Annotated in this window: 49 protein-coding genes and 3 pseudogenes (2 of these 52 running past the window's edge); 30 read left to right on the top strand and 22 right to left on the bottom strand. The window is 70.8% G+C overall.

Translation table 11 applies throughout. The features are described from left to right. The 3 genes and pseudogenes from coaBC to H5368_RS08735 all read left to right on the top strand — a co-directional run. Nucleotides 1-393 (top strand): annotated as a pseudogene (coaBC, locus tag H5368_RS08745) (bifunctional phosphopantothenoylcysteine decarboxylase/phosphopantothenate--cysteine ligase CoaBC) (it extends 824 nt beyond the left edge of the window). A 35-nt stretch (nt 394-428) separates the two neighbouring features. Further along, nucleotides 429-887, top strand: coding sequence for a dUTP diphosphatase (dut, locus tag H5368_RS08740; protein ID WP_182823343.1), 459 nt, complete (start codon nt 429-431; stop codon nt 885-887). Nucleotides 888-903: 16 nt separating this feature from the next. Further along, complete coding sequence (locus H5368_RS08735) at nt 904-3,237, top strand: phosphomannomutase/phosphoglucomutase (RefSeq protein WP_182823341.1); 2,334 nt, start codon at nt 904-906, stop codon at nt 3,235-3,237. Here the strand turns inward: H5368_RS08735 and H5368_RS08730 are convergent, their stop codons facing one another. Next, the gene (locus tag H5368_RS08730) at nt 3,238-3,879 is read right to left on the bottom strand and encodes a hypothetical protein (protein ID WP_182823339.1); all 642 of its coding nucleotides are present in this window, start codon (nt 3,877-3,879) and stop codon (nt 3,238-3,240) included. Between the two features lie 26 nt (nt 3,880-3,905). After that, nucleotides 3,906-4,565, bottom strand: a complete 660-nt coding sequence (pyrE, locus tag H5368_RS08725; protein WP_182823337.1) for an orotate phosphoribosyltransferase — start codon at nt 4,563-4,565, stop codon at nt 3,906-3,908. Nucleotides 4,566-4,700: 135 nt separating this feature from the next. On the opposite strand from pyrE, the gene H5368_RS08720 reads away from it, so the two are divergent. From H5368_RS08720 to H5368_RS08705, 4 genes and pseudogenes are all read left to right on the top strand, one after another. Beyond that, nucleotides 4,701-5,504, top strand: coding sequence for an exodeoxyribonuclease III (locus H5368_RS08720; RefSeq protein ID WP_182823335.1), 804 nt, complete (start codon nt 4,701-4,703; stop codon nt 5,502-5,504). Then, nucleotides 5,501-6,835 (top strand): MFS transporter, encoded by a 1,335-nt coding sequence (locus H5368_RS08715; RefSeq protein WP_343203896.1) that lies wholly within the window; start codon nt 5,501-5,503, stop codon nt 6,833-6,835. Before H5368_RS08720 ends, H5368_RS08715 begins: the two co-directional genes overlap by 4 nt. An 88-nt stretch (nt 6,836-6,923) precedes the next feature. Next, nucleotides 6,924-7,139: pseudogene (locus H5368_RS08710) on the top strand (hypothetical protein); the annotation flags it as partial. A gap of 256 nt (nt 7,140-7,395) precedes the next feature. Beyond that, nucleotides 7,396-9,237 (top strand): GGDEF domain-containing protein, encoded by a 1,842-nt coding sequence (locus H5368_RS08705; protein WP_182823333.1) that lies wholly within the window; start codon nt 7,396-7,398, stop codon nt 9,235-9,237. 26 nt (nt 9,238-9,263) lie between these two features. Here the strand turns inward: H5368_RS08705 and H5368_RS08700 are convergent, their stop codons facing one another. After that, nucleotides 9,264-10,382 (bottom strand): anhydro-N-acetylmuramic acid kinase, encoded by a 1,119-nt coding sequence (locus H5368_RS08700; RefSeq protein WP_182823331.1) that lies wholly within the window; start codon nt 10,380-10,382, stop codon nt 9,264-9,266. 40 nt (nt 10,383-10,422) lie between these two features. Then, the gene (locus tag H5368_RS08695) at nt 10,423-11,916 is read right to left on the bottom strand and encodes a peptidoglycan DD-metalloendopeptidase family protein (RefSeq protein WP_182823329.1); all 1,494 of its coding nucleotides are present in this window, start codon (nt 11,914-11,916) and stop codon (nt 10,423-10,425) included. Between the two features lie 185 nt (nt 11,917-12,101). On the opposite strand from H5368_RS08695, the gene tyrS reads away from it, so the two are divergent. Beyond that, entirely contained in the window at nt 12,102-13,322 is a 1,221-nt protein-coding gene (tyrS, locus tag H5368_RS08690) for a tyrosine--tRNA ligase (RefSeq protein WP_223877991.1), read from the top strand. A 98-nt stretch (nt 13,323-13,420) separates the two neighbouring features. Here the strand turns inward: tyrS and H5368_RS08685 are convergent, their stop codons facing one another. Both H5368_RS08685 and H5368_RS08680 read right to left on the bottom strand, forming a co-directional pair. Continuing rightward, the gene (locus tag H5368_RS08685) at nt 13,421-15,112 is read right to left on the bottom strand and encodes a M28 family metallopeptidase (RefSeq protein ID WP_182823325.1); all 1,692 of its coding nucleotides are present in this window, start codon (nt 15,110-15,112) and stop codon (nt 13,421-13,423) included. Nucleotides 15,113-15,182: 70 nt separating this feature from the next. Then, on the bottom strand, nt 15,183-15,872 hold the full coding sequence (locus H5368_RS08680) for a hypothetical protein (protein ID WP_182823323.1): 690 nt from the start codon (nt 15,870-15,872) through the stop codon (nt 15,183-15,185). A 141-nt stretch (nt 15,873-16,013) separates the two neighbouring features. On the opposite strand from H5368_RS08680, the gene gpmI reads away from it, so the two are divergent. The 3 genes from gpmI to H5368_RS08665 all read left to right on the top strand — a co-directional run bounded on the left by gpmI (nt 16,014) and on the right by H5368_RS08665 (nt 20,195). Continuing rightward, a complete protein-coding gene (gpmI, locus tag H5368_RS08675; RefSeq protein WP_182823321.1) occupies nt 16,014-17,540 on the top strand; it encodes a 2,3-bisphosphoglycerate-independent phosphoglycerate mutase in 1,527 nt (508 codons plus the stop codon). Beyond that, nucleotides 17,540-18,805: a peptidoglycan DD-metalloendopeptidase family protein gene (locus H5368_RS08670; protein ID WP_182823936.1), complete on the top strand. Its 1,266-nt coding sequence runs from the start codon at nt 17,540-17,542 to the stop codon at nt 18,803-18,805. Before gpmI ends, H5368_RS08670 begins: the two co-directional genes overlap by 1 nt. Nucleotides 18,806-18,890: 85 nt before the next feature. Further along, nucleotides 18,891-20,195, top strand: coding sequence for a S41 family peptidase (locus tag H5368_RS08665; protein WP_182823319.1), 1,305 nt, complete (start codon nt 18,891-18,893; stop codon nt 20,193-20,195). Here the strand turns inward: H5368_RS08665 and H5368_RS08660 are convergent. Beyond that, nucleotides 20,189-20,881: a rhomboid family intramembrane serine protease gene (locus H5368_RS08660; protein ID WP_182823317.1), complete on the bottom strand. Its 693-nt coding sequence runs from the start codon at nt 20,879-20,881 to the stop codon at nt 20,189-20,191. The two genes, H5368_RS08665 and H5368_RS08660, sit on opposite strands and share 7 nt — an antisense overlap. A 157-nt stretch (nt 20,882-21,038) precedes the next feature. On the opposite strand from H5368_RS08660, the gene H5368_RS08655 reads away from it, so the two are divergent. Then, nucleotides 21,039-22,379: a porin gene (locus tag H5368_RS08655; protein WP_182823315.1), complete on the top strand. Its 1,341-nt coding sequence runs from the start codon at nt 21,039-21,041 to the stop codon at nt 22,377-22,379. A 120-nt stretch (nt 22,380-22,499) separates the two neighbouring features. Here the strand turns inward: H5368_RS08655 and putA are convergent, their stop codons facing one another. Further along, nucleotides 22,500-25,772 carry a bifunctional proline dehydrogenase/L-glutamate gamma-semialdehyde dehydrogenase PutA gene (gene putA, locus H5368_RS08650; protein ID WP_182823934.1) on the bottom strand — a complete coding sequence of 1,091 codons (3,273 nt, stop codon included), beginning with the start codon at nt 25,770-25,772 and terminating at the stop codon, nt 22,500-22,502. Nucleotides 25,773-25,896: 124 nt separating this feature from the next. Here putA and coxB point away from each other — a divergent pair, with 124 nt between their 5' ends. The 5 genes and pseudogenes from coxB to H5368_RS08625 all read left to right on the top strand — a co-directional run bounded on the left by coxB (nt 25,897) and on the right by H5368_RS08625 (nt 30,156). Then, nucleotides 25,897-26,829, top strand: coding sequence for a cytochrome c oxidase subunit II (coxB, locus tag H5368_RS08645; RefSeq protein ID WP_223877992.1), 933 nt, complete (start codon nt 25,897-25,899; stop codon nt 26,827-26,829). A gap of 29 nt (nt 26,830-26,858) precedes the next feature. After that, a pseudogene (gene ctaD / locus H5368_RS08640) lies at nt 26,859-28,475 on the top strand (cytochrome c oxidase subunit I); the annotation flags it as partial. 49 nt (nt 28,476-28,524) lie between these two features. Beyond that, entirely contained in the window at nt 28,525-28,668 is a 144-nt protein-coding gene (locus H5368_RS08635; RefSeq protein ID WP_182823310.1) for a hypothetical protein, read from the top strand. After that, nucleotides 28,665-29,249, top strand: coding sequence for a cytochrome c oxidase assembly protein (locus H5368_RS08630; RefSeq protein WP_182823308.1), 585 nt, complete (start codon nt 28,665-28,667; stop codon nt 29,247-29,249). The genes H5368_RS08635 and H5368_RS08630 overlap by 4 nt, the downstream gene beginning before the upstream one ends. 22 nt (nt 29,250-29,271) lie before the next feature. Further along, entirely contained in the window at nt 29,272-30,156 is an 885-nt protein-coding gene (locus H5368_RS08625; protein ID WP_182823306.1) for a cytochrome c oxidase subunit 3, read from the top strand. Between the two features lie 109 nt (nt 30,157-30,265). On the opposite strand, the gene H5368_RS08620 is transcribed toward H5368_RS08625, so the two are convergent. Continuing rightward, nucleotides 30,266-30,484 (bottom strand): twin transmembrane helix small protein, encoded by a 219-nt coding sequence (locus tag H5368_RS08620; protein ID WP_182823304.1) that lies wholly within the window; start codon nt 30,482-30,484, stop codon nt 30,266-30,268. A gap of 60 nt (nt 30,485-30,544) precedes the next feature. On the opposite strand from H5368_RS08620, the gene H5368_RS08615 reads away from it, so the two are divergent. Genes H5368_RS08615 through cyoE form a run of 4 tightly spaced genes read left to right on the top strand, consistent with a single transcriptional unit; the run spans nt 30,545 to nt 33,957 of the window. Continuing rightward, nucleotides 30,545-31,270: an SURF1 family protein gene (locus H5368_RS08615; protein ID WP_223877993.1), complete on the top strand. Its 726-nt coding sequence runs from the start codon at nt 30,545-30,547 to the stop codon at nt 31,268-31,270. Between the two features lie 2 nt (nt 31,271-31,272). After that, a complete protein-coding gene (locus H5368_RS08610) occupies nt 31,273-31,857 on the top strand; it encodes a hypothetical protein (RefSeq protein WP_182823929.1) in 585 nt (194 codons plus the stop codon). Further along, the gene (locus tag H5368_RS08605; protein ID WP_182823302.1) at nt 31,857-33,035 is read left to right on the top strand and encodes a COX15/CtaA family protein; all 1,179 of its coding nucleotides are present in this window, start codon (nt 31,857-31,859) and stop codon (nt 33,033-33,035) included. The genes H5368_RS08610 and H5368_RS08605 overlap by 1 nt, the downstream gene beginning before the upstream one ends. Nucleotide 33,036: 1 nt before the next feature. Continuing rightward, nucleotides 33,037-33,957, top strand: a complete 921-nt coding sequence (cyoE, locus tag H5368_RS08600) for a heme o synthase (RefSeq protein ID WP_182823300.1) — start codon at nt 33,037-33,039, stop codon at nt 33,955-33,957. Between the two features lie 18 nt (nt 33,958-33,975). On the opposite strand, the gene H5368_RS08595 is transcribed toward cyoE, so the two are convergent. The 7 genes from H5368_RS08595 to rpsU all read right to left on the bottom strand — a co-directional run bounded on the left by H5368_RS08595 (nt 33,976) and on the right by rpsU (nt 40,288). Further along, a complete protein-coding gene (locus H5368_RS08595; RefSeq protein ID WP_182823298.1) occupies nt 33,976-34,824 on the bottom strand; it encodes a protein tonB in 849 nt (282 codons plus the stop codon). Nucleotides 34,825-34,901: 77 nt separating this feature from the next. Continuing rightward, nucleotides 34,902-35,312, bottom strand: a complete 411-nt coding sequence (locus H5368_RS08590) for a hypothetical protein (RefSeq protein WP_182823296.1) — start codon at nt 35,310-35,312, stop codon at nt 34,902-34,904. A gap of 25 nt (nt 35,313-35,337) precedes the next feature. Next, on the bottom strand, nt 35,338-36,585 hold the full coding sequence (locus H5368_RS08585) for a DNA/RNA non-specific endonuclease (RefSeq protein WP_182823294.1): 1,248 nt from the start codon (nt 36,583-36,585) through the stop codon (nt 35,338-35,340). Nucleotides 36,586-36,706: 121 nt separating this feature from the next. After that, nucleotides 36,707-38,446 (bottom strand): DNA primase, encoded by a 1,740-nt coding sequence (gene dnaG, locus H5368_RS08580; RefSeq protein ID WP_182823292.1) that lies wholly within the window; start codon nt 38,444-38,446, stop codon nt 36,707-36,709. 28 nt (nt 38,447-38,474) lie between these two features. Next, entirely contained in the window at nt 38,475-39,452 is a 978-nt protein-coding gene (locus tag H5368_RS08575) for a YihY/virulence factor BrkB family protein (RefSeq protein ID WP_182823290.1), read from the bottom strand. A 62-nt stretch (nt 39,453-39,514) separates the two neighbouring features. Continuing rightward, nucleotides 39,515-39,961 (bottom strand): GatB/YqeY domain-containing protein, encoded by a 447-nt coding sequence (locus tag H5368_RS08570; RefSeq protein WP_182823288.1) that lies wholly within the window; start codon nt 39,959-39,961, stop codon nt 39,515-39,517. Between the two features lie 111 nt (nt 39,962-40,072). Then, complete coding sequence (rpsU, locus tag H5368_RS08565; protein ID WP_182823286.1) at nt 40,073-40,288, bottom strand: 30S ribosomal protein S21; 216 nt, start codon at nt 40,286-40,288, stop codon at nt 40,073-40,075. A 108-nt stretch (nt 40,289-40,396) separates the two neighbouring features. Between rpsU and tsaD the strand changes: the two genes are divergently transcribed. The 5 genes from tsaD to H5368_RS08540 all read left to right on the top strand — a co-directional run bounded on the left by tsaD (nt 40,397) and on the right by H5368_RS08540 (nt 44,567). Beyond that, nucleotides 40,397-41,422 (top strand): tRNA (adenosine(37)-N6)-threonylcarbamoyltransferase complex transferase subunit TsaD, encoded by a 1,026-nt coding sequence (gene tsaD / locus H5368_RS08560; RefSeq protein WP_182823284.1) that lies wholly within the window; start codon nt 40,397-40,399, stop codon nt 41,420-41,422. A gap of 8 nt (nt 41,423-41,430) precedes the next feature. Then, nucleotides 41,431-41,784 (top strand): dihydroneopterin aldolase, encoded by a 354-nt coding sequence (gene folB, locus H5368_RS08555; protein ID WP_182823281.1) that lies wholly within the window; start codon nt 41,431-41,433, stop codon nt 41,782-41,784. A gap of 22 nt (nt 41,785-41,806) precedes the next feature. Then, nucleotides 41,807-43,135: a mechanosensitive ion channel domain-containing protein gene (locus tag H5368_RS08550; RefSeq protein ID WP_182823279.1), complete on the top strand. Its 1,329-nt coding sequence runs from the start codon at nt 41,807-41,809 to the stop codon at nt 43,133-43,135. Continuing rightward, complete coding sequence (folK, locus tag H5368_RS08545; RefSeq protein ID WP_182823277.1) at nt 43,132-43,668, top strand: 2-amino-4-hydroxy-6-hydroxymethyldihydropteridine diphosphokinase; 537 nt, start codon at nt 43,132-43,134, stop codon at nt 43,666-43,668. The genes H5368_RS08550 and folK overlap by 4 nt, the downstream gene beginning before the upstream one ends. A 65-nt stretch (nt 43,669-43,733) precedes the next feature. Then, nucleotides 43,734-44,567, top strand: a complete 834-nt coding sequence (locus tag H5368_RS08540) for a DUF6159 family protein (protein ID WP_182823275.1) — start codon at nt 43,734-43,736, stop codon at nt 44,565-44,567. A gap of 17 nt (nt 44,568-44,584) precedes the next feature. Here H5368_RS08540 and H5368_RS08535 read toward each other — a convergent pair whose 3' ends face one another. Then, nucleotides 44,585-45,328, bottom strand: coding sequence for a pteridine reductase (locus H5368_RS08535; protein ID WP_182823272.1), 744 nt, complete (start codon nt 45,326-45,328; stop codon nt 44,585-44,587). A gap of 121 nt (nt 45,329-45,449) precedes the next feature. Between H5368_RS08535 and H5368_RS08530 the strand changes: the two genes are divergently transcribed. Further along, complete coding sequence (locus tag H5368_RS08530; RefSeq protein WP_182823270.1) at nt 45,450-46,634, top strand: SAM-dependent methyltransferase; 1,185 nt, start codon at nt 45,450-45,452, stop codon at nt 46,632-46,634. Further along, nucleotides 46,631-47,044, top strand: a complete 414-nt coding sequence (locus H5368_RS08525) for a VanZ family protein (RefSeq protein WP_343203895.1) — start codon at nt 46,631-46,633, stop codon at nt 47,042-47,044. The genes H5368_RS08530 and H5368_RS08525 overlap by 4 nt, the downstream gene beginning before the upstream one ends. 9 nt (nt 47,045-47,053) lie before the next feature. On the opposite strand, the gene H5368_RS08520 is transcribed toward H5368_RS08525, so the two are convergent. Both H5368_RS08520 and H5368_RS08515 read right to left on the bottom strand, forming a co-directional pair. Beyond that, nucleotides 47,054-48,289 (bottom strand): multifunctional CCA addition/repair protein, encoded by a 1,236-nt coding sequence (locus H5368_RS08520; protein WP_182823268.1) that lies wholly within the window; start codon nt 48,287-48,289, stop codon nt 47,054-47,056. After that, nucleotides 48,289-50,247, bottom strand: a complete 1,959-nt coding sequence (locus H5368_RS08515; RefSeq protein ID WP_182823267.1) for a lytic transglycosylase domain-containing protein — start codon at nt 50,245-50,247, stop codon at nt 48,289-48,291. Before H5368_RS08515 ends, H5368_RS08520 begins: the two co-directional genes overlap by 1 nt. Before the next feature lie 48 nt (nt 50,248-50,295). Between H5368_RS08515 and H5368_RS08510 the strand changes: the two genes are divergently transcribed. Together H5368_RS08510 and H5368_RS08505 are read left to right on the top strand one after the other, a co-directional pair. Continuing rightward, nucleotides 50,296-51,096: a sulfite exporter TauE/SafE family protein gene (locus tag H5368_RS08510; protein WP_223877995.1), complete on the top strand. Its 801-nt coding sequence runs from the start codon at nt 50,296-50,298 to the stop codon at nt 51,094-51,096. Nucleotides 51,097-51,212: 116 nt separating this feature from the next. Then, the gene (locus H5368_RS08505; RefSeq protein WP_182823265.1) at nt 51,213-54,089 is read left to right on the top strand and encodes a TonB-dependent receptor; all 2,877 of its coding nucleotides are present in this window, start codon (nt 51,213-51,215) and stop codon (nt 54,087-54,089) included. Between the two features lie 48 nt (nt 54,090-54,137). Here the strand turns inward: H5368_RS08505 and H5368_RS08500 are convergent, their stop codons facing one another. The 3 genes in view from H5368_RS08500 to betT are tightly spaced (at most 15 nt apart) and all read right to left on the bottom strand, a layout consistent with a single transcriptional unit that may run on beyond the window. Continuing rightward, on the bottom strand, nt 54,138-55,271 hold the full coding sequence (locus H5368_RS08500) for a zinc-binding dehydrogenase (protein WP_182823263.1): 1,134 nt from the start codon (nt 55,269-55,271) through the stop codon (nt 54,138-54,140). Beyond that, nucleotides 55,268-55,435, bottom strand: coding sequence for a hypothetical protein (locus tag H5368_RS08495; RefSeq protein ID WP_182823261.1), 168 nt, complete (start codon nt 55,433-55,435; stop codon nt 55,268-55,270). The genes H5368_RS08500 and H5368_RS08495 overlap by 4 nt, the downstream gene beginning before the upstream one ends. Nucleotides 55,436-55,450: 15 nt before the next feature. Beyond that, on the bottom strand, nt 55,451-55,873 hold the 3' portion of the coding sequence (betT, locus tag H5368_RS08490) for a choline BCCT transporter BetT (protein WP_182823259.1). It continues 1,809 nt past the right edge of the window; the window shows 423 of its 2,232 coding nt (coding positions 1,810-2,232); the start codon falls outside the window, past its right edge — the gene reads right to left on this strand; its stop codon occupies nt 55,451-55,453.

Genomic DNA, 55,873 nt, shown 5'->3' with positions numbered 1-55,873 from the left:
TACATCGGCGCCGCTGCGGTGGCGGATTTCACTCCCGCGCACGTGGCCGCCGGCAAGATCAAGAAGCAGCCCGGCCACGACGGCCTGGTGCTGGAGCTGGTGCGCACCGCCGACATCCTCGCCGACATCGCCGCGCATGCCGCGCGGCCGCGGCTGGTGGTCGGCTTCGCCGCCGAGACCGATGACGTCGAGCGCAACGCGCGCGACAAGCTTGTCCGCAAGCGCGTCGACCTCATCGCCGGCAACCGCGTCGGCGTGCCGGGCAGCGGCTTCGACGCCGACGACAACACCCTGCACCTCTACTGGCCCGGCGGCGAGCGCACGCTGGGGCCGGCTCCGAAACACGACCTCGCCGCCGCCCTGCTCGACGTGATCGTCGAGCGGCTCGGCTGACCAGCCCGCCCCGCCCCCGCCGCCGACCGGACGCCATGCAGCAGACGCTTGAAGTGAAGATCCTCGACCCGCGCATCGGCGATGCCTGGCCGCTGCCGGCATATGCCACCGACGGCAGCGCCGGCATGGACCTGCGCGCGGTCATTGATGCGCCTCTGCTGCTGGCCCCCGGGGCGAGCGCGCTGGTGCCGAGCGGGATCGCCATCCACATCGCCGACCCGCAGCTGTGTGCCATGGTGTTGCCGCGCTCGGGGCTGGGCCACAAGCACGGGCTGGTGCTGGGCAACGGCACCGGCCTGATCGACGCCGATTACCAGGGGCCGCTGATGGTCAGCCTGTGGAACCGCTCCGGTGATGCCTACACGGTGCAGCCCGGCGACCGCATCGCGCAGCTGGTGCTGGTGCCGGTGGTGCGTGTGCAGCTGCAAGTGGTGGATACTTTCGAACACAGCGTGCGTGGCGCCGGCGGCTTCGGCCACACCGGCACGCGCTGACCGGGGAAGGGAAACGATGTCCGAGAACGAACCGAACAAGGCGCGCGTGCTGCTGGCGCACTCCAGGCCGTGGCTGCCGGCGGCCGCCGTTGTGCTGGTGCTGGTCGCGCTGTGGCTTGCGTGGGCGGGCTGGCGGCAGACGGTGGACGATGGTCGCCGCAGCGCGCTGTCCAGCAACCGCGACACCGCGGTGCAGCTCACCGCACGCACGCTCAAGGGCGAGCTGGAACGGTTGGACGAGCGCATGGCCTCGGCGCCCGTGCAGGCGGCGCTGGCCGCCGGTGACCTGCGCGCGGCCGGTACCGCGCTTGGTCGCGACTGGCCGCATGTCGAACATGCCGAAGTGCTGCCGACCGATCTCGTCGAACCCTATGCCGGACTGGCGCAGGGTGGCTACGGTCGCGTCGCGGTGGCCGAGGCGGCGCTGACCGAAGGCGCGTCGGTGTTGTGGATCGTGCGCGACGGCGACGCTGCCCGCGTGGCGCTCGGCGCGCCGGCGCGTGTCGGCGATGACGTGGTCGGCGTGGCCTACGTGCGCCTGCCGCTGGCGCGTGCCACCGCCGGCCTGGAGTCGGTGGAGGTGCCGTCGTCGACGTACCTGGCCCTGCGCCAGGGCGGCTTCAACCTGGTCGAGCGTGGCGATGCCGCCTATGCGGACGCCGCTGAACGCATGGCGGTCCCCGTGCCCGGCACCGGCCTGCGCATCGCGGCCGGGCTGCCGCCACCGGCGACCACGCCGTTCGGCCTGTCGGCGATCCCGGCGTTCGTGGTCGCCACGTTGATGCTGCTGCTGGCCTACCTGACCTGGCGCCTGCCGGCGCGCATCGGCGATCCGCGCGTGGTCGACCATGGCGATGCGCCGACGCTGGAGCAGGCGCTGGTGGCCGAACCGGGCAGCGTCGATGCCGACGGCCACGGCGCGGACGGCGTACGCATTGCGGTGCGCGACGCGCCGAAGCCGGCGCCGGTGATGATCGACCCGGGCATCTTCCGCGCCTACGACATCCGCGGCATCGTCGGCCAGTCGCTGGATGTCGGCGTGGCCGAGCTCATCGGCCATTCAATTGGTTCCCTGATGCACGACAAGGGCCTGAAGGACATCGTGATCGGCCGTGACGGCCGCCTGTCGGGGCCCGACATGGTGGCCGGCCTGACCGCCGGCCTGCGCAAGGCGGGCCGCGAGGTGATCGACATCGGCATGGCGCCGACGCCGGTGGTGTACTTCGGCGCCTACCACCTGCGCACGGGGTGCTGCGTGTCGGTCACCGGCAGCCACAACCCGCCGGACTACAACGGCTTCAAGATCGTGATCGGCGGCGAGACCCTGTACGGCGACGCCATCACCGACCTCCATGCGCGCATCGCCGACGACCGCCTGCACACCGCGGCGCAGCCCGGCGGCGTGACCGAGCGCGACATCGCCGACGACTACGTCGAGCGCATCGCGTCCGACGTGCAGGTGGACCGCCCGATCAAGGTGGTGGTGGATGCCGGCAACGGCGTGGCCGGCGAGATCGGCCCGCGCGTGCTCGAGGCGATCGGCGCCACGGTCGAGCCGCTGTACTGCGAGATCGACGGCACCTTCCCCAACCACCATCCGGATCCGAGCGAGCCGCACAACCTGGTCGACCTGATCGACATGGTGAAGCGCTTCGACGCGGACCTCGGCATCGCCTTCGACGGCGACGGCGACCGCCTGGGCGTGGTGACGCGCGAGGGCGACAACATCTTCGCCGACCGCCTGCTGATGCTGTTCGCCGCCGACGTGCTGGAGCGCAACCCGGGCGCGGTGATCGTGTACGACGTGAAGTGCACGGGCCGCCTGCAGAGCCACATCCTGCGCCACGGCGGCAGCCCGCTGATGTGGAAGACCGGGCATTCGCTGATCAAGGCGAAGATGCGCGAGACCGAGGCCGAGCTTGCCGGCGAGATGAGCGGGCACTTCTTCTTCGGCGAGCGCTGGTACGGCTTCGACGACGGCATCTACGCCGCCGCGCGCCTGCTCGAGATCCTGGCCGCGCGCCCGGAGTCGCCGAGCGAGGTGCTCAACGCGCTGCCGACCGGCATCGCCACGGCCGAGATCAAGGTCGACGCGCCGAATGGCGATCCGCACGCGTTCGTCGAGCGCTTCGTGGCCGAGGCGCGGTTCGAAGGCGGGGCGCGGCCCTCGACCATCGACGGCCTGCGCGTCGACTGGGCGGACGGCTGGGGCCTGGTGCGCGCCTCCAACACCACGCCGGTACTGGTGCTGCGCTTCGACGCCGACAGCGAGGAGGCCCTGCACCGCATCCGCGAGGACTTCCGTGCGCAGCTGCTGGCGATCGACCCGGACCTGCCGCTTCCCTTCTGATCAACCGCCCTTCATCGCCCGGTAGCGGCCGAGCGCGTCGTCGAGGTCGCTGCCCAGCGACGCGCGGTCGGCCAGCTGCTTCACCTGGGTGGCCTGCTGGCGCAGCAGGTCGGCGTGCTGGGTCTGGATGCTTTCGGCCAGCACCTTGCCCACGGGCTTGGCGTGCAGCTCGAGTTCGGCGGCCTGGCGCAGCAGGTTGAGCAGGCTCTGGCGCAGGTTGGTCATGCCCAGCTGCGAAGTCTTCAGCGCCTCCTCCACCAGGATGATGCGCTCGCCGTAGGCGCGGCGCAGGTCGTCTTCGGTGGCGTAGGACTCCACCATGGCGAGGTCGCGACGCTGGCGCGCGGCTTCGGCCTCGGCGTCATCGGCCGCCTGGCGGGCAGCGGCGGCGGCGGCGGCGCGTTCGTCGGGTTCGAGCGCACGCGGCACGGCGCCGGTGCGCAGGCCGCTGCGGGCATTGATCTCGGTGCGGGCGCGGTCGACGGCGCTGGCCGGCAGCGTGTCGCCGCAGACCTGCACGCCGCCTTCGTCCCAGCAGTAGAGCTTCTTGTCGGTGCCCGTGGGCGCCGCCTTCTGCGCGGCGGCCGCCAGCGGCAGCAGCGCGAGCAGCGCGGCGGCAAGGCATGTCGTCGTGGTCTTCATCGTGTCCGTCCCCCCGGTCGGCCGAATCAGGTGGTCGCGCTGCCGTAGCGCGCGCGGTAGGCCAGCAGGCGCCCGCGTTCGGCTGACAGTTTCGCGTTTTCGCCGGTGAACGCAAGCAGGTCGGCGAAGCCGGCGATGGCGACCACGGGCACACTTTCGTTGGCGGCGACCAGCTCCGCCGCCGAACGCCGGTCGCCGGATTCGTCCAGCACTTCCTGGCGGTCCAGCGCGATGGCCACGCCCACCGGCGTGCCGCCACCGGCGCGGATCAGCGCCAGCGCCTCGCGCACCGCGGTACCCGCGGTGAGTACGTCGTCGACCACCAGCACGCGCCTTCCATCGAGCGCCGCGCCGACCAGGGTGCCGCCTTCGCCGTGGTCCTTGGCTTCCTTGCGGTTGTAGGCCAGCGGCAGGTCGCGGCCGCGGCGCGCGTACTCGCAGGCCAGCGCGGTGGCCAGCGGGATGCCCTTGTACGCCGGGCCAAACAGCAGGTCGAAGTCGATCCCCGCGGCGTCGATGGCATCGGCGTAGCAGCCGGCCAGCGTCGCCAGCGCCGCGCCGCTGTCAAAGCGCCCGGCGTTGAAGAAATACGGGCTTGTCCGCCCCGACTTCAGCGTGAACCCGCCGAAGCGGAGCGCTTCGGCGTCGAGCGCCAGCTGCAGGAACCGGGAGCGGTGGTCGGACATGGCGTGGCGGCTGCGATCGCGACAGGACCGCCATGGTAACAACCCGCACCGCGCCGACGACGCGGCCGACGGTGCGCTAACCTTGCGCGGCGGCGGGCCTGGTCCCGCCGCATCCGTCATCCGCACCGGCACTCCATGCGCATCATCAGTTTCAACGCCAACGGCCTGCGTTCGGCCGCCAGGAAAGGCTTCTTCGACTGGTTCGCCGCACAGGACGCCGACGTCCTCTGCGTGCAGGAGACCAAGGCCCAGGAGCACCAGCTCGCCGGGCCGGAGTTCCTGCCGCCCGGCTACAAGGCCTGGTTCCGCGACGCGACCACGAAGAAGGGCTACAGCGGCGTGGCCATCTACAGCCGCCAGGAGCCCGACGAGGTGCGCACCGCGCTGGGCTGGGCGCCGTTCGACGACGAAGGCCGCTACATCGAGGCGCGCTTCGGCAACCTCAGCGTGGTGTCGTTCTACATTCCGTCGGGGTCGTCGGGTGAGCTGCGCCAGGGCTTCAAGTTCGAGGTCATGGACTGGCTCAAGCCGATCCTCGACGGCTGGCTGGCCAGCGGCCGCGACTACGTGCTGTGCGGCGACTGGAACATCGTGCGCAGCCGCAACGACATCAGGAACTGGACCAGCAACCAGAAGAACTCCGGATGCACGCCGCCGGAGCGTGCCTGGCTCAACGGGCTGGTTGCCGACGCCTGCGGCGACGGCCTGTGCGAGGCACCGGTGGACGGCTGGCGCGATGCGCTGCGCGTGTTGCGCCCGGCTGACGCCGAATACACCTGGTGGAGCAACCGCGGCGCCGCGCGCGCCAACAACGTCGGCTGGCGCATCGACTACCAGTTCGTCACGCCCGCCCTGGCCGAGCGCGTGCTCGCCTGCAGCGTGCACCCCGAGCCGCGCTTCTCCGATCATGCACCACTGATCGTGGACTACCGCGCATGAGCACCGCCGCCGCGGAAACCCCGGCCGGGCGTCCGGCCAAGCCGTCGATCTGGCGCGCGTTCGCGCAGCCGTCGGCGTGGACGATGTTCTTCTTCGGCTTCGCCTCGGGACTGCCGTTCCTGCTGGTGGCCGGCACGCTCGCGTACTGGTTGCGCGAAGGCGGGATCGAACTGCGCGAGATCACCATGATCGCCAGCGCCGGCATGGCGTACTCGTTCAAGTTCCTGTGGGCGCCGCTGGTCGACCGCTGGCGGCTGCCGCTGCTTGGCCGCCTGGGCCAGCGCCGCGGCTGGCTGCTGCTGGCAATGCTGCTGGTGATGGTGGGCCTGGTGGCGATGTCGGTGTTCACCCCCGAGCGCCTCGCGCCGTTCGTGGCGCTGACCCTTGCGGTGGCGGTGGCGGGCGCCACGCTCGACATCGCGGTGGACGCCTATCGCGTCGAGATCGCGCCGCCGTCGCAGCAGGGCGCGCTGGTGGCGACCTATTCGCTCGGCTACCGGATCGCGCTGATCGTCACCGGTGCGCTGGCGCTGGTGCTGGCCGACCACACCATCTGGCCCAACGTGTACCGCGCGATGGCCGCCTGCATGCTGCTGCCGGTGGTGGCCTGCCTGCTCGCGCCCGAACCCGAAGTGCTGCGTGCACGCACGCGTGGCTGGGCCGCCGGCCTGCGCGAGGGCGTGGTGGAGCCGTTCGCGGATTTCTTCCGCCGCTTCGGCGGCCGCATCGGCGTGGTGCTGCTGCTCTTCATCCTGTCGATGAAGATCTCCGACCAGGCGCTGATCGGCGGCATCATCGGGCCGTTCTACCTCGACCAGGGCTTCAGCAAGACCGAGATCGCCGCGGTCACCAAGGTCTACGGCATCTGGATCGGCATCGTCGGCGTGTTCCTCGGTGGCGTGGCCGTGGCGCGCTGGGGCGTGCAGTGGCCGCTGCTGGTGGCGATCGTGCTCGGCGCGGCCAGCAACCTGCTGTACCTGGCACTGATCGGCGCCAACGGCGACATCGGCCTGCTCACCCTGGTGATCTCCGGCGAGAACCTGGCGCAGGGGTTCCTGGGCACCGCGGCGGTGGCGTACCTGTCGGCGCTGGTCAACCAGCGCTACACCGCCACCCAGTACGCGCTGTTCTCGTCGCTGATCATGCTGCCCGGCAAGGTGCTGGGCTTCTATTCGGGCGCGATCGTCGAGGCAAGCGACGGCTATGGCGCGTACTTCGTGCTGTCGGCGGTGCTGGCGCTGCCGGCGGTGGGGCTGTTCTTCTGGCTGCGCCGGCGCGTGCCGCTGGCGGCGGCTGACGACCCGGCCGCAGCCGACGCCGCTGCGCCGTGAGCCGCCGCGTGGCCGCCGCTTGCGGCGGTCGGCGCAAGCGCGTATCACAGGGGCGCCGCGCACAGGCGCAGGCCGCAGGACCCAGGCCATGAACGACATCGTGCTCAAGGACATCGACGAGATCCTCCTCGACCGGATCGGCCGCGTCGCCGACCGCCGTGGCTGGACCCTGTCGCGCACCCTGCTGCACCTGCTGGAGCAGGGGCTGTTCGCGATCGAAGGCGACGGCAAGCTGTCCTTCGACAACTCCGAGGCCGACGTGCTGCAGGAGGCGATTGCCGCGCTCGAGGGCGTGCCCGACGGGGTGTATTCGCTGATCGGGCAGCTGCCGGCGGACGGCGGCGGGCAGGTGCCGGACCCGGGGCGGGGCGGCTAGCCGGGGCGCACGGCCTTCCGGAACCGCGCGGCACGCGCGGGGCGCTTCGCTACACTCGCTGCACAGGGGATGGCGCGACGGTCCTGCACCCGCAGGTGCCGGCGGCATGCCCCGCCGGGGAACGCGAATGGCGACTGTCAGGCAGGGGGCGCGCCGCGTCCCGCGTGGATTCCGGCAACACGGCATGCGCGTGCTCCTTGGGTGTCTCCTGGCAGCGGTGTCGGCCGGAGCGTCCGCGTCGACCTGCGCCGACATCGAGGCCGAGGCGCTGGTGGTGGCGGAAGCCCGTGACTCCGATCCCGCGCAGGGTGTCGCACGCGGCCAGGCGCTGCTGGCCGACGCGCGCGCCATGTCGCCGCCGTGTCCCGCCGGCGAGGCCATGCTGCTCGGCGGCATCGCGAGCAACCTGCACATCCTCGGGCGCAACCACGACGCCGTCCGCGACTACGGGCAGGCGATCGCGCTGCTTGGCAGCGGGACGCCGGCGCAGGTCGCGTTCCTGCATCGCGGGCTTGCCGTGGCGCTGGTGGAACTGGAGTCCTACGAGCCGGCGCTCGAGCATGCCCTGATCGCGCTCGAAGCCAGCGACGGCGCAGGCGACACGGTCGGATCGGCCAAGACCGCCGGCAACATCGGCAACCTCTACAACAGCATTGGCGAGTTGGAGCTGGCGCGCGATTACCACGGCCGATCGCTGGCTGGATTCGAGTCGACCGGCTTCAAGCCGGGGATCGCCGGCGCCCTGGTCAACCTCGGGTCGGTTGCGGCCAAGGCGGGGCAGAAGGCGCTGGAGGCGAACGCCGCGGACAGCGCCCGCGAGCAGCACCTGCTGCTGCGCGGCTACAACGAGCGCGCGCGCGGGATCTTCGCCGAGCTGGGAAACCTGCGCGGGGTGGCGTACGCGGACAGCAACATCGGCCTTGCGCTCGACCGGCTTGGCCAGCCGAAGGCCGCCTTGTCCCACCACAGCGATTCGCTCGCGGCACGCCGCAAGCTGGGAGACCTGTACGGCACCATCAATTCGCTGCTCAGCATCGCGTCGGCGCAGGCCCACCTCGGTCGCGGCGACGCGGCGGCTGCCACGCTCGACGAGGTCGAAGCGCTGATCCCCGATGACGCCTTCAACCTGAAGCAGGACGTCGCCGCGCAGCGTGTCCTGCTCACCGAAGCGCGCGGCGACTATCGCGCTGCCCTGGCGGCGCAGCGCGAGTACAGCCGCCTGGCCGCGCTCGCAGCCGACGCCGACCAGCGCAGCGCCATCGCTGCATTGCAGGACCGTTTCGACGGCGCCCAGGCGGCGCGCGAAATCGAATCCCTGCGCAGCGCTGCCGAGGTGTCCGCGCTCCAGCTGCGCCGCCAGCGCCAGGTGAGCCACCTCGGCATCCTGGCCGCCGTGCTCGCGACGGGGCTGTTGCTGGTGTTGTGGAGCCGGTTGCGGATCGGCATCTCCAGTGCACGCAAGCTCTCGGTCGCCGCGCGCACCGACCACCTGACGGCATTGCCGAACCGTCGCCACCTGCTGGAGCTGATGCAGCTCGAGGTGCACCGGGTGGAGCGCGGAGGCAGCACGTTCTGCCTGGTGATGGCCGACCTCGACGACTTCAAGGCCATCAACGACCGCCACGGCCATGACGCCGGCGATACGGTGCTGCGCGAGGTCGCGCGCAGGCTGCGCGACGCGGTCCGCAAGCAGGACTCGGTGGCGCGCTGGGGCGGCGAGGAGTTCCTGCTGCTGTTGCCGGCATCGCGCGCGGCTGGCGCGGCATCATTGGCGGACAAGCTCCGCCGGCGCGTGTCGTCGGAGCCGATCCTGGTCGGCCCGCAGGGCACGCCGGTCTCGATCACGCTCACCATGGGCTACAGCGAGTACCGCCCCGGAACCCCGCTCGACGACTGCATCAAGGCGGCGGATACCGCGTTGTTCGAGGGCAAGCGCGAAGGCAAGGACCGGGTGATGGCATCGCCGGCCGTCGGCGGGGACCCGGCCAGCGGCGCGGCGTTGCCGGTCGCCGAAACAGCGGCTTAGCCGCGTGCCGCCGACGCAGCCTGCGCTCAGGCGCGGTGGATCGCGCCGAGGATCCGCGGCCCCGCCGCGCCGGTGACGCTGGCGAGGTTGCCGGGGCGCCCGGCGAGCGTCTCGCGCGCCAGCCAGGCGAAGGCCATGGCTTCGATGGCGTCCGGGTCCAGCCCGTACGCCGCGGTGGTTTCCACGCGCATGTCGGGCAGCGCCGCCGCCAGCGCGGCCATCAGCGCCGCGTTGTGCACGCCGCCGCCGCAGGCGATCACGCGCGCGGTGCCGGGCTGCTGGCTGCGCAGGGCGTCGGCCACGGTGCGCGCGGTCAGCGCGAGCAGGGTGGCCTGCACGTCGGCCGGCGCGGTGCCTGTCGCGAGTCGTGCCTCGACCCAGCCGAGATGGAACTGGTCGCGCCCGGTTGACTTGGGCGGCGCCAGCGCGAACCACGGCTCGGCCAGCAGCCGCGCAAGCAGCGCGTCGTCGACGCGGCCGCTGGCGGCGAACGCGCCGTCGCGGTCGTAGGCCTCACTGCGGTGGCGCAGGCACCAGGCGTCCATCAGGCCGTTGGCCGGGCCGGTGTCGAAGCCGCGCACCGCGCCGCTGGCCGGCAGCAGCGTGAGGTTGGCGATGCCGCCCAGGTTGAGCACCGCGCGCGACTCGTCGGCCGAGTGCAGCAGCGCCGCGTGGAGTGCCGGCACCAGCGGCGCGCCATGGCCGCCCGCCGCCACGTCGCGGCGGCGGAAATCGGCGACCGTGGTAATGCCGGTGCGTTCGGCGATCGTGGCCGCGCAGCCCAGTTGCAGGGTGAAGGGCAGTGCGCCGTGCGGGCGGTGGCGCAGGGTCTGGCCATGCGAACCGATCGCGGCGACTTCGGCGTGGTCGATGCCGGCATCGGCCAGCGCCTGCAGCGCGGCGGTGGCGAACGCCTGGCCGATGGCGGTGTCGAGTTCGCCGATGGCGTCGAGCGACAGCAGCGCGTCCTGCTGGCCCAGCGCGACCAGGCGCGCGCGCAGCGCGGGCTCCCAGGCGTAGGTGCGGGCGAAGCGCAGTCGCGGCGGTGCCGCGGCGGTGTCGTCGGCGAAATCGACCAGCGCCGCGTCGATGCCGTCGGCACTGGTGCCCGAGATCAGGCCAAGGTGGCAGCGGGGGGTCGACATGCGTGGCGGGCCCGCCGGACGGCGGGCCGGGTGGCAGGGCTCAGCCCTTGCCCCGGCCCGCGATGGCGGGCGTGGCGTGGGCGGCCAGGTGCTGGTCGTCGGCGGTGGCCGGGACCTGCGCGTAGATGATGTCCTCGACCGTGCGGATGCGCGCCAGGGCGGGACCGGTCTGGGCCCGGAAGGCGACCAGCGCGGACCCCTTGAGCGGCTCCGGCTCGGGCATCGTGTGCTGCAGCGGGTTGCGGTGCACGCCGTTGATGCGGAATTCGTAGTGCAGGTGCGGCCCGGTGGACAGGCCGGTGCTGCCGACGCGGCCGATCACCGTGCCCTGGCTGACGCGCTGGCCCTTCTTGATGTTGCCGAACGACGACATGTGCGCATACAGCGTGGTGTAGCCGCGGCCATGGTCGAGCACCACGGTGCGTCCGTAGCCGCCCTGCCAGCCCATCGACTGCACGCGGGCGTCGCCGGCGGCCATGATCGGGGTGCCGGTGCTGGCCGCGTAGTCGACGCCCTTGTGCTGGCGGACCTTGCCGGCGATCGGGTGGCGGCGCGAGCCGAACTTCGAGGTCAGCCGCGCATACGCGATGGGCATGCGGATGAAGCTCTTCTTCAGCGGCCGGCCTTCGCCGTTGTAGTAGTCGACCTTGCCGCCCTGTTCGAAGCGGAAGGCGGTGAACGTCTTGCCCTTGGCGGTGAACACCGCGGCCTGCACGTCGCCGGTGCGGATCAGCTCGCCGTCACGGTAGACCTGCTCGACGACCACGCTGAAGCGGTCGTTCTGCGTGACGTCGGAGGTGAAGTCGATGTCGTACTTGAAGACGTCGTCGGTCAGCTTGTTGATGCTGGCGCCCGACAGGCCGAGCTTGCGCGCCGAATGGAACAGCGACTTGCCGACCTTGCCGCTGATCACCGCGGTGCGGATCTCGACCGGACGCTCGATGACCTTCTCGACCACCTTGTCACCGGCCAGCGCCAGTTCGATGCGCTGGGTCTCGCCGCGGTCGTAGCGCAGCGTGCGCAGGCTGGACGGCTTGCCGTCGGCATCGGCCGGCGCGAATTCGAACCCGAGTTCCATGCCCGGCTTTAGGCGCGTCAGCGCCTGGCGCGCGCCCGGGTGTTCCAGCAGGCGGTGCATGGCGGAGGCGGGCACGCCCATGCGCTCGAAGATCGCGCCCAGCGTTTCACCCTTGCCGACCACGGCCAGCTGCCAGTCCGACGTGGCCGCCTGCGGCTGCACCGGCCTGGCCAGCACCGGAAGCGACAGTGACATGGTGGTCAGGGACGTGGCACTGGGCGCATTCAACGCAGTCGAGATGCCCGGCACCAGCGCGATCATGAGCGCGCCGGCGGTGGCCAGAAGGCTGGAATGTGCCCACTGGCGGCGCGTCCAGCGGCGGTTTCCGGCATTGTCGGCGGGACCCGAAAGTCCGGCAGCGGACGAGGCGATCGCCTGGCGCGCTACTTCGCGCAGGTTGCCGAGACGGACACGGCGGTGGTGCTGCCGTGAATCGGAGGATTCGGGCAATGTCATCGAATCGGACTCCCGGCCCGCGTGACGAACGCGTCACCGGGGCAAGATAATCACGCGAAGAGGATGCGTCAAATGCTTGATGCATCAGGACTTTCGGTCAGCGTATGATTTAACCGAGCGTTAACAAGTTTTCACATACGGCGTCACGTTTTTGAATGCGCGACGCCCTGAATGGACCAGATACCGTGCCCCAGACCCCCCAGCAGCAGGCCCTAGACCTCATCACCCGCGGCGCCGACGAGGTGCTCAAGCACGACGAACTCGCCGCGCGCCTCGCGCTGGGGCGGCCGCTGCGCATCAAGGCCGGCTTCGACCCGACCGCGCCCGACCTGCACATCGGCCACACCGTGCTGCTCAACAAGATGCGCCAGTTCCAGGACCTCGGGCACACCGTGATTTTCCTGATCGGCGACTTCACCGGGATGATCGGCGACCCGTCGGGCAAGAGCGCCACGCGCAGGCCGCTGACCCGCGAGGACGTGGAGGCCAACGCCCGCACCTACGCCGACCAGGTGTTCAAGGTGCTCGACCGCGAGCGCACCGAGCTGCGCTTCAACAGCGAATGGTTCGGTGAAATGGGCGCGGCCGACATGATCCGCCTGGCCGGGCAGCTGACGGTGGCGCGCATGCTGGAGCGCGACGACTTCGCCAAGCGCTATGGCGCGCAGCAGCCGATCGCGATCCACGAGTTCCTCTACCCGCTGGTGCAGGGCTACGACTCGGTGGCGCTGAAGGCCGACGTGGAGCTGGGCGGCACCGACCAGAAGTTCAACCTGCTGATGGGTCGCGGGCTGCAGGAGCATTTCGGGCAGGCGCCGCAGGTGGTGCTGACCATGCCACTGCTCGAGGGCCTGGACGGCGTCAACAAGATGTCCAAGTCGCTGGGCAACTACATCGGCATCGCCGAGCCGGCGATCGACATCGTCAACAAGACCATGAAGGTCGGCGACGCGCTGATGTGGAAGTGGATCGAGCTGCTGTCGTTCGATATCGGCGCGGCGGAAGCCACCGTGCTGCGCGCTGACGTCGAAGGCGGCGCGCTCAACCCGCGCGACGTCAAGCTGCGCCTCGCGCGCGAGCTGGCCACGCGTTTCCACGATGCCGCCGCGGCCGAGACCGCGATCGCCGGCTGGCACGCCGCGGTGACCGGCCAGGGCGACACCTCGCTGCTGCCGCTGCAGCACGTCGCGGTGCCGGCCGAGGGCTTGCGCATCGCCGCGCTGCTCACCGCCGCGGGCATCACCGCCAGCAATTCCGAGGCCAGCCGCAAGCTCAAGGAGCGCGCGGTGAAGGTGGACGGTGCGGTGGTGGAGGATGCCGGCGCCAGCTTCCGGCCCGGCTTCGAGGGCGTTCTGCAGGTCGGCAAGCGCAACTTCGCGCGGGTGCGGCTGGTGGTGGCCGGCTGAGCCGACGCGGCCGCGGCGCTTCGCCCGCCGCGGCGCACACCCGCAAATGACGACGGCGCCCGAGGGCGCCGTCGTGCATTCAACGCCTGTGCGTGGCGTCAGTCGGCGCGCATCGCATCGCGCGCGGCCTTGAACGCGTTGCCTTCGTACCAGGCCGGCCAGCTGCCGTCGTCGGCCAGGGTGCGGCCAACGCCGTACAGCGCCTCAAGGTCCTGGATCACGCCGTCGAGGTTCCAGCCCGGATCGAATTCATCGCCGGGCTTGTGGTACGCGACTTCGTTGTAGGTCTTGGCAAGCGCCGCGCCGGCGTCCTTGCCGCCCTGCACCAGGTCGTCGCCACCCTTGGCGTACAGCGCCGGCACGCCGGCCTTGGCGTAGTTGAAATGATCGGAGCGGAAGTAGAAACCGCCGGCCGGGTTGCCCTCGAGCACCTGGGTGCGCTGCTGCGCATCGGTGTAGGTCTTCAGCACGTCTTCCAGCTGCGAGCTGCCTTTGCCCACCACCACCATGTCGTGCGCCGGGCCGGCCACGCTCATGGCATCGAGGTTGATCACGCCCACGGTCTTGGCCAGCGGGAACACCGGGTGCGCGACCTGGTACTTGGAACCCAGCAGGCCCGATTCCTCCAGCGTCACGGCGATGAAGGCCACCGAGCGCTTCGGCTGGCCGTCGGCCTTGAACTTCTCCGCGATCTCGATGATGCCGGCCACGCCCGTGGCGTTGTCGACGGCACCGTTGTAGATCTGGTCGCCCTCGCCCTCGTGCTTGCCGAGGTGGTCCCAGTGGGCGATGTAGGCGATCGCCTCGTCCGGCTTTTCGCTGCCGCGCAGGATGCCCACCACGTTGCGCGACGACTTCTCGCTGGAGGTGCTGGCCAGGTCGAACGACACGCGCGCATCGAGCGGCACCGCCTTGAAGCCCGGCTTGCTGGCCGCGGCATACAGCGCCTTGAGGTCCTGGCCGGCGTCGGCGAACAGCGTGGTCGCGGCTTCGGCGCTCAGCCAGCCCTGCGCCGGCAGGCGCGGCTCCGGATCGTCCGACGCACGCAGGTCGAACTGCGGGCCGGACCAGGAGTTCTTCACCACGTCCCAGCCGTAGGACGCGCCGGCGGTGTCGTGGATGATCAGCGCGGCGGCGGCGCCCTTGCGCGCGGCTTCCTCGAACTTGTAGGTCCAGCGCCCGTAATAGGTCATGCGCTCGCCTTCGAACAGCGCCGCGTCCTTGGCGTGGAAGCCCGGGTCGTTGACCAGGATGACCACCGTCTTGCCCTTGACGTCGAGGCCGGCGTAATCGTTCCAGCCGAGTTCCGGCGCATCCACGCCGTAACCCACGAACACCAGGTCGCTGTTGCTGACCGAGACCTTCGGCTCGCCGGTGCGGGTGCCGATCACCATGTCGGTGCCGAACGTGAGCTCGGAGGGCTTTCCGGCCACGTCCATGCGCAGCACGGTGGATTCGTCGGCGGTGGTTTCCACCATCGGCACGGTCTGGAAGAAGCTGCCGTTGTCGCCGCCCGGCTCGAGGCCGATGCGCTCGTACTGTGCCTTGATGTACTCGACGGTCATCTCGCCGCCGGGCGAGCCCGGGGCGCGGCCCTCGAATGCGTCGGAGGCCATCGTCTTCACCATTTCGGCGAAATCGTCCTTGCTCAGCTCACCGCTGAAGGCATGCGTGGCAGCGGCCGTGGCGGGCACGGCGGCACCGGTGCCGGCGGCGGGTGCCGGGGCGCGGTCGCAGGCCGCGAGCGCGGCCGCGATGGCAAGGCAAAGCACGAGGGGTCTGGTTCGCATCATCGGGTTCCTGCGGGAGTTGACTCCCGATTCTATGCGTTCCGCCCCATTCGGGGGCCCGCGCCGCGGCTCAGTCGGGCTGGCGCGCCGGCGCCGTGGGCGTGGAGAACGGGATCGCGGTGGCACCGGTGATCGTGCCGATGCGCGCGGTGTCGTGCACGTACAGCTGCACCTCGCGCTCGAAGACCAGGTCGCCATCGATCACCACGCCCGGGCCGATGACGATGCGTTGCGCGCGCTGGCGCACCCGCACCGGCATCCAGTTGGCGGTGGGCTTGTGCACGCGCAGCTGGCCGCGGACGTGCGAGCCGACGCCGACGGTGACGTCACCGTTGACGGTCTCCACGCTGCCGGCCACCTCGGTCTGCACCAGGCCGAGCGCGCCGTTGACGTTTTCGACGTTGCCGCCGATCCGGCTGCCGCGTCCGGCGAAGACACTGCCGTTGACGGTTTCCACGTCGCCTTCGATGCGCACGCGCTCGCCGAGGCGGATGCTGCCGTTGACCGTCTCCAGGCTGCGCGCGCTGCCATCGTTGCCGACGTGGACGCTGCCGTTGACGGTGCCGGCGGCGCCAGCCTGCGCGTTCTCGCCAATGCGGATGCTGCCGTTGACGGTTTCCAGGTTGCCGCGGACCTCGCCGGCTGCGACCGAGATCGAGCCGTTGACCTTGTCGACGTCCTGGCGCGCATGGGCGGCACCCGCGGCGAAGGAGAGGGCGAGGATGGAGGCGAGGACGGTGGCGTGTCGATGCAGGCGCATGGCGGGGCTCGATGACGGGGCGGGTGCGGTGCCGCGACGGCGCCATGCGCGGCCGGACACTGCGAGGCGAGTCTGGCGGATGCGGCGCTACAATCGCATCTGTCCAACGTCACGGGGCCGATCGTCGTGCCTGAACCCGCAATGCCCGCCCGCCGCAAGCCCGTCGTGCTGCTGATCCTCGACGGATGGGGCCATCGCGACGACCCGCGCGACAACGCCGTGGCCCTCGCCGACGTCCCCAACTGGCGCCGCCTGTACGCGGCCGGGCCGCGCACGCTGGTGCATACCGAAGGCCGCCACGTCGGGCTGCCGGATGGCCAGATGGGCAATTCCGAGGTCGGGCACATGAACATCGGCGCCGGGCGGGTGGTCTACCAGGACCTGACCCGGGTCGATGCCGCGATCGCCGATGGCAGCTTCTTCGACAACGCCGGGTTGCGCGCCGCGTGTGCCACGGTCGCGCCCGGCGGCACGCTGCACGTCCTGGGCCTGCTGTCGCCGGGCGGCGTGCACAGCCACGAGCAGCACATCCTCGCGATGCTCGAGCTTGCCGCGCGCGCCGGCGTGGCCCGCGTCGCGGTGCATGCGTTCACCGACGGCCGCGACATGCCGCCGCGTTCGGCGGAACCAAGCCTGCGCGCGCTCCAGGCCGCCTGCGCGCGGCACGGCAATGCCCATGTCGCCAGTGTCAGCGGCCGCTATTTCGCGATGGACCGCGACCAGCGCTGGGAGCGCGTGCGCCAGGCCTGGGATGCGATCGTCGAGGCCAGCGCCGTGCATCGCGCACCCGATGTCGTGGCCGCGCTGGCCGCCGCCTACGCGCGCGGCGAAAACGACGAGTTCGTGCTGCCCACGGTGATCGACGGCGCCGCGCCGATGCGCGACGGCGACGCGGTGGTGTTCATGAACTTCCGCGCCGACCGTGCGCGGCAGCTCACGGCGGCGTTCGTGGCGCCGGCGTTCGAAGGTTTCCACGCGCGGCGCCCGGCGCTGGCGCGCTTCACCTGCCTGACGGAATACGACGCCAACCTGCCCGCGCCGCTGGCGTTCGCCCCGGACGATCTCGCCAACACGCTGGGCCAGGTGCTGGCCGACCACGGCCGCACCCAGCTGCGCATCGCCGAGACCGAGAAGTACGCGCACGTCACCTTCTTCTTCAACGGTGGCCGCGAGGCGCCGTTCCCGGGCGAGGAGCGCATCCTCGTGCCCAGCCCGCGGGTCGCGACCTATGACCTGCAGCCGGAGATGAGCTGTCCGGAAGTCACCGCGCGCCTGGTCGACGCCATCGCGGCGGGCCGCTTCGACGCGGTGGTGTGCAACTTCGCCAACCCGGACATGGTCGGCCACACCGGCGACCTGGCGGCGGCGATCAAGGCGGTCGAGGCGGTGGACCTGGCACTCGGTGAAGTGGTGGCGGCGGTTGCCGCGCAGGGCGGCGACCTGCTGGTCACCGCCGACCACGGCAACGTCGAGATGATGCGCGACCCGGAGACCGGGCAGCCGCACACCTCGCACACCGTGGGCCCGGTCGACCTGCTGTACGTCGGCAATCGAGCCGCGGCGCAGCTGCGCTCCGGCGGCGCGCTGCGCGACCTGGCGCCAACCATGCTCGACCTGCTGGGCGTGGCGAAGCCGGCGGAGATGACCGGCAGCAGCCTGCTGGCGTGATGCACATCGCGGCCATCCGCCTGCGGCCGGCCTCGGCCCTGCTGGCCCTGCTGCTGGCGCTCGCAGCCGCAGCGCCGGCCGCGGCGCAGGACAGCCGTGACGCCCAGCGCCGGCTGGAAACCATCAAGCGCGAACTGCGCGACGTGGCCAGCGAGCGCCGCCGGCTCGAAGGCCAGCGCGGTGCCGCCAGCCGCGAACTGCGCAGCGCCGATGAACGCGTGGCGCGCGTGGGCCGCGAACTGCGCGAGACCGAAGCCGCGCTTGCGCGGCAGGAAGCCGCGCTGGCGACGCTGGTCGCAAGGCGCGACGCACTGGCCGGCACGCTGTCGGCACAGCGCAAGGAGCTTGCCGGGCTGCTGCGCGCGGCCTACACCGTGGAGCAGCATGCGCCGCTCAAGCTGCTGCTGGCGCAGGACGACGTGGCCGCCGCCAGCCGCAGCCTCGCCTATCACGGGTACCTGCAGCGCGGTCGCAGCGCGCGCATTGCCGCGCTGTCGGAGGAACTGGCCGGCCTGGACGCAGTGGAGCGCGCGATCGCCAGCGAACGCACCGCACTGGATGCCAGCCACGCCGCACAGCGCGCGCAGGTGGCGGCGCTGGAGCGCGAGCGCGCCAACCGTGCCGAATCGGTGGCCACGCTGGACACGCGCTACCGCGACCGCAGCGCCCGGGAGAAGGCGCTCGGCGCCGACGCCAAGTCGCTGGAACGCCTGCTGTCGCGGCTGCGCCAGGCCGCGCGCCGCGCCGAGGCCGAACGGCGCGCCGCCGCCGCCGCGGCGGCCCGTGCCCGCGCGTCAAGCACCACGCCGGCTCCTGCCGGTTCGACCCGCAGCCCGGTGCCGTCCGCGCCGAAGGTCAGCGTGGCCCGCGCCGCGCCGGTGACCGTGGGCGGCCTGGGTTGGCCGCTGTCGGGCAGCCTGCTGGCCGGCTACGGCGGGCGCATGCCCGATGGCCGCAGCAGCTCGGGCGTGCTGATCGCCGCCGCCGCCGGCCGGCCGGTGACCGCGGTGGCCGACGGCACCGTGGTGTTTTCCGAATGGATGACCGGCTACGGGATGATCCTGATCGTCGACCACGGCAACGGCTACATGAGCCTGTACGCGCACAACGACGCGCTGTTGAAGGGCCCCGGCGACCGGGTCAAGCGCGGCGACGCGGTCGCCACCGTCGGCACCTCCGGCGGCCAGGGCCAGCCGGCGCTGTACTTCGAGCTGCGCCGCGACGGCAAGCCGGTCGATCCGACCAGCTGGCTGCAGAAGCGCTGAACGCCGGCGCGCGGGTGGGCGCATGATCGTCGCGAACCTGCGACGCTGCGCGTGGTCCCATTCCCGAATCCCCATGGAGTCGCGCATGCGCGCTTGCCTGTTGACGCTCGCCATCGCCAGCCTGCTGGCCCTGCCCGTGCACGCGCAGGACCAGGAGCCGCCGCAGGCCGCGGCACCGGCCGCGCAGGAGGAGGCGCCGGCCAGCGCGGTGCCGCTGGCCGAGATCAGCCGCTACGTGCTGGTGTTCAACGCCGTGCGCAGCGGCTATGTCGACCCGGTCGATGACCGCGAACTGATGCAGTCCGCGATCCGCGGCCTGCTGCTCGACCTGGACCCGCACAGCGCCTACCTCGAGCGCAGCGATGCCGAGGCCTTCGACGAGAACACCGCCGGCGCCTACGAGGGCATCGGCGTGGAGGTCATGCAGCTGCCAGACGGCAGCATGCGGGTGGTGGCGCCGATGGACGACACGCCCGCGCAGCGCGCCGGGATCCGATCGGGTGACGTGATCACCGCCGTCGACGGCGTGCCGCTGACGCCGTCCAGCCACGACCAGCGCGGCCCGCTGCGCGGACCGCCAGGCACCGAGGTCGGCATCACCCTGCTGCGCGAAGGCGAAGCGGAGCCGCTGGAGATCACCCTGCGCCGCGAGACCATCCGCACCGCCAGCGTGCGCGGCAGCATCCGCGAACCTGGCCTCGGCTACCTGCGCGTCGCCGTGTTCCAGGCCGATACCGCGGCCTCGTTCGCGGACACCCTCGACCGCCTGCACGCCGAAGCCGGCACCCAGGGCTTGCGCGGCCTGGTGATCGACCTGCGCAGCAATCCCGGCGGCCTGCTGACCTCGGCCGTGCAGATCGCCGACGAACTGCTCGAGCGCGGCGGCATCGTCAGCACCCGCGGGCGCACCGCCGCCGGCGACACCGCGTTCAACGCCACGGCCGGCGACCGCATGCGCGATCGGCCGGTCGTTGTGCTGATGGACGCCGGCTCGGCGAGCGCGTCGGAAGTCCTGGCCGGCGCACTGCAGGACAACGCGCGCGCCTGCGTCGTCGGCAGCCGCAGCTTCGGCAAGGGTTCGGTGCAGACCGTGCTGCCGCTGTCCAACGGCGATGCGGTCAAGCTGACCACCGCGCGCTATTACACGCCCAGCGGCACGTCGATCCAGGCGCGCGGCATCGAACCCGACGTCGTGCTGCAGCCCGAAGGCGGCGCCACGCGCGGCGGCTTCGTGGAGGCGCTGCTGCCCGGGCACCTCGCCGCGGACGACGAGGGCGCCGCCGGCAGCCGCGCCGGCGACGTGCTCGAGGGCGAAGCGCCGGTGACCTCGGCGTTCGCCATCCTGCGCGCGATCGTGGCCGGCGGCACCTGCGCCGCGCCGCCTCAGTAGCCCTTGCGCCGCCTTAGCCGGCGCGCGATCGCGCGCCGCGAGAACAGCGCGAACACCACGCCGAACGCGAACCCGGCAATGTGCGCCGACCACGCCACGGTTCCGAACGCCGGGCCGATGTAGGCGAACACCACCTGCAGCAGCGCCCAGATGCCGATCAGCAGCGGGGCCGGCGCGCGCACGAACTCCAGGAACAGCCCGAGCGGCAGCACCACGCCCAGGTGCGCGCGCGGAAACAGCGCCAGGTAGGCGCCGATCAGGGCCGAGACCGCGCCGCTGGCACCGATCACCAGCTGGTCGGGCGCACCGATCGCCAGCACCGTGACCAGGTTGGCGAACGCGCCGCCCACCAGGAACAGCAGCAGGAAGCGCCAGGGCCCCATCACCCGTTCCGCCGGCAGCCCGAAGATCAGCAGGAACACCAGGTTGCCCAGCAGGTGCGCCCAGTCGGCGTGGACGAACAGCGCGCTGAGCAGGCGCAGCCAGCGCTTGCCGTCGGACCAGGACGCGAGCAGGTCGGCCGGCGCCAGGCCGCCGCTGAGGGCCCCCCAGCGCGCCATCAGCTGCTGCTCGAACGCCTCCGGGCGCGTGCTTGCCCACAGGTAGACCGCCCACAGCACCGCGCACAGCAGCGTCGTGGCCCAGCGCGGGGACGGACGCGAGCGCGTCGGGATGGATACGAACATGTGCGCCGCGGGATCCGTGTCGGGGGCCGCGCCACGATACCGGTTCAGGCACGTGATGCCGATGCCGGACCGCCAACCACACGCCACGGTATAGTGCGCCGCGTCGTGTTCGCAGCGGGCCCGGCATCGCAATCATCCGTCAGGAGTATTTCAGGCAATGGCAATCCCCCACACCGTCCGTTTCTCGGCCCTCGCGCTGGGCGTCCTCGGCGCGCTGGCGTTCGCGCCCGCGCAGGCATCCGGCTTCCAGCTCAAGGAAAACAGCGTCAAGGGCCTCGGCGCCGCGTTCGCGGGCTCCGGCGTCAATGAAGGCGACGCCTCGGTCGTGGTCAACAACCCGGCCTCGATGACGCGCTTCGAAGGCACCACGGTGCAGGCCGACCTGTCGGTCATCGATCTCAGCTACCGCTTCGAAGGCTCGGGCACCGACGCGCTCGGACGCCCGTTGACCGGCGGCGACGGCGGCGAGGCCGGCGACGTGACCCCGATCCCCGCGTTCTCGGTGATCCACAAGCTCGACAACGGCCTGGCGTTCGGCGCCATGGTCAGCGCTCCGTTCGGCCTGAAGACCGAATACGACAGCGACTGGCAGGGCCGCTATTTCGCCGACACGTCCGACGTCAAGATCGTCAACCTGACCCTGTCGGCGGCGCTGGACGTCAACGAGCATGTCTCGGTCGGCGTGGGCGCGGTCTATTCCAAGGCCGAGGTGACGCTGTCCAAGGCGGTCGACTTCGGCACGCTGCTGTTTTCCAACCCGGCCACCCGCACGCTGCCGTTCGCGCTGCCGCAGGCCCGCGACGGCCACGCGGAAATCGAGGGTGACGACATCGGCTTCGGCTGGCTTGCCGGCATCACCGTGCGCCCGACCGACCGCCTGTCGCTCGGCCTGAGCTACCAGTCCGAGATCGACTACGAGCTGCGCGGCACCGCCGACTGGACCGTGCCGGGCGACGTGCGCACCGTGTTCAACAGCAATCCCGTGACCGGCCAGCTGTTCCTGGACGGTGGCGCCGGCGCCAAGCTGACCACGCCGTCCACCGTCGCGCTCGTCGCGCGCTACGACTTCACCGACCGCTTCGCGATGATGGCCAACTGGACGCAGACCGGCTGGTCGTCGCTGCGCGAGGTGCGCGTCGAGTTCGATCGCCCGGATCCGGATTCGGTCGAGCCCTTCGAGTGGGAGGACACCCAGTTCGCGTCGGTCGGTGCCGAATACAAGGTCACCGACGCCTGGACCCTGCGTGGCGGCGTGGCGTACGACGAAACCCCGACCAGCATCGAGCACCGCACCCCGCGCCTGCCCGATGCCAACCGCAACTGGTATTCGATCGGCGCCACCTGGAAGGTCAGCGATGCGATGGACGTGGACTTCGCGTTCACCCACCTGAAGCCGAAGGATCCGAAGGTCGACTACAGCTCGGGCGGCAGCACCATCACCGGCCCCTACGCCGGCGACGCCAACCTGTTCGGCGTGTCGGCGCAGTACCGCTTCTGATCGCGGCGCCATGCTGAAGAAAAAGCCCCGCGAAAGCGGGGCTTTTTCGTACTGCTCGAACCACCGCGTACTGCGGCGTACCGGGTGGCACCTGGCGCCCGGCGGGCCTGGTCCGTGGCCCTAGTCCCCCAGCGTCAGCAGCGAGGCGTTGCCACCCGCGGCGGTGGTGTTGACGGTCACCGTCTTCTCGGTGGCGAAGCGCGGCAGGTAGTGCGGGCCGCCGGCCTTCGGGCCGGTGCCGGACAGGCCCTGGCCGCCGAAGGGCTGCACGCCCACCACCGCACCGATCTGGTTGCGGTTGACGTAGATGTTGCCCACCCGGGCACGTGCCACGATGCGGTCGATGGTCTCGTCGATGCGCGAATGGATGCCGAGCGTCAGGCCGTAGCCGGTGGCGTTGATGGCATCCACCACCGCGTCGAGATCACCGGCGTTCCAGCGCAGCACGTGCAGCGCCGGGCCGAAGTTCTCGGCGGTGAGGTCGCTGAGCGCGCCGATTTCCCAGGCACGCGGCGCGAAGAAGGTGCCGTGCGCGGTGGCCTCGGGCAGCTGCGCCTCGGCGATCAGGCGCGCGCCGCGCATCTCCGCGGCATGCGCGTCGAGCAGTGCACGCGCGTCGGCGTCGATCACCGGGCCGACGTCGGTGGTCAGCAGCCCCGGGTCGCCGACCACCAGTTCGGCCATCGCGCCGGCCAGCATGTCCACCACCTTGTCGGCGATGTCGGCCTGCACCAGCAACACGCGCGCCGCCGAGCAGCGCTGGCCGGCGGAGGTGAACGCCGAACCGATCGCGTCCTTGACCAGCTGCTCCGGCAGCGCCGACGAGTCGGCGATCAGCGCGTTCTGGCCACCGGTTTCGGCGATCAGCACGCCGATCGCGGCGTCGCGCGCCGCCAGCGCGCGGTTGATCGCGCGCGCGGTGGCGGTGGAGCCGGTGAACGCCACGCCGGCGACGCGCGGGTCGGCGGTCAGTGCCGCGCCGACGGTGGCGCCGTCGCCCGGCACCAGCTGCAGCACCGCAGGCGGAACACCCGCTTCGTGCAGCAGCTCGACCGCAGCGTGCGCGATCAGGTTGGTCTGTTCGGCCGGCTTGGCGATCACGCTGTTGCCGGCGGCCAGCGCCGCGGCCACCTGGCCGGCGAAGATGGCCAGCGGGAAGTTCCAGGGGCTGATGCAGACGAACACGCCACGGCCTTCAAGTTGCAGCGTGTTGCTCTCGCCGGTGGGACCGGGCAGCGCTTCGGGTGCGAACAGCTTGCGTGCCTCGCCCGCGTAGTAGCGCAGGAAGTCGACCGCCTCGCGGACCTCGGCCACGCCGTCGGGGATGGTCTTGCCGGCTTCGCGCGTGCACAGGGCGATGAACTGCGGCATGCGCTGCTCGAGCAGGTCGGCGGCGTGCTCGAGGATCGCGGCGCGCGATGCCGCCGGCGTGGCGTTCCAGTCCGCCTGCGCGGCAACGGCATTGGCCAGCGCGCGCTGCACCGTGTCCGTGTCCGCCGCCTGCCAGCGGCCGACGCGTTCGCGACGGTCGGCGGGATTGCTGACCGTGATCCAGGCGCCACCCGGGGTGGCGCCGGGTACCAGCGGCGCGGCCTGCCAGTCGGCGGTCGCGGCCTGGACCGCGGTGGCGAGCGCGCGCAACTGGTGGTCGTCTGCGAGGTTGATGCCCATGGAGTTGGTCCTTTCGATGCCGTGGCTGCGGTACAGGTCGGCCGGCAGCGGGATGCGTGGATGCGGGATGACGTCGGAGCCGGCGACCACGTCCACCGGGTCGCGGACCAGGTCGTCGATGGCGACGGACTCGTCGGTGATGCGGTTGACGAAGCTGGAGTTGGCGCCGTTCTCCAGCAGGCGCCGCACCAGGTACGGCAGCAGGTCCTCGTGGCTGCCGACGGGCGCGTACACGCGGCAGGGCACGCCCAGGCGGTCGGCGGGGATCACCTCGTCGTAGAGGTCGTCGCCCATGCCGTGCAGCTTCTGGAACTCGAACGGACGCCCGGCGGCCAGCTGGTGTACGGCGGCGATGGTCTGCGCATTGTGGGTGGCGAACATCGGGTAGACCGCGTCGCCGGCGTCGAACAGGCGGCGCGCATTGGCCAGGTAGCTGACGTCGGTGTTCGGCTTGCGCGTGAACACCGGGTAGCCGGCCTGGCCGTCGACCTGCGCGCGCTTGACCTCGGCGTCCCAGTACGCGCCCTTGACCAGGCGCACCGGGATGCAGCGCCCGCCGCCGCGGGCGAGCGCGGCGATCCAGTCGATCACGAACGGCGCGCGCTTCTGGTACGCCTGCACCACGATGCCGAAGCCCGTCCAGCCGGCCAGTGACGGATCCCGCCAGGCGGCCTCGATGACATCGAGCGACAGCTCCAGGCGGTCGGCCTCCTCGGCGTCGATGGTCAGGCCGATGCCGTGGCCGCGCGCGCGCTGCGCGAGGTCGAGCAGGCGCGGCGCGAGCTCGGCCAGCACCCGCGCGCGCTTGGCGTGCTCGTAGCGCGGATGCAGCGCGGAGAGCTTCACCGAGATCGACGGCGCGACGATGGCATCCGCCGGGCGGCCGGCATCGCGGCCGATGGCGTCGATCGCGCTGCGGTAGGCCTCCAGGTAGCGGTCGGCGTCGCGCTGCGTCAGCGCGGCTTCGCCGAGCATGTCGAAGGAATAGCGGTAGGCGGCATTGCGGCCCTTGCGCGCGCGCGACAGCGCCTCGCCGATCGTGCGCCCCATCACGAACTGGTGCCCCATGATCTTCATCGCCTGGCGCACCGCCAGCCGGATCACCGGCTCGCCGACGCGGCCCACCAGGCGCTTGAAGGCGCCATGCACGTCGCGCCGGGTGTGGTCGGCCAGGTCTACCAGGTGGCCGGTGAGCATCAGGCCCCAGGTGGAGGCGTTGACCAGCACCGAATCCGACTGGCCGACATGGCGCTTCCAGTCGGCCTCGCCCAGCTTGTCGCGGATCAGCGCGTCGGCGGTGTCCTCGTCGGGGATGCGCAGCAGCGCCTCGGCCACGCACATCAGCAGCACGCCCTCCTCGCTGCCGAGGTCGTACTGGCGCATGAAGGCCTCGATCACGCCCTGGTCGCCGGCGCGGCGGCGCACGCGCCGCACCAGGTCGGTGGCGGTCGCGGCGATCGCCACGTTGGCCTCGGGCGATTGGCGCGCGGCATCGAGCAACGCGCGGACGCGATCGCTCTCGTCGGCAAGCCAATGGGCGGTGATGGCCGCGCGCAGCGGTGCGGGCGGCGGCGGCAGGGCGCCCAGGGGCAGGTCGGTCACGGCGGGTCGGTCGTCAACGGCGGGAACCGCGGATTCTAGCGGGCCGTGCCGCTTCGCGTGCCCGCCACGGAGCCCTCGCGACACTTCAGCTTGCCGGTCAAGGTTGGCGACGGCTACCATCTGCACGATTGCCCGCCCGGCCACCGGGCGTGGCCGGTCCTTGTTCCCTGGAACATCGATCTCCGATCAACCGTTCCAGCTGGCGGCATACGGCCGCAGATCGACGACATTTGGGGTTGCACGCATGATGCAGGCGCGATTCTTGCGGTGGGGTATGGCGGCCTTGGCTTCGGCGCCGATGATGGCGCTGGCGCAGGCGGGCGACGCGAAGCCCTGGCAGCTCAACATGGGCCGCGGCGTGACCGCCACGTCCAACAACGCCTACGACGCGCACATGTTCGCGCTGTGGGTGTGCGTGGTGATCGGCGTGATCGTGTTCGCCGCCATGGCCTACTCGATCTTCGCGTTCCGCAAGTCGAAGGGCGCGGTGGCGTCGCAGTTCAGCCACAACACCACCGCCGAGGTCGTCTGGACGGTGATCCCGGTGATCCTGCTGGTGATCATGGTGTGGCCCGCCACCACCAAGCTGATCGCGATGTACGACACGCGCGCGTCCGAGATGACCGTCAAGGTCACCGGCTACCAGTGGATGTGGAAGTACGACTACCTCGGCGAGGATGTCTCGATCACCAGCCGCCTGGACCGCGAGCACGACCGCATCCGGCAGAGCGGCGCGCGCCCCGACCCGGTGGCCAATCCCTACTACCTGCTCGAGGTCGACAACGCGCTGGTGGTGCCGGTGGACACCAAGATCCGCTTCGTGATCACCGCCGACGACGTGATCCACTCCTGGTGGGTGCCGGCGCTGGGCTGGAAGCAGGACGCCATCCCGGGCATCGTCAACGAGGCCTGGACGCAGATCGCCGAGCCGGGCGTGTACCGCGGCCAGTGCGCCGAGCTGTGCGGCAAGGACCACGGCTTCATGCCGATCGTGGTGCGCGCGGTGCCCAAGGCCGAGTACCAGGACTGGCTGGCGGCCGAGAAGGCCAAGGCCGCGCCGGCGCCGGTGGCAGCACCGGTGCCCGTGCCCGAAGTCGCCCCGGAGCCCGCCGCTGAAGACGCCGCGCCGGCCACCGCCCTGACCACTTCCGCCGTTGCCGCACCCGCGGCCGGCTGATCGAACGACTTCACGAGGCAAGGCAGTCCATGGCCACCGATACCGCAACCGTCGCCGTCCACGGCGACCACCACGACCACAAGCAGGGCTTCGTCGAGCGCTGGTTCTTCTCCACGAACCACAAGGACATCGGCACGCTCTACCTGCTCTTCAGCTTCATGATGTTCATCATCGGTGCGGCCATGAGCGTGGTGATCCGCCTCGAGCTGGCAGTGCCCGGGCTGCAGCACGTCAACCCGCACTTCTTCAACCAGATGACGTCGATGCACGCGCTGGTGATGATCTTCGGCGGCATCATGCCGGCGTTCGTGGGCCTGGCGAACTGGATGATCCCGCTGCAGATCGGCGCGCCGGACATGGCGCTGCCGCGCATGAACAACTGGTCGTTCTGGATCCTGCCGTTCGCATTCGCGATGCTGCTGATGACGCTGTTCCTGCCGGGCGGCGGCCCCGCCGGTGGCTGGACGCTGTACCCGCCGCTGTCGCTGCAGGGCGGCTCCAACATGGCGTTCACCATCTTCGCCATCCACATGATGGGCATCAGCTCGATCATGGGCGCGATCAACGTCATCGCCACCGTGCTCAACATGCGCGCGCCGGGCGTCGACCTGCTGAAGATGCCGATCTTCTCGTGGACCTGGCTGATCACCGCGTTCCTGCTGATCGCGGTCATGCCGGTGCTGGCGGGCGCGGTGACGATGCTGCTGACCGACAAGTTCTTCGGCACCAGCTTCTTCAACGCCGCCGGCGGCGGCGACCCGGTGATGTACCAGCACATCTTCTGGTTCTTCGGGCATCCCGAGGTCTACATCATGATCCTGCCGGCGTTCGGCGTGGTCTCGGAGATCATCCCCACCTTCAGCCGCAAGCCGCTGTTCGGCTACCAGGCCATGGTGTACGCCACCGCCGCGATCGCGTTCCTGTCGTTCATCGTCTGGGCGCACCACATGTTCACCGTGGGCATGCCGCTGGGTGGCGAGATCTACTTCATGTTCGCGACCATGCTGATCTCCGTGCCCACGGGCGTGAAGGTCTTCAACTGGGCGAGCACGATGTGGAAGGGCTCGCTGACGTTCGAGGCGCCCATGCTGTGGGCGATCGCGTTCGTGGTGCTGTTCACCATCGGCGGCTTCTCCGGCCTGATGCTGGCCATCGTCCCGGCCGACTTCCAGTACCACGACACCTATTTCGTGGTCGCGCACTTCCACTACGTGCTGGTGACCGGCGCGCTGTTCGGCATCATCGCCGCCGTCTACTACTGGTGGCCGAAGTGGACCGGGCGCATGTACAGCCAGCCGCTGGCCAAGTTCCACTTCTGGTGGAGCGTGGTGTTCGCCAACGTGCTGTTCTTCCCGCAGCACTTCCTGGGCCTGGCCGGCATGCCGCGCCGCATCCCGGACTACAACGTGGTGTTCGCGGACTGGAACCTGGTCAGCTCGATCGGCGCGTTCGGCATGTTCATCACGCCGTTCCTGATGTTCGGCATCCTGTTCCACTCGCTCAAGCGCGGCGCACCCGCCCCGGCCCGTGCCTGGGAAGGCGCGCTCGGCCTGGAATGGACGGTGCCGTCGCCGGCCCCGCACCACACCTTCCAGACCCCGCCGGTGATCCGCCCGGGCGACCTGGCCCACGGCGATTTCGAGCACCTCGATTACGACGATGCCAGCGCCCATGCCGACACGGCCCGGCAGAGCAATGTCCGCGAAGCGTGACCAGCCGCCGGGGGATCCGCGCGTGGTGGCGCAGCGCCGCCGCGCGATGCGCACCGCGCTCGCGCTCGCGCTGGTCGCGGCGCTGGTGTACGTGGGCTTCATCCTGTCCGGGGTGATCGGGCGATGAGCAGGAAGACCTCCGGCATCGCCAAGATGCTGCTGGCCTCGCTGGCGGCGTTCGCGTTCACGTTCTCGCTGGTGCCGCTGTACCGCATCGCCTGCGAGAAGGTGTTCGGCATCCGCCTGGACAACACCGCGGTCGATGCCGGCGCCTATGCCACCCGCGGTGCGGACGCGGAGGCGCGCGTGGTGACCGTGGAGTTCGATGGCGGCGTGAATTCCAAGCTGCCGTGGTCGTTCCGTCCCAACCAGTTCACCATGCAGGTGCGCGTGGGCGAGCAGTACGAGACCACCTACTACGCGCACAACAACAGCGACCGCACGGTCGTGGGCAGCGCCACGCCGTCGGTCGCGCCGGCGCGCGCCTCGGGCTACTTCGCCAAGACCGAGTGCTTCTGCTTCACCGCGCAGACGCTGCACGCCGGCGAGACGCGCGACATGCCGGTACGCTTCATCATCGACCCGTCGCTGCCCAAGGACGTCAAGACGATCACGCTGTCCTATACCTTCTTCAAGAACGACGTCCTGACCGCGCGCGAGCAAGCCGCGGGTCCGGCGTCGGCCCACGTGCCGCGCGCGGCACCCTGATCAGGCAACAACGGAAACCGACATGGCACAGGCCCACGCCGAGCAGCACGACCCCACCGCCTACTTCGTCCCGCACCACAGCAAGTGGCCGCTGTTCGCGTCGATGGCGTTGTTCGTCACCATGTTCGGCCTGGCGACCTGGTTCAACGAGGTCGACTGGGGTCGCAGCGTGTTCTTCGTCGGCATCGCGGGCCTGGCGGCGATCCTGTTCAAGTGGTTCGCCGACGTGATCCTCGAGTCGGTGTCGGGCTTCTACAACAAGCAGGTCGACGGCTCGTTCCGGATGGGGATGGTGTGGTTCATCTTCTCCGAAGTGATGTTCTTCGGCGCCTTCTTCGGCGCGCTGTTCTACGCGCGCATGCTGGTGCAGCCGTGGCTGGGTGGCGCCGGCGACGGCATGATGACCAACGTGCTGCTGTGGGAGGGCTACACCCCGGCGTGGCCGTCGGCCGGCCCTGGCAACGTGGGCGGCGTGTTCCAGACCATCCCGGCGTGGGGCCTGCCGCTGCTCAACACGCTGATCCTGCTGTCGTCGGGCGTCACGCTGACGATCGCGCACCATGCGCTGAAGGCCGGCCACCGCAAGCCGCTGATGTGGTTCCTCGGCATCACCGTGCTGCTCGGCTGCCTGTTTCTGTTCTTCCAGGTGGAGGAGTACATCCACGCCTACCGCGAGCTCAACCTCACGCTGGGCTCGGGCATCTACGGCTCCACGTTCTTCATGCTGACCGGCTTCCACGGCGCGCACGTCACGCTCGGCACGCTGATGCTGGCGATCATCTGGCTGCGCTGCGCCAAGGGTCACTTCAGCAAGGACGACCATTTCGCGTTCGAGGCCGTCGCCTGGTACTGGCATTTCGTCGACGTGGTGTGGCTGGGCCTGTTCCTGTTCGTCTACGTGCTCTGACCCGGTCACCGCGCGCACCGGGCCGCGCCCGGACGCGGGCCGCCGCAACAAAGAAAGCGACGGCATGCCGTCGCTTTTTCATCTCGCGGCCAGGGCCGCGCGCAGCGGTTCAGCCGTTGATGCCGTGAGGCGTGATCCAGCCCATCCAGATGGCGAGGACGACCAGCAGGATCAGGGCGACCGACAGCGCGATGCGCCTGGTCAGCGCGTTCACCGTACGCTTGGTGGTGCCGCGGTCGACCAGCATGTAGTACAGGCCGGCACCGAGGTTCCACAGGATCAGGATCAGGAACGCGATGATCAGCAGGGTTTTGAGGGAATCGCTCATGCTGGCCTCCAGCGGGCCGGGGTGGTCGCCGCCATTATCGCAGCCGGTGGGCGCGCCGCGGTGAGTCGTCGCGCCACATGGGCGGTGGTCGGCTGGCTGCTCGCGATCCTGGTGATCGCTGCGTTCACCATGCTCGGCAGCTGGCAGCTGGGCCGCCAGCACGACAAGCAGGCGACGCTTGACGCGGTGGCGGCCACGCTGGCCGCGCGCGCGGCACGGCCGCTGTCGGTCGCGGCCGACACGGAACGCGCGCAGGGCTATGACTGGGCCAGCGGACGCGGCCATTTCGCCGAGGCGCCGGCGCTGCTGCTCGACAACCAGCAGCGCGGTGGACGCAGCGGCGTGCGCGCCTACCGCGTGTTCATTCCCCAATCCGGGACCCCGCTGCTGGTCGAACTCGGCTGGCTGCCGGTGCCCGGCGACCGCCGCATGCCGGACGTGCCGCGGCCACGGGGCGAGTTCGAGGTCGCCGGCATGCTGGCGCCGCCGCCGTCGCGCGGCATCGGTGGCACGGGTCTGGCAGCCGCGCCGGGCGATTCCGGTGCCCTGCTGGCGATCGGCCTTGTGCCATCCGAACTCGCCGCCGCCATGGGCCAGCCGCGCCTCGCGGCGCGCGTGCTGCGCCTCGATCCGGACCTCCCGCTGGGCTACGCCCGCGACCTCGACATGCTCGCCAACACGCTGCCGCCCGAACGCCATCTCGGCTACGCGGTGCAGTGGTTCGCGTTGGCCGCCGCGATGCTCGTCATCGCGCTCATCCTCAGTTTCCGTAGGACCCGCCGATGAACATGCCCGCCCCCGACCATCCGGATTTCGTGCCCACCCGCAGGCGCAACCGCACCATGCTGGTGGCGATCGTGGTGATCTTCCTCGGCAGCGTGCTTGCCGCCGGTGCACTGCGCTTTTCGGGCTGGCGCCCCGCCGGCATGAAGAACCACGGCGAACTGCTGCAGCCGCCTGGCGACCTGCGCGGCGCGGCGCCGTTCCTTGTCGACGGCGGTGAATACACCTGGAACCCGGTGGAACGCACCTGGCGCATCCTGGTCGCCCCGCCGGCGAGCTGCACCGACGCCTGCGTCACGCTGTCGCGCGACCTGGACACGGTCTGGCGCCTGTTCGGCCGCGAAGCCGACCACGTGCACGTGCTGTGGGTCGGCACGCCGCCCGACGGCGTGGAGCGCAACCGCGCATGGCGCGTGCTGCAGCCCTCGCCGCAGCTCTCGGCCGCGCTGCCCGGCGTGGACGCCGGCGGCGCGCAGGGCGTGCCGGTGTATGTTGTCGACCCCAACGGCTTCGTGATCCTGCGCTACGCGCCCGGCTTCGATGCCGGCCACCTGCGCCAGGACATGGCGCGCCTCCTCAAGCTGAAGTAATGACCGCCACGCAACCCGCGCGCACAGGCCCGCGCTCCGTCCCCCGCCATTTCCATCGCATTGCCTGGCTGGCCGTCGGGCTGGCGCTGTGCGTGATCGTGTTCGGCGCGTTCGTGCGCCTGTCCAATGCCGGGCTGAGCTGCCCGGACTGGCCGACCTGCTATGGCCGCGCCGCGTGGCCGCAGGCCGCGCACCAGGTGGCCGACCACGCGGCCTCCGCGATCCGCCCCTTCGAAACCCACAAGGCCTGGCGCGAACAGCTGCACCGCCACCTCGCCGCGGCGCTGGGCGTGCTGGTGCTGGTGCTGGCGCTGCTGGCCGCGCGCCGCCAGCCCCGGGGCATCGCCCGCATCGTGCTGGCCGCGGCGCTGGTGGCGCTGGCGATCCCGCTGTACATGCAGGGGCAGCACGTCGCGGCGTCGGCGCTGGCCATCCTCGGCGAGGCGATCCTGCTGTCCGCGGCGCTGCGCCGCATCGGCAGCGACCTCGCGCGGACGTCCGCGATCACGCTGGCGGTGATCATCTTCCAGGCACTGCTCGGCATGTGGACGGTCACCTGGCTGCTGAAACCGCTGGTGGTCATGGGCCATCTGCTGGGCGGGCTGCTCACGCTGTCCCTGCTGGTCTGGATGGCGTGGCGTGCCACCGACCGGCCGATCGTGCTGGCCGACGCGCAGGCGCTGCGGCGCGTGCTCTGGGTCGCCCTCGCGGCGCTCGGTGTGCAGGTCGCGCTCGGCGGCTGGGTGAGCGCCAACTACGCCGCGCTGTCGTGCGGTGCCGGCAGCTGGTCGGCCGACAACTTCCCGAAGTGCGTGGGCCTGTGGGTGCCGCCGACCGACTTCGCCGAGGGCTTCGTGCTCTGGCGCGGGATCGGCGTGGACTACGAGGGCGGCGTGCTCGACGGCGCGGCGCGCATCGCGATCCAGCTGGCGCACCGGATGATGGCGGTGGTCGCGGCCGCCGCGCTGCTGTGGGCGGCGGTGCGCGCACTGCGCACGCCCGGCCTGCGCGGATGGGGCAGCACCCTGGCGGTGCTGACCGTCGCCCAGGTCAGCCTGGGCATCCTCAACGTCAAGCTGGCGCTGCCGCTTTCGGTGGCGGTGATGCACAACGCCGGCGCGGTGCTGCTGCTGTTCGTGCTGGTCTCGCTGCTCGCGCGCCTGCGCGCGGTGGACTGACATGCGCGCACCCTTCGACCAGTACTGGCAGCTGACCAAGCCGCGCGTGGTCGCGCTGATCGTGTTCACCGCGCTGGTGGGCATGTTCCTCGCGGTGCCCGGCCTGCCACCCGCGCGGCAGGCGATCTTCGGCCTGCTCGGCATCTGGCTGGCGGCGGCGTCGGCGGCGGCCATCAACCACCTCATCGACCAGCGCATCGACCGGCTGATGGTGCGCACCGCGCAGCGCCCGCTGGCGACAGGCGCGCTCACCCCGGCGCAGGTGCTGGCGTTCGCGATCGGTCTTGGCGCGCTGTCGATGGCGATCCTGATCGCGTTGGTCAATCCGCTGACCGCGGCGCTCACCTTCGCCTCGCTGATCGGCTATGCGGTGGTCTACACCGGCTTCCTCAAGCGCGCCACGCCGCAGAACATCGTGATCGGTGGCATCGCCGGCGCGGCGCCGCCGCTGCTCGGCTGGGCGGCGGTGACCGGCATGCAGAACGAGTGGGACTGGGCGCACGCGCTGCTGCCGGTGCTGATCGTGTTCGTGTGGACGCCGCCGCACTTCTGGGCGCTGGCGATCTTCCGCCGCGAGGACTACGCGCGCGCGCTGGTGCCGATGCTGCCGGTGACGCACGGCGTGCAGTACACGCGCTGGCAGATCCTGCTGTACACCGTGCTGCTGCTGGTGGTGAGCGTGCTGCCGTGGGCGGTGGGCATGAGCGGCCTGTTCTACCTCGGCGGCGCGCTGGTGCTGGGCCTGGTGTTCCTCTGGTACGCGTGGCGGCTGATGGACCCGCCGGACGACTTCTTCCCGATGCGGGTCTTCAACTACTCGGTCGTGTACCTGATGGCGCTGTTCGCGTTCCTGCTCGTCGACCACTGGCTGCTGCCCTGGCTGCAGCCGCTGCCCCTGTTCGAGCTGCAGCGGGTGGGGTAGCGATCCCGTGGCGGAGGTTCAACTCTCCGACTGCAGCGGCGTCAGCAGGCGATAGCCGGTACCGGCCTGATGGAAGGCTCCGTCGGCGATGGCGTCGTTGCCCTCCGATTCGTCCTCCCTCCAAGGCGCTGACTGACGGGGGCCGGGGATGTAGGCCACCCATTTGCCATGCGTGCCCTCCTCGGTTGCTTCCGAGTTGATGGCGAAAGTGACCGGCACACGTACTGACCAGAAGGGGGCATTGACGTCGTCCCCCGTCGTGGGCGGCGCGAAAATCCAGCGCCGAGCCGCGCTGATGGCCGCTGCCGAAAACTCCTTCCTCGCAGCCTTCATCGTCGTGGCAGGGGCGATGAATCGCAGGTTCACCTGCTCCGCAACCGCATCGGAGACGCGGCCGTCGGCGCCGATCTTCAGTATCAGATAGGCCGTCCCGGTTGCGCCCATGTGGAGCGCGGCCCGCGGATACGATGGGGGCGTCATCTTGATCGAAGAGACATGGTCGCTCCCGGGTTCGCCGCACTCGCCAAACGTGGCAGAAGCCAGCCTGACCGCGAGGCCGCCGTCTTCCATCGGGGTGCCGAGCAACCGCAGTGTCATGCGCGCCCGCGCGGGGACGGGTTTCCCGTCCACCAGGACAGGCTCGAAGCGCCAGTGGGTGATGGCTCGCTCGATGATGTTGACGGCGTAGGGAGGAATCGCATCGCCGTCATCAATGGTGTGCCTGGACACCGAACCATCGATCTCGATGTCGAGGTCGCCGGTGATGAGCATCGAGACTTCGAACCCGGCGCTCCTCTTCTGGGCGCCCTGTGCGGGCCCCGATACTGCGAACAAGGCCAGCATGGCGGCCAGAACGAAACGGAACATTCCCTGTACTCCCCTTGCACCATTGTGCGGCACGGTATCGCCGAGTCCGCGCAGGCGCAAGGCCGAGCGGCGGAACGTCAAGCAGTGCGGTCCGCGTCCTCAGGCCTTGCCTGCTGCGCCACGCGGGACAACGTTGCCGGCGTGACATCCCACTGCTCCGGCGTGTCGTACTCGAACTCCACCGTCATGCGTCCGCTGTCGCGCCACAGGCGCAGCACGCAGGCGCCCCAAGGCGCCTTGCCGGGCACCCGAGTGGCGTCGCGCAGGTCGTCGAAGGCAGGGCCGATGGCGTCATCGGCAGGCGTCGCGGCCTGGTGGTCGCCTGCGGAGTCGTAGCGGAAGCCGCTGAGCCGGCGGGCGATCGCTCCGTCGCCGTAGCGCACGATCAGCGCATAGCCGTGCCAGAGGCCATCAGAGACCGCCGGGTCGGCGACCAGCAGCCGGCCGATCTTCGCGATCAGTGCGTTCCTGTCCAGCGGCGGCTCCACGCGCAAGTCCGTGGCCAGTCTGCCGTCAGGCACTGGCCCTGTCGATCATGTCTGGCATCTGCTTCGACGCGATGGCGTCGAATGACTGGCCGTCCGCGTTGGCGAACGCGATCAGCGTGGGGTCGTAGACCACGGCGCCGGTGGCCGGATCGATCACTTCGTAATCGACGTGCACTTCTTCCGGGCGGTGCCCGCCGTTGCGCACCAGGTCGATGTCGATCCGCACCTCCATGCCGGTGCCCAGCCAGTCGCTCCACTCCTGCTCCATCTTGGCGTAGGCGCCGCGGTTGAACAGGCCGAACTGCGGGAACATGTTGACCTCGCCGTGGCCGTTGGCGAAGCGGTAGGCGAACACATGGCCGACGTCGTCGGGGGTGCCCTTCATCTCGTTGTCGGTGCGGAACCGGCTCTGCGCGCTGGTCTCGATGCGGTCGGAGTCACGGCCCTTGCTGGACGGCTCCCAGGTCAGCACCGCTTCGGCGCCGGTCGGCCGGCCTTCGGCATCGAGCGACCAGGTGATGTCGTTCACTTCGCCCGAGCCGGCTTCGGTGACGGTGCCGCGCACTTCGCCGGGCTCCACGTCCTCGGCCAGCACCACGGTGCTGTCGGGCACCTCGCCGGTGAGCAGCATGCGGGTGTACGCGGCACGGTCGGCGCCGGCCGGCTCCGACAGCATGGTGGTGTGGCGGGTGAAATCCTCGCGGTCGAGTGCATCGGAGCCGGGGCCGCCGTCGCGCGGCGCGTCGAACAGCTGTCCGGAGCCGGTCATCACCCGCAGCTGGCCCTTCTCCGTCATCTCCAGCGACAGCCGCAGGTCGTCGATGGAGGCGAGGCCATTGGCATCGGCCAGGGTGCGGAACGCGGGTTCAAGGGCGGTGCCGGCGTAATCGGCGCCATGCACTTCGATACGCGCGCGCGGCGGGATGGTGGCCGGGTCGAAGGGGTTGAGCGCCTGCATCGCGGCGGGCGTGGCATCGGCGTTGCGCAGGCTGGCCTCGTAGCGCAGCGGCACGTCGGTACCGGCGCCGTCGCGGCCGCGCACGGTCATGTCGCCGCAGGCGGTGTAGGTGGTGCTGTGCTGGCCGGCCTTCGCGTCGCTGATGCGCACGCTGCCGGCGTCGAGGTCGAAGCGGACGTCGCCGGGTGGTGCATCGAGCAGTGCCGGGTCCAGCGCGGCGGGCTTGCCGGCCTGTGCGCCGAAGAGGAACGCTTCCAGGTCGCGCCAGGGTGGCGGCGGGAGGGGAGCCAGAAGGTGTTGGGTCTCGAACGACATGGCGTGCTGCGCAGGCGGTGGCGTCCACCGTCGCGACGACGTTACGCGGCGCGCGCCCGCGCCACCATTGGGGAAAACCCCTGCGTTCGATGACCGTATCGAAGCAGCGCGCGGCGCGCGATCAGCCGACGTTGCGCCCTCGGGCCAGCAGCAGCTCGCGCAGCTCCGCCTTGTCCACGGCGTCCAGGCCCTCCTCGCGCTGCTTGGCCTGCAGTTCGTCGGTGCGCTGCATCAGCGTCTGGCGGTCGAGCTGGCCGATCACGTCGAGGAATTCGAGGTGCCAGCCGGCCTCTTCGCCGGGCATGGTCTGGCTGGCCAGCTTCTGCAGCGCCGCCGCTTCCTCGCGGCCTTCGAACTGCGCGAGCAGGGCGCCGGTGCCGATGTCCGGGCGCGCGCTGACAATCGCGATCAGTTCGGTCAGAAGCGGTACGCCGGGCTGGCGCAGCGCGACAAAGCGGTAGGGCGGGGTGATGTCGAGCGCGAGCGCCGGCTTCTGCAGCAGCAGCGCGATGGCGCTGCGCACCAGGCTGCGGCGCGGCGCGGTGCTGACCGGCGCGCGGTGCGCGCGCTGGGTGGGCACGTGCACGTGCGGCGCGCTGTTGCGCGCGCCGACGCCGGTGAGTTCGGTCAGGCGCTGCTGCATGAGGTCGGCGAACGCGCCGTCGGGCAGCTGCGCCAGCATCGGCCTGGCGCGTTCGGCCAGCCGCGCCTTGCCGTCCAGCGTGGCGAGGTTGATGCCGTCCTCGGCCAGGCTGTCGAACAGGAACTGCGACAGCGGCGTGGCGTCCACCAGGCGCGCGTCGAACCCGGCCGCGCCCTCGTTGCGCACGATGGTGTCCGGATCCTCGCCCTCGGGCAGGAACAGGAAGAACGCCTGGCGGCCGTCCTTCATGCGCGGCAGGACCGATTCCATCGCGCGCGTGGCGGCACGGCGGCCGGCGGCATCGCCGTCGAAGCAGAAGTAGACGTCGGGCGCGTTGCGAAAGAGCAGCTCCGCGTGGTCGGGGGTGGTGGCCGTGCCCAGCGTGGCCACCGCCTGGCTGATGCCGTGCTGGAACAGCGCCACCACGTCCATGTAGCCCTCGACCACGATCAGCCGCGCGATCTTCTGGTTGGCCTGGCGCACCTGCCACAGGCCGTAGAGTTCGCGGCCCTTGTGGAACAGCGGCGTCTCCGGCGAGTTGAGGTATTTCGGCGAGTCGTCGGCCTTCAGCACGCGGCCGCCGAACGCGATCACCCGCCCGCGGCGGTCGTGGATCGGGAACATCACCCGGTCGCGGAACTTGTCGTAGCTGTGGCCGCGCTCGTTCTTCGACAGCAGCCCCGCGCGCTCGAGCAGCGACAGCCGCCGCGGGTCGCTGCCCAGCGCGTCCTTCAGCGCCGAAAACCCGCCTGGCGCATGGCCGATGGCGAACTGCTCGCGCACCGCGGCATCCACGCCGCGGCGATCGAGGTAGGCGCTCGCCTCGGCGTTGCCGGCCAGCTCGCCGCGGAAGAAGCGCGCAGCCTCGTCGAGGATCGCGAACAGGTCGCGGGTATCGGGGTTCTCGTTGTGCTGCCGCGTTTCGCGCGGGATCTCGATGCCGGCGCGGCGCGCGAGTTCGTCCACCGCGTCGAGGAACTCGAGGCGGTCGTAGTTCATCAGGAACGAGATCGCGGTGCCGTGCGCGCCGCAGCCGAAGCAGTGGTAGAACTGCTTGGTTGGCGACACCGTGAACGATGGCGAGCGCTCGTCATGGAACGGACAGCGCGCCGAATATTCGCGCCCCTGGCGCTTCAGCGGCACGCGCGCGGCGATCACCTCGACGATGTCCGTCCGGGCGAGCAGGTCGTCGATGAAGGCGTCGGAAAGGCGTGCCATGGCTGCCGCCATGATCGCACGCGTGCCGCTAGCCGGCCGTGCGTTCCGGCTCGCGCGTGGCCGGTTTGGCGGACGCTGCGGCCGTGGTGGACGGCGTTTCGGCAACGGGCGGCAGGCCACGCCGCGCCGCGCGCTCATCCAGGCGCCGCTGCACGTCGCCGAAGCGCCAGCGCTCGTCGATCACCGCGGTGATCATCGCGCCGACGAAGAACACCACCGCCGCGTAGTACAGCCACACCAGCAGCACCACGAGCGTGCCCATCGCGCCATAGGCACTGCCTGGCGCCGCCTCGGCGATGTACAGGCCGATGCCCCAGCGGCCGAGCACGAACAGCACCGCGGTCAGCAGGCCGCCGAGCAGCGCCTGGCGCCAGCGCACGCGCCGGTCGGGCAGGTAGTGGTACATCAGCGCGAACGCGACCGTGTAAAGGGCCAGCGCCGCCAGGTTGCCGAGCACCGGCAGCGTGGGCGAGCCGCCGAAGGCGATCTCCAGCACCGTGGTCAGCGCGGCCGACACCAGCAGCAGGAAGCCCAGCGCGATCACCACGCCGAACGAGAACACGCGCTTGCGCAGCCAGGCGCGCAGGCCGCCACGCAGCTTGTCGCCGGCGGTGTGGAAGATCGCGTTGAGCGTGCCCTGCAGCCGCGCGAACACCGCGGTGGCGCCGAACAGCAGCAACAGCGTGCTCCACGTGCCCGCCAGTGAGCCGACATCGGGCTCGGTGCGCGCGTTCTCCAGCACGGTGCTGGCGACCTCGCCGGCGCCGCTGCCCGCGATCCCCTGGATCTGCGTGAGCAGCGCGTCCTGCGCCGCGGGATACAGCGACGCCGTCAGCCACAGCAGCAGCACCAGCAGCGGCGCCAGCGACAGCAGCGCGAAGAACGTCAGCGACGCCGCATGGGTGAGGATGTCGATTTCGACGAAGCGCTGCGCGATGGCATAGGGCAGCGACTGCTGCAGGCGCTCGAAACCGGATTTGAGGCGGGACGTGATGAATCGGGGCATGGCGCCAGCATAGGCAGGCGCCGTGCACGCGATGTCGCCGTGGGCGGCGACCGCGCTGTTGCTCAGCCGGCCAGGCGGCCCTTGAGCAGCGCCGAGACCTGGCCCATGTCGGCCTTGCCGGCCAGGCGCGGCTTCAGCAGGCCCATCACCTTGCCCATGTCCGCGGGGCCCGCGGCGCCGGACTCGGAAATGGCGGCGTCGATCTCGAAGATCACCTCGGCCTCGCCCAGCTTGTCCGGCAGGTAGCGCTGGATGACTTCGATCTCGGCGCGCTCGATGGCGGCCAGGTCCTCGCGGCTGGCGGCCTCGAACTGCGACACCGAGTCCTTGCGCTGCTTGAGCATCTTCTCGAGCGTGGCGAGCACGCTGGCGTCGTCGAGCTCGACGCGGTCGTCGACCTCGCGCTGCTTGATCGCGGCGAGCATCAGGCGGATCACGCCCAGGTTGGCCTTGTCGCCGGCCTTCATGGCCGTCTTCATGTCATCGGTGAGGCGCTGCTTGAGGCTCATCGTTGGATTCTCCGGTTCGGGGAACACGTAAAGCCGGCGACGCTTGCGCGTGCCGGCTTCAGTGGTGCCGCAGTCAGTCACCGGGCGCAGGGCGCGCCGGCAGGACCGGGCTCAGTACAGGCGCTGGCGCTTGGTGACGTCGCGCGAGGTGCGACGCGACTGGCGCTTCACGGCAGCCGCGGCCTTGCGCTTGCGCTCCTGCGTCGGCTTCTCGTAGAACTCGCGCTTGCGGGTCTCGGCAAGCACGCCGGCCTTTTCGCAGGTGCGCTTGAAGCGGCGGAGGGCAAACTCGAAAGGCTCGTTTTCGCGGACTTTGACGCTGGGCATATGGGATCTCTGGGATGTCTGAACACCGGATTCCGTCCGGCGAGCCGCGTATGATAGCGGCAAGGTTCGGGTGCGCGCAAATGGCCCCGGCCAGGAGCCCGCAAGCCCATGAAAGTCCTCGGAATCGAAACCAGCTGCGACGAAACCGGCGTGGCCGTGTACGACACGGCGCGGGCGGGATCGGCCGGGCTGCTCGCCCACGCCGTCTACAGCCAGATCGCCCTGCACGCCGAGTATGGCGGGGTGGTGCCGGAACTGGCCAGCCGCGACCACGTGCGCAAGCTGCTGCCGCTGGTCCGCCAGACCCTGGCCGAGGCCGGCCTGGGCGTCGGCGACCTCGACGGCGTGGCCTATACGGCCGGCCCCGGCCTGGTGGGGGCGCTGCTGGTCGGCGCCGGGGTGGCGCGTTCGCTGGCCTGGGCGCTGGAACTGCCCGCGGTCGGCGTGCACCACATGGAGGGCCACCTGCTGGCCCCCTTGATGGAAGACGACCCGCCGAAGCCGCCATTCGTGGCCCTGCTGGTCTCCGGCGGCCACACCCAGCTGGTCGCGGTGGAGGCGATCGGGCAGTACCGCCTGCTCGGCGAGACCCTGGACGACGCCGCCGGCGAGGCCTTCGACAAGACCGCCAAGCTGATGGGCCTGCCGTATCCCGGTGGCCCACAGCTGGCGCGGCTGGCCGAGCAGGGCACGCCCGGGCGCTTCCGCTTCTCGCGGCCGATGACCGACCGCCCGGGGCTGGACTTCAGCTTCAGCGGCCTGAAGACGCAGGTGATGCTGGCCTGGCGCAACAGCGACCAGACCGACGCCACCCGTGCCGACATCGCCCGCGGCTTCGAGGACGCGGTGGTCGACACCCTGGCCATCAAGTGCGAACGCGCGCTGGATGACGCCGGCTGCGACGTGCTGGTGGTGGCCGGCGGCGTGGGCGCCAACACGCGCCTGCGTGCGCGCCTGCAGGCCATGGCCGCCAAGCGCGGCGGCCGTGCCTGCTATCCGCGCCCGGAGCTGTGCACCGACAACGGCGCGATGATCGCCTTCGCCGGCGCGCTGCGCCTCGAGGCCGGCCAGCGCGAGCCGGCCGCCGTGCACGTCGTGCCGCGCTGGGACATGGCCGGACTGCCCGCGCTGTGAGTACCGCCATGGACAAGGTGTTCATCGAGGGCCTCGAGATCGAGGCGCTGATCGGCATCTACGACTGGGAGCGGCGCATCCGCCAGACCCTGGTGTTCGACCTGGAGATGGGCTTCGACAACCGCGTGCCCGCGGCCAGCGACGACATCGCCGATACCCTCAACTACAAGGCGGTCAGCGTGCGCCTGGTGGAATACGTCTCGCAGTCGGGCTTCGGCCTGGTGGAGACGCTGGCCGAGCGCTGCGCGGCAATCGTCATCGAAGAGTTCAAGGTCGATTGGTTACGCTTGAAGCTCAGCAAGCCCGGCGCGGTGCGCGGCGCGCGCGCGGTGGGCGTGTGCATCGAGCGCACGCGCGGCTGATTCCCCCGCAACCGGATCCGACATGCAAGAGATGCTGCAGGCGCTGCAGGACGCGCTGTCCCCCTGGCCCTGGGCCTACACGCTGGTGATGCTGGCCGCCCTGCTGCTGCTGGCGTGGCTGGCCAACCTGATCACGAAGAAAGTGCTGCTGCGCGGCGTGCGGCGGATACTCGGCATGCTGCCGGCGCTGCGCGGCGGCGAGGCCAACCCCGGGATCCGCCTGCGCGTGGTGCCGCGCCTGGCCAACGTGGTGCCGGCGCTGGTGATCGCCGCCGGCATCACCCTGGTGCCTGGCCTGCCGGGCGAGATCGCGCAGTTCGTGCGCAACCTCTGCAACGTGTTCATCGTGTTCACCGTGGTGCTGGCCATCGGCCACGCCTTCGACCACGCCAACGAGATCTACGAGCGCCGCCCGGACGCGCGCGACAAGCCCATCAAGGGCTACCTGCAGGTCGCCAAGATCGTGCTGTTCGCGCTCGCGGTGCTGTCGGCGATCGCCATCCTGGCCGGGGTCAAGCTGCTGCACGTGCTGACCGGCCTGGGCGCCGCCAGCGCGGTACTGATGCTGATCTTCCAGGACACCATCCTGTCGTTCGCCGCCAGCCTGCAGATCAGCGGCGACGGGCGCGTGCGCATCGGCGACTGGATCGAGATGCCCAGCCAGAACGCCGACGGCGACGTCATCGACATCGCCCTGCACACGGTCACCGTGCAGAACTTCGACAAGACCATCACCACCATCCCGACCAAGAAACTGATCAGCGACTCGTTCAAGAACTGGCGCGGGATGAGCGAGTCGGGCGGGCGCCGCATCAAGCGCGCGATCTACCTGGACCAGCACAGCACGCGCTTCCTGGAGCCGGACGAGGTGGCGCGCTTCCGCCGCTTCCGCCTGCTGGATGCCTACCTCGACGGCAAGTCGAGCGAGATCCGCAGCTGGAACGACAAGCTCGCCGGCCACGGCGCCGAGCCGGTCAACCGCCGCCGCGTCACCAACCTCGGCACCTTCCGCGCCTACGTCGAGCAGTACCTGCGCAACCACCCGGGCGTGCACCAGGGCATGTCGCTGATGGTGCGCCAGCTGCAGCCGACCGATGCCGGCCTGCCGCTGGAGGTCTACTGCTTCAGCAACGACGTGCGCTGGGCGATGTACGAGGGCATCCAGGCCGACATCTTCGACCACCTGCTGGCGATCCTGCCGGAGTTCGGCCTGCGCGTGTTCCAGGCGCACAGCGACGCGCCGGTGGACGTGCGTCTGCACGCTGCGCAACCGTCGCTCGCCCAGCGCCCGCACGACGCCGACGCTGCGGGCGACGCGGGCGGCGACGCCACGGCGAACGCCGGCGCATGAGCCGTGCCTGCCTGAGCCTGGGCAGCAACGTCGATCCCGAGCGGCACGTCGCGCTTGCGTTCGACGCGCTGCGCGCGCGCTTCGGCGACATCCTCGCCTCGCGCGCCTACCGCACGCCTGCGATCGGCTTCGAGGGCCCGGACTTCGTCAACGCCGCGGCGGTGATTGAAACCGACCTGGACGTGCACGCGCTCAACCTCTGGTTGCACGTGCTCGAGGATGCCCACGGCCGCGACCGCGGCGGCCCGCGCTACGGTGACCGGACGCTCGACATCGACATCGTGCTGTTCGACGACCTGGTGTGCAGCGGGCCCGGCAACCTGCGCCTTCCGCGTGGCGAACTGCGCCACGCCTTCGTGCTGCGGCCGCTGGCGGAAATCGCGCCGGATGTCGTGGAGCCGGTCGCCGGGCTGACGCTCGCCGCGCTGTGGGCGGCGTCGCCGGAGCGCGACGTGGCCATGCACCCGGTTGCACTGCCCGCATTGCAGGCTGCAGCCGGGGACGGTCACACTCCGCCGGCTGCCGCGGTCTAGCAGCACATGGCGTTCGACGCCGCGGCCGCCGGCCGCGGTCGGCGCCTTACGGGGAGGTCGCTACGATGTTCGAGAAGGTTTCGCGCAGCTGGGAGATGGTCAAGGCAAGCGCGGCGGTGCTGCGTTCCGACAAGGAGCTGATGCTGTTCCCGATCCTCTCGGGCCTGGCCACGCTGGCGGTGCTGGCGACGTTCCTGGTCCCTGCGCTCGCGCTGCGCATGTTCAGCGGCGGCTTCGGCATCGGCGCGGTCATTGGCGGCTTCGTCTTCTACTTCTGCACCTACAGCGTGGTGATCTTCTTCAACTGCGCGCTGGTGGGCGCGGCGATGATCCGCCTGGACGGCGGCGACCCCACGCTTGCCGATGGCTTCGCTGCGGCGCGCGGCCGGCTCGGTGCCATCTTCGGCTACGCGGCGATCGCCGCCACCGTCGGCGTGCTGCTGCAGGGCATGAAGAACAAGGACAACGGGTTCCTGGTGCGGCTGCTGGGCAGCGGCCTGGGCGCGGCGTGGACGCTGGCCGCGTTCCTGGTGGTGCCGGTGCTGGTGAGCCGCAATGTCGGCCCGGTCGACGCGCTCAAGGACAGCCTGGCGCTGCTCAAGCGCACCTGGGGCGAGAACGCGGTGGGCCAGGTCGGCATCGGCGCCGCGTTCGGGCTGCTGACCGGCGGTGCGGTGCTGCTGTCGCTGGCGCTGGTGGTGCTGGCCGCGCAGGCGTCGGTGGTGCTTGCCGTGGCGGTGGGCGTGATCTGCGCCGTCGGCGTCATCGTGCTGGCGATCTACCAGGCGGCGCTGACCGGCATCTATTCGGCGGTCCTGTACCGCTATGCGGTGGCGCACGAAATCCCGGCGGCCTTCCAGGGCGCGCAGCTGGCCACGGTGTTCGCGCCGAAGCGTTGAGCACGGTCGCGGCCGCCTCAGTCCTCGAGGAGGCGGCCGCCGTCCAGGCGCAGCACCTGGCCGGTGGTGTAGCCGGCATGCGCGATCAGCCAGTGCACGGCTTCTGCGACTTCTTCCGGCGTGCCGGTGCGCGCCAGCGGCGTGCGCGCCAGCAGCGCGCGCTGGCGCTCGATGTCGGGCTCGCCGTCGTCGGGCCACAGGATCGCGCCGGGTGCGATGGCGTTCACGCGCACCTTCGGCGCGAGTTCCAGCGCAAATGCGCGCGTGGCCATCACCAGTGCGGCCTTGGCCATTGAATACACCGCGTGCCCGCGCAGCGGGCGCTCGGCATACACGTCCACCATGTTGACGATCGCGCCGCCACGCGCGGCGAGGTGCGGCGCCGCGGCCTGGGCCAGGAAGAACGGCGCGCGCGCGTTGGATGCGAACAGCTCATCCCACTGCGCCGGCGTGGTGCTGCAGAGCACGGTGGGGCTGAACGCGGAGGCGTTGTTGACCAGCGCGTCCAGGCGGCCGAAGCGGCCGATGGTGCGCGCCACCAGCTCGGGCAGGCGGTCGAACTCGGCGAGGTCGGCCTGCAGCAGCAGCACGCTGTCGGGCCGCAGCGCTTCGAGCTCGGCGGCGAGCGCATGCGCTTCGGCGCCGGAGCTGCGCCAGTGCAGCGCGAGGTCGTGGCCTTCGGCGTGCAGGCGGCGCGCGATGGCCGCGCCAAGGCGGCGTGCGGCACCGGTGACGAGGGCGACGGGGCGTTGTCCGGCCATGCGGGGCTCCGGGCTGTGGGGCATTCACGATAGCGCGTCGCGCACTGCACGCCTTCAGCTGGCGCTGTCCCTCCGACGTGGACAGTTCCGTATCCTGTGCAGGTCCGCAGCGGAAACCCCCATGCCCATCCCCTCGCCAGACCCCGATGCGCAGGCGCACAGCGATCGCCTGCGCGCGGTCATCCACGCCGACATCGCCGCTTCCGGCGGTGCCGTGCCGTTCTCGCGCTTCATGGAGCTGGCGCTGTACGCGCCGGGCCTGGGCTATTACAGCGCCGGCAGCACCAAGTTCGGCCGCGCCGGCGATTTCGTCACCGCGCCCGAACTCGGCCCACTGTTCGCCGAATGCGTGGTCGAGGCGCTGGCACCGGTACTGCGCCAGCTGGGCGAGGGCGCCGACTTCGTCGAGATCGGCGGCGGCAGCGGCGCGTTCGCCGAGGTCGCGCTCGGCCACCTCGCCGCGCTCGACGCGCTGCCCGCGCGCTACGCGATCCTGGAGCCCAGCGCCGACCTGCGCGAGCGCCAGCGCACGCGGCTCGAACAGCGCCTGCCGGCGGCCGTGTTCGAGCGCGTGGAATGGCTGGACCGCCCGCGCGAGGAGGCGTGGCAGGGCGTGCTGTTCGCCAACGAGGTGATCGACGCGCTGCCCACGCCGCGCTTCGTGATCCGCAACGGCGGGGTCATGGAAGAAGGCGTGGCCAGCGCATCCGGTGGCGGTTTCCGCCTGGTCGAGGTGCCGGCCGATGCCCTGATGACCGCGGCGGTGCGGCATGTCGAGCAGCAGCGCGGCGACGGCGCGTTTCGCGAGGGCTACCGTTCCGAACTGCTGCCGCAGCTGCCGTACTGGATCCAGGCGGTGATGGGCGCCATGCAGGCCGGCGCCATGCTCTTCATCGACTACGGCCACCCGCGCCGCGAGTACTACGCGGATACCCGCCCCGACGGCACGTTGCGCGCGTTCTACCGCCACCACGTGGTGCAGGACGTGTTCGCGCGCGTTGGCCTGCAGGACATCACCGCCTCGGTGGACTTCACCGCGCTGGCCGAAGCCGGTACCGGCGCCGGCTTCGAGTTCGCGGGCTACTGCTCGCAGGCGGCGTTCCTGCTGGGCAATGGCCTCGAGCAGCGGCTGGCCGCGCACGAGGCGGACGCGCCCGGCGACCGCGCGCGCTTCTCGCTGCGCCAGCAGGTGCAGCAGCTGACCATGCCCGGCGCGATGGGCGAACGCTTCCAGGCGATGGGCTTCGAGCACGGCGTGGCGTTCGAGGCCGCGTTCCTGGCCGGGGACCTGAGCTTCCGGCTGTGAGCGGCCGCCGCTTCGGGCGTTCGCTCAAGCCGCTGGCGCACCCGCTGGCGTGGACCACGCTGTGGTGCCTGGCGATCGCGGCGGTGGTGGTGTTCTCGCTGCTGCCCGCGCCGGATCTCCCCGACGCGCCGGGCAGCGACAAGCTGCACCACTTCATTGCCTACTTCGCGCTCGCCGCCAGCGCGGTGCAGCTGTTCGCGCGCTGGCCGGCGCTGTTCGGCGCGGGCCTGGGGCTGGTGCTGCTCGGCATCGGCCTCGAGCACGGCCAGGAAGTGCTGACCGGCACCCGCATCGCCGACCGCTGGGATGCGCTGGCCAACACCCTGGGCGTGATCGCCGGCCTGTTGACGCGCCTCACGCCGATGAAGGACGTGCTGCTGCGGTGGGATACCGGGCGCGCAAACGCCTGACGGCGCGGCTCAGGCCCTGGCGCGCAACGTGCGTGCCGCGGCGATCGCGGCAATCCGTGCGTCGCGCAGTGCCGCCCCGAAGGCCGGACCGGCGAGGTCCTTCGCCGCCACGTCGGCGCCGCTGATCGCGGCAGCGGCATCGCGCAGCCGCACCAGCTCGGCGGCCTGCGGATAGGCGTCCTCGGACGCACCGCCGCGGCCGCGCTTGTCGGCTTCGCACACGGTTGCCAGGCGGTGGATGCGCTCGGGCTTGCGGAAGCCGTCGCAGCGCGCGAGCAGGTCATGCACGGTCTGGTCGCGCAGCTCCGCCAGGCGATGCACGTTGAGGTGTTCGCGGCATGCGAGCAGCGCCAGGTCGCGGTGCGCGGCGGGCACGCGCAGGCGCGCGCACAGCGTGCGCACCGGCGCCAGTCCGCGCTGCTCGTGCATCACGTGCGCCGGGAGCTTCGCCGCGGGCGTGAGCGCCTTGCCCAGGTCGTGCACCAGCGCGGCAAAGCCCACCTCGTCATCGCCCGGCGCCAGCCGCGCGGCCATGTCGCACACCATCTCGACGTGCACGCCGGTGTCGATTTCGGGGTGGTACTCGGCGCGCTGCGGTACGCCGTACAGCGCGTCCACCTCGGGCAGCACCACGGCCAGCGCGCCGCAGTCGCGCAGCGTGCGCACGAACGCCGATGGCGTTGCCGAGCGCAGCGCGCGCACGAGTTCCTGCCAGACGCGTTCGGGCACCAGGTCCGCCAGCTCGCCACCGGCCACCATCTCGCGCATCAGCGCCATGGTGTCGTCGGCCACGTGGAAGCCGAGCGAGGCGAAGCGCGCCATGAAGCGTGCCGCGCGCAGCACGCGCAGCGGATCCTCGGCGAACGCCGGTCCCACGTGGCGCAGCACGCGCGCTTCGATATCGCCCTGGCCACCGTATGGATCGACCAGCCGGCCATCGGTGCCTTCGGCGATCGCGTTGATGGTGAAGTCGCGGCGGCCGAGATCCTCCTCCAGCGTCACCGACGGATCGGCGTCGACCACGAAGCCGCGGTGTCCGCGCGCCGACTTGCGCTCGGTGCGCGCGAGCGCGTGCTCCTCGCCAGTCGCGGGGTGCAGGAACACCGGGAAATCACGCCCCACCGGCCTGAAGCCGGCCGCGAGCATGGCCTCGGGCGTGGAACCCACCACCACGAAGTCGCGGTCACCCGCCGGAAGGCCCAGCAGCCGGTCGCGCACCGCACCGCCGACCAGCCAGGTCTCCATCAGGCCGCTGGACAGGCGAAGGGCTTGCGCGCGCCGCCGCTGCGGCCGTGCATGCGGTCGCTGACCGCGACCGCCTTGCCGTCCAGGCGCCAGTCGTAGATCACGCTGAAGGCGAGCACGCGCGCCACGTAGTCGCGGGTTTCCTTGTAGGTGATCGTCTCGATCCAGAAATCGGCATCCATGCCGGGGCGCTGCGCCTGCCAGCGCGCGGTGGGCGTGGGCCCGGCGTTGTAGGCGGCGATCGCCACGTAGGGCAGCGCGTACTTGTCCTTCATCTCGCGCAGGTAGGCGGTGCCGAGGCGGATGTTGGTGGCCGGGTCGTACAGGCTCTCCGCGCCGGACCAGGGCAGGCCCAGGCGCGCGGCCACGCCGGCCGCGGTCTCCGGCAGCACCTGCATCAGGCCGCGTGCGTTGGCACCGGAACGGGCCTTGGGATTGAACACGCTCTCGGCGCGGATCTCGGCTGCCACCCAGGCCGGGTCCAGGTTGTTGCGCGCGGATTCGGCGCGGATCAGCGCGTCGTGGTGCAGGGGGAAGCGCAGCGCGTACAGGCGCAGTTCGTCCGGCTTGCGTTCGCCGCCGGCATTGACCAGGCCGAACACGCCGCGGTCGAACCAGCCGTTGTCCTGTGCGACCTCCACCGCCAGCCGGCGCTGGTCGTCGTTGAAGCGCGCCAGCGCGGCGCGCCATTCGCGCTCGGCCCACGCCGCGCGCTCGACGCGGTACAGCGCCATCGCACGGCGCAGCGACGGATCGGCGGCCACCGCCGCCTTGGCCGCCGGCGTGGAGGCATGCTCGAGCGGACACAGCGCATACGGCAGCTTGCCGCGGTCGGCGGCCAGGAAGCCGTGGAATTCGGGCGCACGCGCGGCGGCGGCATACAGGGGCTGCGCGCCGGCGCGGTCGCCGGTCAGTTCGCGCAGGCGCGCGGCGAAGTAGCTCCAGCGCGAATCCTTGCGCTGCGTGTCGCCCATGCGCGCGATCGCGGCCAGCGCCGCGCGCCAGTCGGTGCGTGCCATCGCCTCGCGCACGCGCCATTCGTGCAGGCGGTCGTCGTAGGCGGCTTCGGGCACCGCGGCCAGGCGGCGCGTGGCGCCCGGGTCGTACGAGGCCACGGTCCACAGCGCGATGTCGTACAGCACGCGGTTGCGCTCGGCATCGCCGAATGCCAACGCCTGTGCGACGCGCGGCAGCAGCGCCTCGGCCGCGCCGGGGTCGGCCTTGGCCAGGCGCGCCAGCCCGTGTGATGCCACCAGGCGGCTGCGCGCGGTCTTCGGCCACTGCAGTGCGCGATCGTCGGCCTTGTCGAGGTAGGCGGCGTAGGTCTCGGCCAGCGTGCGTTCGTCACCGCTGAATCCGCGCGCCGCGGCACGCACCACGCCCGGTTGCCCGGCTGCGATCGCCTTGTCGATGCGCTCCCAGCGCAGCGCCGGCGCGAGCCCGCCACTGCGTTCCAGCGCGGCGATCGGCGCATCGCAGGCGTCGGGCAGCGACTTCGCCGCGCCGCGCCACAGCGCCTGCACCTCGCTGGTCCATTTCGCATCGACCGCACCGGTCTGCGCGCGCGCCTCGAGTTCGTGGCAGCGCAGCGCGGTCGACGAAATCCGCGGCGACCACGCCGCGCGGAAGCCGGTCCAGTCGTCGCGCTTGGCCAGAGACGCAAGCCAGGCCTCGCGGAACGCCAGTTCCACCGGCTGTCCGGCCTGACGCGCGACGAAGGCCTGCGCCTGCGCGGCCGGCAGCGTGTCGATGTCGCGGCGCAGGCGCGCGAATTCGATCCAGCCCTGCAGCGGATGGTCGTTGCGCAGCGCGGGCGTGGGCGCGGGCAGGCCGATTTCGGCGGCGGAGAGCGCGCGCCGTGCAAGGTCGTCGTCGGGTTGCGCCTGGGCGCACGCGGTGGTCGCGGCCACCAGCAGCAGCGCGGCGACCAGTACGATGGGCGTCTTGTTGTCTGGCATGGCGGGACTATAACGGATGGTTTCTGTACGACTCTTGGCGTCGCGTGCGTGATCGAAGGCCTGTGGATCTTCCCGTTGCTGGGCATCGTGGCGGGCGTCATGGCGGGCCTGCTCGGCATCGGCGGTGGCCTGGTGCTGGTCGCCGCGCTGGCCTGGCTGCTGCCGCTGCAGGGCGTGCCCGCGGATCTGGCGATGCATGCGGCGCTGGCGAGTTCGATGGCGAGCATCGTGATGACGTCGCTGTCGTCGGCGTGGTCGCACCACCGCCGCGGCGGCGTGCTGTGGCCCACCGTGCATTGGATGGTGCCCGGCCTGCTGGCCGGTGGCTGGCTGGGCAGCCGCTTTGCCGTCAGCCTGGAAGGCGACGTGCTGCGCTGGATCGTGGCGTGCTACTGCCTGCTGGCCGGCGCGCAGATGGCCTTCGGCCGCGCGCGCGGTGACGACGCGGGTGCCGCCAGCGTGGTGCCCACCGGCCCGGCCATGACCACGGCGGGGCTCGGCATCGGCGCGCTGTCGGCGGTGGTGGGCATCGGCGGCGGCAGCATCACCGTGCCGCTGCTGGTGTGGCGCGGCGTGCGCGCCGTGCGCGCGGTGGGTACGTCCTCGGCCTGCGGGTTCGCCATCGCCGTCGGCAGCGTGCTCGGCTATGCGCTGAATGCGCCGGAAGGCAGCGCGTTGCCACAGGGCGCGGTGGGCTACGTCTACCTGCCCGCGGCGATCGGGGTGGCGCTGACCTCGATCATCGCGGCGCCGTTCGGCACGCGCATCGCGCACGCTATCAGCGGGCCCGCGCTGCGCCGGATCTTCGCGGCGTTCCTGGTGGCCGTCGGCCTCAGCCTGGTGCTGTAGGCGGGGCCGGGACCGCGGGAAACCCGGGGGGCTTGCGGTGGTTTTACGTTTTGTTTACAAAAGGCCGTCGAGCGGCCCGGGGGCAACGTCGGCACCATCCCTCCCAGGAGAGATCCATGCCCATGCCCGCCCCGCGCACGCTGTCGGCTGCCATCCAGTCGGCGTTGCTGCTCTTCGCACTTCCCGGACTCGTCCTCGCGCAGGACGCCCCCGATCCGGCCACCACCCTCGACACCGTCACCGTCACCGGCTCGCGCATCAAGCAGGCCGAGCTGGAGACGCATGTGCCGGTGCAGGTCCTGACCCGCGAGGACATCGACCGCAGCGGCTTCAAGTCGGTGTCGGACATCGTCCAGAACCTGACCGCCAGCGGCGCCGGGCTCAACACCAAGTTCAATTCCAGCGGCAACTTCGGCTTCCCGCCGGACGGTGGCGGCGTTGGCGCGGGTGCAGCCACGGTCGACCTGCGCCACCTCGGCCCCAAGCGCGTGCTGGTGCTGGTCGACGGCATCCGCTGGGTCAATGAATCGTCCGGTTCGGGCGTGGGCTCGGCGGTCGACCTCAACACCATTCCGCTGGCGCTGGTGGACCGGATCGAGGTGCTGGAAGACGGCGCCTCGTCGATCTACGGCTCCGATGCGATCGCCGGCGTGGTCAACATCATCACCCGCCGCGGCGGCGAGGGCGGCAGCGTCGAAGTGCATTACGGCACGCGCGAGCAGTACGGCGGCGACACCTGGGGCGCCGACCTGTCGTTCGGTGGTGCCAGCGAGCGCGTGCAATGGTTCCTCGGCGCGTCGTACTTCCGCCAGGACGAGATCGCGTCGGGCGAATACGGGCCGGCCAGCCTGCCCGTGCCCGGCACCGGGCTGTCCAACGGCAGCTCGGCCACGCCGCAGGGGCGCTTCGTGTTCCGCGACCCCAACACCGGCGCGGACTACAGCATCACGCCCAACACGGGCGTCTCCAGCCCGGTGTTCGACCCCGCGCAAACCGGCTGCGTGCGCACCGACGACTTCCACTGCTTCACCACCGCCGACCGCTTCAACTTCGCGCCCTACAACCTGCTGCTCACGCCGTCGGAGCGCAAGACGGTGTTCGGCCAGGCGCGTTTCGCGTTCACGCCGACCTTCGGCGGCTACGTGCGCGCGCTGTACAACGAGCGCACGTCCGCCAACCAGGCGGCGCCCGAGCCGTTCTTCCTCGGTACCGATGCCGGTGTCTACAACGACTACGCCGAACGCACCCTGGTGATCTCGGCGCTCAATCCGTACAACCCGTTCGGTTTCGACCTGACCACGGTGGGCGCGGATGCCAACCTGTTCCTGCTCGGCCGCCGCCCGGTCGAGGGCGGGCCGCGCCGCTACCAGCAGGATGTCGAGACCTGGTACGTGGCGGCGGGCCTTGAAGGCGCGTTCAACGTCGGCACGCGCGCCTGGAACTGGGACGTCAACCTGGTGCGCAGCGAAAGCCAGGCCGACCAGACCAACACCGGCAGCTACAACCTGCGCCGCATCAACGAATCGCTGGGCAATCCCGCGGCCTGCGCGGCGATCAGCGGCTGCGTGCCGCTGAACATCTTCGGCGGCCTGGGCTCCATCACCCCGGCGATGCTGGCGTTCATCCAGCCGGTGGTGCGCGACCGCAGCGAGAACTCGCTGACCCTCGCGTCGGCCAACGTCACCGGCGCGCTGTTCGAGATGCCGGCCGGCCCGCTCGCGTTCGCGGCCGGCTACGAATACCGCAAGTACGAAGGCAGCTACCAGCCCGACCCGATCACCGTCGCCGGCGAGTACAACGGCGTGCCGTCCGGGCCCACGTCGGGCGACTACGACGTCAACGAGGCCTACGTCGAATTCGCGGTGCCGCTGATGAAGGACACCGCATTCGGCAAGTCGCTCGACCTGAGCATCGCCGGCCGCTATTCCGACTACTCGACCTTCGGCGGCGAGAGCACCGGCAAGCTCGGGCTGCGCTGGCAGCTGGTCGATGAACTGGTGTTCCGTGGTTCGTTCGCGCAGGGCTTCCGCGCACCGTCGATCGGCGAGCTGTACGGCACGCTGTCGCGCTTCGACGCCACCCTGGTCGATCCCTGTTCCGGCGCCGCCGGCGCGGTCACGCCGGAGTGCGTTGCGCAGGGCGTGCCACCGGACTACGAGCAGACCAACTCGCAGATCTCGGTGGTGACCTCCGGCAACGCCGCCCTGCAGCCCGAAACCAGCCGCAGCCTGATGCTGGGCGCGGTGTGGAGCCCGTCGCTGGCGGCCAACACCGCGTGGTCGGAGCGCCTGGACCTGGGCGTGACCTTCTACAAGCACACCATCGAGGACGCCATCCAGGCACCGGACGCGCAGTCCATCCTCGAGCGCTGCGTGTTCGACGCCGATCCCATTGCCTGCGCCTCCTACGAGCGAAGCGCGCGCGGCCAGATCGTGCGCTTCGACGACATCCTCGACAACCTCGGCACCATCAAGACCGACGGCTGGGATTTCAGCGTGGGCTGGCTGCTGCCGGAGCAGGGCTGGGGCCAGCTGCGCTTCGACGCCAAGGCCACCAAGGTCGGCCACTACGAGCTGGTCAACGAGTCCGGCCAGCCGGAACCGCGCGGGCCGGGCGTGGAGGTCAACGACAGCTCCATCCCGGAGTGGACGTCCAGCCTGACCAGCGAATGGAGCCGCGGGCCGTGGGCGGCGACGTGGGCGATGCGCTACATCAGCGAGCTGACCGAGTCCTGCGGCGGCGCCAACGGCTTCCCGATCTGCGATGACAGCGACAACGACCTCAACCGCCTCGGCGCCACCACGTACCACGACCTGCAGCTGGCGTGGAACAACGACGCGTGGCTGCGCGGCGTGCGCGTGGTGCTGGGCGTCAACAACGTCACCGACAAGGACCCGCCGATCTGCCTGAGCTGCTCGCTCAACGGCTATGACGCGGCGACCTACGACCTGCCGGGGCGGTTCTGGTACGCGCGCCTGGGCGTGGACTTCTGATGCGGGACGGCCAGCCGGCATGCGTGCCGGCTGGCCTGTCTCCTTGCGCTACAGGGATGGATCGATCAGGTACTTCCCGCCGGTGGCCTTGCGTTCGTATTCGCGCAGGATGTCCAGGCTGAGTGCATCGCGCAGGCTGATGGTGCGCGTGTAGCGGCTGGCAAAGGTGGTGGTGAGTTCGTCCGCCACGCGCTGGCGCATCCGCGCCACGACCTCGCGCCCGGCCTTCTGCAGGAACGGGAACAGCAGCCAGCCGCCGACGCTCCAGGTGAAGCCGAACGTGCGGTTGAGCACCGTCGGCCCCATGTCCAGGCTGCCGTAGATGTAGACCTGCTTGGCCGCGTTGGAGCCGTAGGGGCTGTAGCCGGGGGCGCTGCGATCGGCGCAGGCCTCCATCGCCTGCAGGATCTGGCCGGCCAGCGTGCCGCCGCCAATCGCGTCGAAGGCGATGGTGGCGCCGGTATCGCGGATGGCCTGCGTGAGTTCGGCCTGGAATCCGGGCGACGTGCTGTCGACCACATGCCGCGCACCCATGCCGCGCAGGAGCTCAGCCTGCGCCTCGCTGCGCACGATGTTGACCAGTGGAATGCCGTCCTTCAGGCAGATGCGGTTGAGCATCTGTCCGAGGTTGGATGCCGCGGCGGTGTGCACGATCGCGCGATGGCCCTCGGCCTTCATGGTCTCGGTGAAGCCGAGCGCGGTCAGCGGATTGACGAACATCGACGCGCCGTCGGACGCGTTGGCGAATTCCGGCAGCAGGATGCAGTCGCGCGCCGGCAGCCTGCGCAGCTGCGCGTACATGCCGCCGCCGAGCATGCCGACCTTGCGGCCGAGGAACTTGCGCACGTTCCCGCCGGCCTTGACCACGGTGCCCGCACCCTCGTTGCCGACGGCGAGCGACTGGCCAAGACGCGCCTGGATCGCGCCCAGGCGCTGGCCGGGAATGTCGACCAGCACCACCGGACGCTCCGGCGTGCCTTCGCTGCGCGCGGTCGCCATGTCGGCCGGGCCGATCAGCAGGCCGAGGTCGGAGGGGTTGATGGGCGCGGCTTCCACCCGCACCAGCAGTTCGTCGGGGCCCGGCTCACCGGGGGTGACGTCCTCCAGGCTCAGGCGCAGCTGGCCGTCGCCGGTCGCGAGCGAGCGCAGCTCCAGGCCATGCAGTGGCGTGGTCCCGGTCATGGCTGCGATGCTCCGCCCGCGTCCCCGGCGGCCCAGGGCTTGGGCTCCCAGAGCTCGACCTTGTTGCCATCCGGATCCATGCGTTGCCGGTGCCACGCGGCCAGCGCCTTGCCGTCGCCCTTGCCCTTGAAGAACACGCCACCGATCCCGGTCTCCTTCGCCATCGTCATCTCCTGTGGTTATTGCGGGTCGTCCGGAGTCCCGGGTGCCTCGTCCCTGGGCAGGATCGCCGGGGTCAGCACCGAAGGGGTCGCGGTCTCCGACGAGAAGGTGAGGAACGCGAGATGCGCCTCGTAGCGCTCCAGCACATCGTCGATCACCTGCTGCCTGGTCAGGCCCATCAGATCGTAGCCGCCCGAGCCGGTCTGGGTGAACACCTCGAGCCGGTAGTAGACATCGGTCTCGCGCGACATGCGGCCACCGAACATCGGCACCGGCGCTTCGACGATGGCCACCTGGTAGTGGAAGTCGCGGAATGCATCCATCGACACCCGCAGCACCGGCTCGTCGATGCCGTGCGTGTTGGCCATGGTGCTGCGCTCCACCTGGTATCCCTGTCGTGCGAACTCGGCGGCGACGTCGTCCAGCGCCGGGCGCACGGT

This window comes from Luteimonas sp. MC1782 (assembly GCF_014164605.1).
Taxonomy (GTDB): Bacteria; Pseudomonadota; Gammaproteobacteria; order Xanthomonadales; family Xanthomonadaceae; genus Luteimonas.
The sequence above is the reverse complement of the archived record's forward strand: the minus strand, read 5'-3'. Positions and strand labels throughout refer to the sequence as shown.

Excerpts from the sequence above, each read along its gene's own strand:
- dut (WP_182823343.1), top strand. The coding sequence starts at position 429 with ATGCAGCAGACGCTTGAAGTGAAGATCCTCGACCCGCGCATCGGCGAT.
- H5368_RS08735 (WP_182823341.1), top strand. The coding sequence starts at position 904 with ATGTCCGAGAACGAACCGAACAAGGCGCGCGTGCTGCTGGCGCACTCC.
- H5368_RS08730 (WP_182823339.1), bottom strand. The coding sequence starts at position 3,879 with ATGAAGACCACGACGACATGCCTTGCCGCCGCGCTGCTCGCGCTGCTG.
- pyrE (WP_182823337.1), bottom strand. The coding sequence starts at position 4,565 with ATGTCCGACCACCGCTCCCGGTTCCTGCAGCTGGCGCTCGACGCCGAA.
- H5368_RS08720 (WP_182823335.1), top strand. The coding sequence starts at position 4,701 with ATGCGCATCATCAGTTTCAACGCCAACGGCCTGCGTTCGGCCGCCAGG.
- H5368_RS08715 (WP_343203896.1), top strand. The coding sequence starts at position 5,501 with ATGAGCACCGCCGCCGCGGAAACCCCGGCCGGGCGTCCGGCCAAGCCG.
- H5368_RS08705 (WP_182823333.1), top strand. The coding sequence starts at position 7,396 with ATGCGCGTGCTCCTTGGGTGTCTCCTGGCAGCGGTGTCGGCCGGAGCG.
- H5368_RS08700 (WP_182823331.1), bottom strand. The coding sequence starts at position 10,382 with ATGTCGACCCCCCGCTGCCACCTTGGCCTGATCTCGGGCACCAGTGCC.
- H5368_RS08695 (WP_182823329.1), bottom strand. The coding sequence starts at position 11,916 with ATGACATTGCCCGAATCCTCCGATTCACGGCAGCACCACCGCCGTGTC.
- H5368_RS08685 (WP_182823325.1), bottom strand. The coding sequence starts at position 15,112 with ATGCGAACCAGACCCCTCGTGCTTTGCCTTGCCATCGCGGCCGCGCTC.
- H5368_RS08680 (WP_182823323.1), bottom strand. The coding sequence starts at position 15,872 with ATGCGCCTGCATCGACACGCCACCGTCCTCGCCTCCATCCTCGCCCTC.
- gpmI (WP_182823321.1), top strand. The coding sequence starts at position 16,014 with ATGCCCGCCCGCCGCAAGCCCGTCGTGCTGCTGATCCTCGACGGATGG.
- H5368_RS08670 (WP_182823936.1), top strand. The coding sequence starts at position 17,540 with ATGCACATCGCGGCCATCCGCCTGCGGCCGGCCTCGGCCCTGCTGGCC.
- H5368_RS08665 (WP_182823319.1), top strand. The coding sequence starts at position 18,891 with ATGCGCGCTTGCCTGTTGACGCTCGCCATCGCCAGCCTGCTGGCCCTG.
- H5368_RS08660 (WP_182823317.1), bottom strand. The coding sequence starts at position 20,881 with ATGTTCGTATCCATCCCGACGCGCTCGCGTCCGTCCCCGCGCTGGGCC.
- H5368_RS08655 (WP_182823315.1), top strand. The coding sequence starts at position 21,039 with ATGGCAATCCCCCACACCGTCCGTTTCTCGGCCCTCGCGCTGGGCGTC.
- putA (WP_182823934.1), bottom strand. The coding sequence starts at position 25,772 with ATGGTAGCCGTCGCCAACCTTGACCGGCAAGCTGAAGTGTCGCGAGGG.
- coxB (WP_223877992.1), top strand. The coding sequence starts at position 25,897 with ATGATGCAGGCGCGATTCTTGCGGTGGGGTATGGCGGCCTTGGCTTCG.
- H5368_RS08635 (WP_182823310.1), top strand. The coding sequence starts at position 28,525 with ATGTCCGCGAAGCGTGACCAGCCGCCGGGGGATCCGCGCGTGGTGGCG.
- H5368_RS08630 (WP_182823308.1), top strand. The coding sequence starts at position 28,665 with ATGAGCAGGAAGACCTCCGGCATCGCCAAGATGCTGCTGGCCTCGCTG.
- H5368_RS08625 (WP_182823306.1), top strand. The coding sequence starts at position 29,272 with ATGGCACAGGCCCACGCCGAGCAGCACGACCCCACCGCCTACTTCGTC.
- H5368_RS08620 (WP_182823304.1), bottom strand. The coding sequence starts at position 30,484 with ATGAGCGATTCCCTCAAAACCCTGCTGATCATCGCGTTCCTGATCCTG.
- H5368_RS08610 (WP_182823929.1), top strand. The coding sequence starts at position 31,273 with ATGCCCGCCCCCGACCATCCGGATTTCGTGCCCACCCGCAGGCGCAAC.
- H5368_RS08605 (WP_182823302.1), top strand. The coding sequence starts at position 31,857 with ATGACCGCCACGCAACCCGCGCGCACAGGCCCGCGCTCCGTCCCCCGC.
- cyoE (WP_182823300.1), top strand. The coding sequence starts at position 33,037 with ATGCGCGCACCCTTCGACCAGTACTGGCAGCTGACCAAGCCGCGCGTG.
- H5368_RS08595 (WP_182823298.1), bottom strand. The coding sequence starts at position 34,824 with ATGTTCCGTTTCGTTCTGGCCGCCATGCTGGCCTTGTTCGCAGTATCG.
- H5368_RS08585 (WP_182823294.1), bottom strand. The coding sequence starts at position 36,585 with ATGTCGTTCGAGACCCAACACCTTCTGGCTCCCCTCCCGCCGCCACCC.
- dnaG (WP_182823292.1), bottom strand. The coding sequence starts at position 38,446 with ATGGCACGCCTTTCCGACGCCTTCATCGACGACCTGCTCGCCCGGACG.
- H5368_RS08575 (WP_182823290.1), bottom strand. The coding sequence starts at position 39,452 with ATGCCCCGATTCATCACGTCCCGCCTCAAATCCGGTTTCGAGCGCCTG.
- H5368_RS08570 (WP_182823288.1), bottom strand. The coding sequence starts at position 39,961 with ATGAGCCTCAAGCAGCGCCTCACCGATGACATGAAGACGGCCATGAAG.
- rpsU (WP_182823286.1), bottom strand. The coding sequence starts at position 40,288 with ATGCCCAGCGTCAAAGTCCGCGAAAACGAGCCTTTCGAGTTTGCCCTC.
- tsaD (WP_182823284.1), top strand. The coding sequence starts at position 40,397 with ATGAAAGTCCTCGGAATCGAAACCAGCTGCGACGAAACCGGCGTGGCC.
- folB (WP_182823281.1), top strand. The coding sequence starts at position 41,431 with ATGGACAAGGTGTTCATCGAGGGCCTCGAGATCGAGGCGCTGATCGGC.
- H5368_RS08550 (WP_182823279.1), top strand. The coding sequence starts at position 41,807 with ATGCAAGAGATGCTGCAGGCGCTGCAGGACGCGCTGTCCCCCTGGCCC.
- folK (WP_182823277.1), top strand. The coding sequence starts at position 43,132 with ATGAGCCGTGCCTGCCTGAGCCTGGGCAGCAACGTCGATCCCGAGCGG.
- H5368_RS08540 (WP_182823275.1), top strand. The coding sequence starts at position 43,734 with ATGTTCGAGAAGGTTTCGCGCAGCTGGGAGATGGTCAAGGCAAGCGCG.
- H5368_RS08535 (WP_182823272.1), bottom strand. The coding sequence starts at position 45,328 with ATGGCCGGACAACGCCCCGTCGCCCTCGTCACCGGTGCCGCACGCCGC.
- H5368_RS08530 (WP_182823270.1), top strand. The coding sequence starts at position 45,450 with ATGCCCATCCCCTCGCCAGACCCCGATGCGCAGGCGCACAGCGATCGC.
- H5368_RS08520 (WP_182823268.1), bottom strand. The coding sequence starts at position 48,289 with ATGGAGACCTGGCTGGTCGGCGGTGCGGTGCGCGACCGGCTGCTGGGC.
- H5368_RS08515 (WP_182823267.1), bottom strand. The coding sequence starts at position 50,247 with ATGCCAGACAACAAGACGCCCATCGTACTGGTCGCCGCGCTGCTGCTG.
- H5368_RS08505 (WP_182823265.1), top strand. The coding sequence starts at position 51,213 with ATGCCCATGCCCGCCCCGCGCACGCTGTCGGCTGCCATCCAGTCGGCG.
- H5368_RS08500 (WP_182823263.1), bottom strand. The coding sequence starts at position 55,271 with ATGACCGGGACCACGCCACTGCATGGCCTGGAGCTGCGCTCGCTCGCG.
- H5368_RS08495 (WP_182823261.1), bottom strand. The coding sequence starts at position 55,435 with ATGGCGAAGGAGACCGGGATCGGTGGCGTGTTCTTCAAGGGCAAGGGC.